Genomic DNA, 56,682 nt, shown 5'->3' with positions numbered 1-56,682 from the left:
ACGGACAGGCCCAGGACTGGGCCGGCACCGAAGATGGCGAGCGTTGTGGGCATGACGACTCCTTAATCGATCCAGCTAAGTTGACTATTCCATCAACTTTCAGCTCCTGCAGAGTGCCACAACTTGGGACCGTTCTCAACTTCGGTACGATGGGCGCATGCCGACGCACGCCAAGCCCCTACGCAGAGACGCGCAGCGAAACCGGGACCTGCTGGTGGCCGCCGCCCGCGACCTGTTCGCCACCCGAGGCCTGGACGTCGCCCTCGACGAGGTCGCGCGTACGGCCGGGGTGAGCAGCGGCACCCTCTACAACCGCTTCCCGAGCCGCAACGACCTCATCGACGCCGTCTTCGCCGATCGGACGGCCACGGTGGCGCGGATCGCGGAGCATGCCCTGGAGATGGCGGATCCATGGGACGGGCTGGTGCACTTCCTGGAGCGGGTCTGTGAGCTGCAGGCCGCCGACCGGGGCTACAACGACCTCGTCTCGCGCCGGGTCCCGCAGGTCGCGCCGCCTTCGGAGGACCACGCGCGGGGGTATGAGCTGATGCAGCGGATCCTGGCGCGGGCCCGGGAGGCCGGGGCGTTGCGCGAGGACTGCACGCTCGAGGACATGGCGTTCGTCACCTGGGGCATCGCCCGTACGGTCGAGGCCACGGGGGCGGTGCGGCCGCAGGCTTGGCGGCGGCATTTGGCCCTGCTGCTGGACGGGTTCCGGGCGGCGGCGGCTCATCCGCTGCCTGAGCCGCCTGTGCGGCCGGAGGAGCTCGTACGCATCATGCGGGAGTGTTCGCCCTAGGGTGCCCGATTCAGGCGTCCACGCTGGGAGCGGCCACCGCCGCCGGACGTGTGGGAGGCAGAGCGCGTGATGGGATCCCGTCAGCCCATGTGACAACGGGCCGACGGGATGGGCCTACTTGGCGTTCGCCTTCAGGTAGTCGCTGTTCATCCGCGCGATCGTCTCCAGCGGAATCCCCTTGGGGCACACCGCTGTGCATTCGCCCGTGTTCGTGCAGCCGCCGAAGCCCTCCACGTCCATCTGGTCCACCATGGCCTTGGCGCGCGACAGGCGTTCCGGCTGGCCCTGCGGGAGCAGGCTCAGGTGGGTGATCTTGGCGGCGGTGAACAACGAGGCCGAACCGTTCGGGCAGGCGGCCACGCAGGCGCCGCAGCCGATGCAGGTGGCCGCGTCGAAGGCGGCGTCCGCGTCTTCCTTGCGTACGGGGACGCTGTGGGCGTCCGGGGCAGAGCCGGCCGGGACCGAGACGAAGCCGCCGGCCTGGATGATGCGGTCGAAGGCGCTGCGGTCCACGACCAGGTCCTTGACGACGGGGAACGGGGCCGCCCGCCACGGCTCGATGGTGATCGTGGCGCCGTCCTCGAAGTGGCGCATGTGGAGCTGGCAGGTCGTCGTGGCGCGCTGCTCGCCATGGGCGACGCCGTTGATGACCATGCCGCACATGCCGCAGATGCCTTCACGGCAGTCGTGGTCGAAGGCGATCGGGTCGTCGCCCTCGAGGATGAGGCGCTCGTTGAGGACGTCGAGCATCTCGAGGAAGGACATGTCCGGGGACACGTCCTCCACCTTGTACGTCACCATCCGGCCATCGTCGGAAGGGCCGCTCTGACGCCAAACGCGCAGGGTCAGGTTCACTTGTAACTCCGCTGGGTCATCTTGACGTACTCGTACTCGAGCGTTTCCTTGTGCAGCACCGGCTCGCCGGAAGGAGAGAACTCCCAGGCCGAGACGTGCGCGAAGTTCTCGTCGTCACGCAGGGCCTCGCCGTCGGCGTCCTGGGACTCGGCGCGGAAGTGGCCGCCGCAGGACTCGGTGCGGACCAGGGCGTCCAGGCACATGAGCTCGGCCAGGTCGAAGAAGTCGGCGACGCGTCCGGCCCGCTCCAGGACCTGGTTGAGCTCCTCGGAGGTGCCGGTCACCTTGACGTTCTGCCAGAACTCCTCGCGCAGCTCGGGGATGCGCTCCAGGGCCTTGCGCAGCGACTCCTCGGTGCGCTCCATGCCGCAGTAGTCCCACATGAGCTTGCCCAGCTCGCGGTGGAAGGAGTCGGGGGTGCGGGTGCCGTTCACGGACAGGAGGCGGTCGATCTTGTTCCTGACCTTGATCTCGGCTTCGGCGATGGCCTCGTCGTCGACGTCGCCGAACGGGCCGGCGGCCAGGTAGTCGCCGATGGTGGTCGGAAGGACGAAATAGCCGTCGGCCAGGCCCTGCATCAGCGCGGAGGCGCCGAGGCGGTTCGCGCCGTGGTCGGAGAAGTTCGCCTCACCGATGACGAACAGGCCGGGGATCGTCGACTGCAGGTCGTAGTCCACCCACAGGCCGCCCATGGTGTAGTGCACGGCCGGGTAGATGCGCATCGGCACGTCGTACGGGTTCTCGCCGGTGATGCGCTCGTACATCTCGAAGAGGTTGCCGTACTTCTTCTCCACGGCGTCGCGGCCGAGGCGGTTGATGGCGTCCCGGAAGTCCAGGTACACGCCGAGCCCGCCGGGGCCGACGCCGCGGCCCTCGTCGCAGACGTTCTTGGCGGCGCGGGAGGCGATGTCGCGGGGGACGAGGTTGCCGAAGGCGGGATAGATCCGCTCCAGGTAGTAGTCGCGCTCGTCGTCCGGAATGTCACCGGGGGCGCGGGTGTCGTTCTTGCGCAGCGGCACCCACACGCGGCCGTCGTTACGCAGCGACTCCGACATCAGCGTCAGCTTCGACTGGTACTCGCCCGACACCGGGATGCAGGTCGGGTGGATCTGCGTGTAGCACGGATTGGCGAAGTACGCCCCACGCTCGTGCGCCCGCCAGATCGCCGTCGTGTTGCAGCCCTTGGCGTTGGTGGACAGGAAGAACACGTTGCCGTAGCCGCCGGTGGCCAGCACCACGGCGTCGGCCAGGTGGCGCTCGATCTCACCGGTCACCATGTCGCGCACGATGATGCCGCGCGCCCGCCCGTCGGCGACGATCACGTCGAGCATCTCATGCCGCGTGTGCATGGTCACGGTCCCAGCGGCGATCTGCCGCTCCAGCGCCTGGTACGCGCCCAGCAGCAGCTGCTGGCCCGTCTGGCCGCGGGCGTAGAACGTGCGGGACACCTGGGCGCCGCCGAACGAGCGGGTGTCGAGCAGGCCGCCGTACTCGCGGGCGAACGGCACGCCCTGGGCCACCGCCTGGTCGATGATGTTCACCGAGACCTGGGCGAGGCGGTAGACGTTCGACTCGCGGGCGCGGAAGTCGCCGCCCTTCACCGTGTCGTAGAACAGCCGGTAGATGCTGTCGCCGTCGCCGCGGTAGTTCTTGGCGGCGTTGATGCCGCCCTGCGCGGCGATGGAGTGGGCGCGGCGCGGCGTGTCCTGGTAGCAGAACGACTTGACGTTGTAGCCCAGCTCGCCCAGCGTCGCCGCGGCCGAGCCGCCCGCGAGGCCGGTGCCGACGACGATCACGGTGAGCTTGCGCTTGTTGGCCGGGTTGACCAGCTTCGCGGAGAACTTCCGCTTCTCCCACCGCTCCTCGATAGGACCGGCAGGAGCCTTGGCGTCCCGGATCTCCGGACCTTCCGTGTACCTGCTCATTGGTCGCTCACCGCTCCTCATTCGCTCCGCGGACCCACTCCTTCGTCGCGTGTCCACTCCGCTCACCGCGTCGGGTTCGCTCTTCACTTGACAACTCCGAACGTGATCGCGAGGGGCGGCGCCAGGAAGCCGACCACCAGCACGGCCGAGACCAGCGCGGCGGAAGCCTTCAGAACGCGGTAGCGGTTGCGGTTGGCCCAGCCGAGCGTCTGCACGGCGCTCCAGATGCCGTGTCGCAGGTGCAGGCCGACCATGACGACGGCCACGAAGTAGATGAGCGTCACCCACCACCGGGACGGCTCGAAGCCGGCGATCATCCGGTCGGCCGGAGCGGAGTCGAAGCCCTTGGGGTTGACGACGCCGAAGGTCAGGTCGAGCAGGTGCCAGACCACGAAGAGCGCGATCGTCAGGCCGCCGAACCGCATGATGTGCGTGGCGTAGCCGTTCGCCTGCGGCTTCTTGGCGACGTACTTGACCGGCCTGGCCTTGCCGGCCCGCCGGGCCAGGGAGATCGCGGCCCACATGTGCAGGACGACTGACGCGACGAGGCCGACCTCCAGGATCGTCAGCAGCGTCCGGTACGGCAGCAGCGGCTCGAGCAACGTGCGCAACGCGTGCGCGTAGTCGTTGAAGGAGTCCTTGCCCAGGAAGATCTTGAGGTTGCCGAGCATATGGGCGAGGAGGAAGAGCACCATCACGGCGCCCGTGACGGCCATCACGGCCTTCTTGCCGTTCGACGAGCCGAGGAACCCGCCGGGCTTCTTACGCGTTGGAGTGCTCTTGGGAGCGGGAACCGGCGCGGTGGCGGCGCCACGCTCAATCGTCGCAGTCACGTTTCCTCAAGCTAGATACGCAGCGATGATCCGTCCAAGTCATCACACGCCTGGTTTCCATAGCCAGAGGCTATGATGCTGGTATGTGCGGCCTTTTCCAGACGATCAGGTGGGCCGATGCGAGGAAAATCACATGCAGCTGCAACAACTCGCCTCCTTCGTCGCCGTCGCGGAGACCAGGCATTTCACTCAGGCCGCCGAGCGCATGCGGGTCGCGCAGCCGTCGCTGAGCAAGCAGATCAAGGCACTGGAGACCGACCTCGGAGCTCCCCTGTTCTCCCGGGCGCGCGGCAACGTCACGCTGACCCCGGCCGGGGAGGCGCTGCTGCCGCTCGCGCGCCGCATCCTCGCCGACGCCGACACCGCCCGGCAGGAGGTGGCCCAGTTGGCGGGGCTCAGAAGGGGCAGGGTGCGGCTCGGTGCCACGCCGTCGCTCTGCGCGGGGCTGCTGGCGGACGCGCTGGCCCGCTTCCATCGTGCGTACCCGGGGATCGAATTGCTGGTCGAGGAGGGCGGCTCGCGGGACCTGGTCAGGGCGCTGGCGCGGGGGCAGCTCGACCTGTCGCTGATCATCATGCCGTTGCAGAGCGACGACCCCGCGCTGGTGACGCAGGAGATCCTGCGGGAGAACCTCGTGGTCGTCACCCATTCGCACGAGCCGTCGCAGCGCCCGTACTGGGAGATCGAGGATCTGCGCGGGCGGCCGATGGTGATGTTCCGGCACGGCTACGACCTGCGGGAGGCGACGCTGGCGGCGTGCCGGCAGGCCGGCTTCGAGCCCAGGTTCGCGGTGCAGGGCGGCGAGATGGACGCGGTGCTGCGGTTCGTGGAGGCGGGGCTGGGGGTGGCCGTGGTGCCCTCCATGGTGCTCGACGGGCGGCCCGGTCTCTCCGGTACGCCGCTCGCACCGCCAGGGCTGAGCCGTACGATCGCACTGGCACACCGCAAGGACGTCGAGCCGACCACGGCTGCTCAAGCCTTCAGGGAGACCTTGCTCACCTTTGTGGTGGAAGCTGGGCATGAGGGCACGCTTCCGCAAGGGGTAGACCTCATCGCAGAATGAGCAGCAACATCTCCAATGTCCCGGTGAGGCGAAGTGGTGACAGCAAATCTCTCTGAAACGCTGACGCTGCTCCTCGTCGAGGACGACGACGGCGACGCGTTCCTCGTCGAGGAGCTGCTCCAGCAGGCTGTCGCGCCGCCGAAGATCTTCCGGGCGCGGAGCCTCCAGGAGGCCAAGACCAAGCTGACCTCCAAGATCCAGTGTGTGCTCGTCGACCTGTCGCTGCCCGACGCGAGCCGGCTGGAGGCGCTGGAGGAGGTGCTCGCACTGGCGCCGCACGCGGCGGTGCTGGTGCTCACCGGGCTGCGGGACGTCCACGTGGGCGTCGCAGCCGTGCAGGCGGGGGCGCAGGACTACCTGATCAAGCAGGACGTCGACGCACGCCTGCTGGCCCGGGCCATCCGGTACGCCATGGAGCGCAAGCGGGCCGACCAGACCCAGCTCAGGCTCGTGCAGGCGGAGCTGATCGCCAAGGAGAACGCCAGGATGCAGCGGGGCCTGCTCCCCGTCGCACTCCTGCACACCGACGCGATCGAGCACACGACGCGTTACCTGCCGGGCAGCGGCGGCACGCTGGCCGGGGACTTCCTGGACGCGGTGCAGACCCCTGACGGGTCGGTGCACGTCGTGGTGGGCGACGTGTGCGGGCACGGTCCCGACGAGGCCGCGCTCGGCGTGGCGATGCGCATCGCCTGGCGCACGCTCGTGCTGGCCGGGCAGACCGGTGACACGTTGCTGCGAACGCTCGACGCCCTGCTGCGGGCCGAGCGCAAGGCGCCGGAGATCTTCACGACCCTGTGCATGGCGACGATCACCCCTGACCTGAAGTACGCCAGGATGCGGGTGGTCGGGCATCCACCGCCGGTGCTGGTCCGCGACGGCGCCGTCGATGTGGTCGCCGACACCCCGTCAGGACCGCCGCTCGGGATCTTCCCGGACGCGGAATGGTCGGTGATCGACGTGCCGCTGGGCGACGAGTGGTCAATGATGCTCTACACCGACGGCCTGATCGAGGCCGCCGTGGGCGAGCGCAACGAGCTTCTGGGCGTGGAAGGCCTGGTCGACCTGGTGCGCCGGCACCGCGCGATCGACCTTGACCGGTTGATCAGACATGTGGGCACACTGAGCGATGATCTGGCCGTGGTCCTGGTGAGCAGGAGACGAGAATGAGCATTCACCCGCTGCCGCCGCCCAAGGAGCCTGTCGGGCTGGGCAGGCTGCCGGTCGCCCAGTGGTTCATGTTCACCGGCGCGGTGGCCGGCGTGGCGTTCGCGGCCGGGGTCGTGGTCACCATGGTGATGCTCTCCCAGGCCCAGGCGCTGGGCCCCCGGGCGGACGTGGCCGCGCAGATCGGGCGACTCAACGTGGCGTTGATCGTGCTCTTCGCGGTGTTGCTGGGCTGCGGCGTCGGGCTGGCGGTCATCGTGCGTTACGCCGTGCTGAAGCCCATCGACCAGCTCACCGACCAGGTCCGCCAGGTCGCCGCCGGTGACTTCGACCACCCGCTGCACGTGGACCGCCCGGCGGAGCTGGCCGAGCTGTCCAGCCACATCGACGCCATGCGCGACCGCATCGTGTCGGCCTGGCGCGTGGCCGCCGACCAGACCGAGGAGCTGCGCAGGTCGAACGGCGAGCTGGAGCAGTTCGCGTACGTGGCCAGCCACGACCTGCAAGAGCCGCTGCGCAAGGTCGCCAGCTTCACCCAGATGCTGGAGCAGCGCTACAGCACGCAGCTCGACGAGCGGGCCAGGCAGTACATCCACTACGCCGTGGACGGCGCGAAACGCATGCAGCTGCTGATCAACGACCTGCTGGACTTCTCCAGGGTCGGCCGGGTCACCGGCGAGCGCACCGTGACCGACTCCGGCGAAGCGCTGAACCAGGCGCTGGACAACCTGTCGGCCACGATCGAGGACACCGAGACCACGGTCACCAGGGACGACATGCCCAAGGTCAAGGGCAACCGGCTGCAGCTGACCCAGCTGTTCCAGAACCTCGTCGAGAACGCGATCAAGTTCCGCTCCGAGGCGCCCCCGCGCGTCCACATCGGGGCCGAGCGCTCCGGCGACATGTGGGAGTTCAGCTGCTCGGACAACGGCATCGGGGTCGAGCTGAAGTACGCCGACCGTATCTTCCTCATCTTCCAGCGGCTCCACCCCCGGGACGTGTATCCAGGGACTGGCATCGGCCTGGCGCTGTGCCGCAAGATCGTCGAGTATCACGGCGGACAGATGTGGCTCGACAATAGTGTGGAGGGCCAGGGGGCGACGTTCCGCTGGACGCTCCCTGCGGCTGGAGACGACGATGACTGAATGGCGCCCGATCGAGGTGCTTTTGGTGGAAGACGACCAGGGCGACATCCTGCTCACCAAGGAGGCCTTCGACTACAACAAGGTACGCAACCGCCTCAACGTGGTGAACGACGGCGAGCAGGCGATGGCGTACCTGCGCCGGGAGGACGGTTACGCCGACGCGCCACGGCCTGACCTCATCCTGCTCGACCTCAACCTGCCGCGGATGAGCGGCATGGAGGTGCTGCGGGAGGTCAAGGCGGACAATACGTTGGCGACCATACCCGTGGTGATCCTGACGACGTCTGAGGCGGAGGAGGACATCCTCCACAGCTACCGGCTGCACGCCAACGCCTATGTGTCGAAACCGGTGGACTTTGAGCAATTTATCCGGGTTGTCCGGCAGATCGATGATTTTTTCGTGACTGTGGTTAAGTTGCCGGCCCAGGGGCAGCGCCCCTGACGGCCTACGTGACAGGAATCACAGCCAGTCATCGAAAAAGTGAGTGACCCCGCTCACAAATCTAGATGCGGTCGTCGTAACGTATCCCCCACCAACGCGCGCTTGAGCGGGATTCCGCACGTACGCGCGCCCAGCGAAACGAAACCACGGACCCGCCGCGCGAACAGGGTCCGCGGGAGGTGGAGAGGTCCGCGATGACCCAGACGACGCCCGAAGCTCCGGTCAGAAGGCAGCGTGCGCAAATCAAGGTGCGCACTCTGCGCACCGACAGATGGTGGCTGACCCCGCTGCTGACATTCCTCGGGCTCAGCTCGTTCCTCGTCTACGGTGTATGGGCGATCATCGACCAGAGCTACTTCGTCGAGCCGTACATAGCCCCGTTCAGCTCGCCGTGCCTGGCGACCTCGTGCCCTGAGGGCGCGCGGTTCCTCGGTCTGGCGCCCTTCGGCGACTGGTACGCGCTGCCGCCCGGGCTGCTGATCCTGGGGCTGCCCGGCGGGTTCCGGTTGACGTGCTACTACTACCGCAAGTCGTACTATCGCTCGTTCTGGCTGTCGCCGCCCGCGTGCGCCGTGCAGGAGCCGCACGGCAAGTACACCGGCGAGCGGCGGTTCCCGCTGATCCTCCAGAACGTCCACAGGTACTTCTTCTACGCGGCCATCTTGATCGGCCTCATCCTGGCCTACGACGCCGTCCTGGCGCTCGTTCACAAGCCGCTGGGCCTGGGCACCTGGATCCTGTTGCTCAACGCGGTCCTGATCAACGCCTACACGTTGTCGTGCCACTCCTGCCGGCACATCACGGCGGGCCGGCTCAACCACTTCTCCCGTCACCCGCTGCGTTACCGGGCCTGGACGTTCGTCTCCAAGCTCAACGCCAAGCACCAACCCCTCGCGTGGGCCTCGATGTTCTCCGTCATGGGCGCCGACCTCTATGTCCGCCTGGTGGCCAAGGGCATCGTCGCCTTCCCGTACGCGTAAGGACAGCTTTCAGTGGACAACTCGCTTAACACAGAGCGTCACGAATACGACGTCGTCGTCATCGGCGCGGGCGGCGCGGGACTACGCGCCGCGATCGAGGCCCGCCAGCAGGGCAAGCGGACGGCGATCGTCTGCAAGTCGCTGTTCGGCAAGGCGCACACGGTCATGGCCGAAGGTGGCGCGGCCGCCGCGATGGGCAACGTCAACTCGGCCGACAACTGGATGGTGCACTTCCGCGACACCATGCGGGGCGGCAAGTTCCTCAACAACTGGCGGATGGCCGAGCTGCACGCCAAAGAGGCGCCCGACCGGGTGTGGGAGCTGGAGGCCTGGGGCGCTCTGTTCGACCGCACCAAGGACGGCAAGATCAGCCAGCGGAACTTCGGCGGGCACGAGTACCCACGGCTCGCACACGTGGGCGACCGTACCGGGCTGGAGCTGATCCGCACGCTGCAGCAGCGCGTCGTCGCGCTCCAACAGGAGGACTACGAGAACCACGGCGACTACGAGGCCTACATCAAGGTCTTCGCCGAGTGCACGGTCACGCGGCTGCTCAAGGACGGCGACCGGATCTCGGGCGCGTACGGCTACTGGCGCGAGTCCGGAAACTTCATCCTCTTCGACACGCCGGCCGTGGTGCTGGCCACCGGCGGCATCGGCAAGTCGTACGTCGTCACCTCCAACTCCTGGGAGTACACCGGCGACGGCCACGCCCTGGCCCTGCTGGCCGGCGCGAACCTGATCAACATGGAGTTCATCCAGTTCCACCCCACCGGGATGGTCTGGCCTCCGTCCGTGCGCGGCATCCTCGTCACCGAGTCCGTCCGCGGTGACGGCGGCGTGCTGCGCAACTCCGAGGGCAAGCGCTTCATGTTCGACTACATCCCCGACGTGTTCAAGGACAAGTACGCGACCACCGAGGAGGAGGGCGACCGCTGGTACACCGACCAGGCCAACAACCGGCGCCCGCCGGAGCTGCTGCCGCGTGACGAGGTGGCCCGCGCGATCAACGCCGAGGTGAAGGCCGGGCGCGGATCACCGCAGGGCGGCGTGTTCCTGGACGTCTCCACCCGGCTCCCGGCCGAGGAGATCAAGAAGCGGCTGCCGTCGATGCACCACCAGTTCAAGGAGCTGGCCGACGTCGACATCACCGCCGAGCCCATGCAGGTGGGCCCGACCTGCCACTACATCATGGGCGGTGTCGAGGTGGACGCCGACACCGGCGCGGCGGCCGTACCCGGCCTGTTCGCGGCCGGCGAGGTGTCCGGCGGCATGCACGGCTCCAACCGGCTCGGCGGCAACTCCCTGTCCGACCTGCTGGTGTTCGGTCGCCGGGCGGGCGCGGGCGCGGCGGCGTACGTGGACGGGCTCAAGGCCCGGCCCAAGGTCGCGCCCGAGCTGGTGGACGAGGCGCACGCTGAGGCGGTGGCGCCGCTGGGCCGCGACGGCGAGAACCCCTACGAGGTCCACCACGAGCTCCAGCGCACGATGAACGATCTGGTCGGCATCATCCGCAAGGCCGAGGAGATCTCCGAGGCCCTCCAGGTCGTGGAGAAGCTCAAGGAACGCGTCCGCCTGGTCGGGGCGGCCGGCTCGCGCATCTACAACCCCGGCTGGCACCTCGCGATCGACCTGCGCAACATGGTGCTGGTCTCGGAGTGCGTGGCCAAGGCCGCGTTGTTGCGCCAGGAGAGCCGCGGCGGCCACACCCGTGACGACTTCCCCGGGATGAATCCCGACTGGCGCCGCAAGCTACTCGTCTGCTCCACCGAGGACGGCTCGACGGTCACCGTCGAGGAGAAGGTCCAGCCGCCCATGCGTGACGACCTGATCAGCCTGTTCGATCGGGGTGAGCTGAGCAAATACCTCACCGACGAAGAGATGACCGAGTTCGACGGGATAGCGAAGTCATGAGCTACAAGGCAAAGTTCAAGGTCTGGCGTGGTGAGGGCGGCGAGGGCAAGCTCGAGGACTTCACCGTGGAGGTCAACGAGGGCGAGGTCGTCCTCGACATCATCCACCGGCTGCAGGCCACGCAGGCGCCCGACCTGGCGGTGCGGTGGAACTGCAAGGCGGGCAAGTGCGGCTCGTGCAGCATGGAGATCAACGGCAAGCCCCGGCTGGGCTGCATGACCCGCATGTCCACCTTCGAGGAGGACGAGACCATCACGGTCACGCCGATGCGGACGTTCCCCGTCATCAAGGACCTGGTCAGCGACGTCTCGTACAACTACCAGAAGGCCAGGGAGGTCCCCTCCTTCACGCCGCCGGCCGACGTACAGCCCGGCGATTACCGGATGAAGCAGGTCGACGTCGAGCGGTCCCAGGAGTTCCGCAAGTGCATCGAGTGCTTCATGTGCAACAACGTCTGCCACGTGATCCGCGACCACGAGGAGAACAAGACCAACTTCTCCGGTCCCCGTTTCCTCATGCGGATCGCCGAGCTGGACATGCACCCGTATGACGTGGCGGACCGGCAGGAGTCGGCCCAGCAGGACCACGGGCTGGGCTACTGCAACATCACCAAGTGCTGCACCGAAGTCTGCCCCGAGCACATCAAGATCACCGACAACGCGCTGATCCCGATGAAGGAGCGCGTGGTGGACCGCAAGTACGACCCGCTGGTGTGGCTGGGCAACAAGATCTTCAAGCGCGCCAAGTAGGCCGGCACACGATCGAGGGGGCTGGACGGGTGTCCAGCCCCCTCAGCGTGTTCTGGGCGGCTACTCCGAGCGGCGGAAACGGTCGCGCTCGGAGTCCGGCATCTCCTTGGTCCGCTCCTGCTGCGGCAGCGGCTGCACGGCCGTCACGTCCTCGTCGGCAGGCAGGTACGGCGGTGGCTCGTACTCCTGCGCGGGCCGCTGCGCCGGCTCGAACAATGACGGGCCCTGCCACGGCTCGGAGTCACCGGACTCCGCCGCGGAGGCCGGGCCGAGCGGGTGCTCGTGGCCGTCCTCGATCGGGCTGCCACCGCCCGCCGGCATGTCGGCCGGGGAGACCAGCGGCTCGAACGGGTCCCGGTACTCCTTGGGCTTGGGCGGCTCGTAGTTGTAGGAGTCGAACTCGTCCGGGTGCAGCACCACGGGAGGCGGCTCGGGCGGCGCCGCGGGCGGCGGCTCCTGCGCGTAGCCCTGCGGCGGGTACGGATGTGCGACGTCCTGGTAGACCTGGCCGCTCGGGTACGTCTGCACCGGCACGAAACTGATGATCGGCGCGTACGCGGTGGCGCCCGGGTAACCCGGCGCGGCGTACCCCGGACCGGCCGGGTAGCCGCCGGGTGGCAGGTCCGGACGCGGCCCGCCCATCGGCGGTCCCGCCTTCCGTACGGCGGCCGCGTGGGCCATCCGGCGCAGCCGGCCCTCGAAGATCAGCACGGCGAAGAGCGCGAGCAGGACCAGGACCAGCGCAGGGATGCTGAGCTTCTGCGTGAGCGTCCGCTGGTCGAACTCCGGAGCCGCGCCACGCAACTCCAGCGGCACCTCCTCGGAGGTGGCCGGCTGCGTCTCCGTCGGCACCACGGGGGCGGTCGTCGTCGGCGTGACGACCGGCATCTCGACGCTCGCCTCGGGCGTGGTCGACGCGGTGGTCGGAAGCTCGACGCTCTGCGTGGGCACCGGCTGCGGGTTCTGCGTGGGGGTGGTCTCCGGGGTGGTGGAGGGCGGAGGAGCGGTGGACTTCGTCGGCGTCGCGGACTTGGTGGGCTTCGTCGGCGACGCGGTGACGGTCTTGGTGACCGTCGTCTCCGGGTCCTCCTCGGGCGTCGGCGTGCCTAACGTCGTGGTCACCGTGACCGTGGTCTGGGGGTCGGACTCACACGCCGGGTCGGCGACGTCGCAGGGCTCGACAGGGGGGTCGTACGCCGTCACGGACGCGCTCGCGCTCTGCACGATGAACGGTGTCGCACCGGCGCCGGTCAGTCCCAGCGCCAGGACGATCGCGGACATGGCCGTCGCTCGCCTGCGTGCCACCGGAGCCCTCCGCCGTCGTCCCGGAACCATGGTCAAGGGAATACTAGTCGGGTCAAAGTAACAGTAAAGACCGGATTACAACACCATTCTACGCTTCCGATGCCTTTGTACCGTGACAATGAGCCACAAGGCCCCTAGCAGCGCCCCGATGCCGCCGATCGCCATCGCATGGCCCATGGGACCCTTCAACGGATTGACTGGTCCGGTCGGCTGGGTCCGCTTCGTGGCGGCGGCGATTTCCCACGGCAGGGGCGCGACTCCCGGCGCGGTCTCGACGCCCGGCGCGGTCTCGGCTCCCGGGGGTGCGGCGATCTGGGGGGACGGGATGATGCCGGGCGCGGGCGAGGCGGCGATCGTGGGCACGCCCTCGAGGTCCTGGAGAGAGACATCGGGAAGGGTCTGCTCGGGCGGGCTGACGACGACTCGAGCGGACGCGGTGGGGAGCGTCTGCACGGACGCGGTGGGGAACGCCAGCTCGGACGTGCCGGGAACGGCCTGAGCCGACGTGCCGGGAACGGCCCGAACCGACGCACGAGGAACGACCCGAGCCGACGTCCGAGGAACGACCCGAGCCGACGCCCGGGGAACGGCCCGAACCGACGTGCCGGGAACGGCCCGAACCGACGTGCGGGGAGACGGTTGCGCGGACGCGCTGTGGACGGTCTGCCGCGGTGTGGCTTGGGGCAAAGTCAGCTTCGGATCGTGTGCCCTCCCCTTCGCGGAGCGGCGCTTCGTCGCCGGTCCGGAGAACTCCCACCTGCTCCCGCCAGCCGCATCCGTCTCGCCCCGGCCGGCCACGTCCCCGGCCGTCGGGCTCACCCGCACGTCGCTTCCGGCCGTCCGGCTCACCTGCACGTCGAATCCGGGGGTCCGGCTCACCTGCACGTCGCTCTCGGCCGTCCCGCCCACCTGCACGTCGGACCCGGGGGTCCGGCTCACCTGCACGTCGAGCGCGGGGGTCCGGTCCGTCTGCGTGCCGGCCCCGTCGGATGCCCGCCCGCCAGCCGGCAGGCTGGGGTCGGCGAGTTCCACCGGGCTGGCGGCCACCGCCACGCTGGCCCCCCTGGCCATCCCGTTCAACCGCACCCTGAACCGCTGCACGTCCCCGGTCCTGACCCACTTCCCCGCATCGCCGGCGTCCCGGCTCACCCGCTCCACCACCAGCGACACGCCGGTCGCGGCCAAAGGCACGGAAGGCACCGCCGCCAGGATCACCACACCGGCAAGGATCCAGCCACGACGCATCACTCCCACTCCCCCGCTGCGACAGATCACCCGTTACTACGTCTAGTAATCATCATGTCACAGAAGGTGACGGACTCAGTCGGGCGGGATCAGGCTCTCGACGGTCTTCATGATCGGCAAATCCGCCCCGAGCCAGTCCACGTCGAAATACTCCCCGGGCCCCAGCCACCGCAGCGCCAGATGCTCCCTGGGCTCCGGCGTCCCCTCGGCGATCGAGGCCAGCCAGACCCGCAGCACGTACCCCTCGGACAGCGGCCAGTCACCGCCCACCCGCTCGCCCACCGCGATCTCGACCCCGAGCTCCTCGCGGCACTCCCGGATCAGCGCCTCGACCTCGCTCTCCCCCGGGTCCACCTTGCCGCCGGGGAACTCCCAGCCACCCGCGACCGCCACCGGCGCCGCACGCTGGGCGGCCAGCACCCGGCCGCCCTCGGCGACGATCACCGCCGCCACGACCACCACGACTTTGCTCATACGTTGTGATTCCTCATCGGGCAGGATTCTGCAGCTTCTTCAGCTGCTCGAGCACGTCAGGGTTCTGCAGGGGACGAGTGAAGCCGACGCGGTTGCCGCGGGCCTCGTAGCTGGTGACCTTGATCGGCCCGCACAGCCGGCACCGGGCCTCGAGCATCTTGCCCTTCGACACCACCAGCCCGACGTGTCCGGGGCTGTCGGCCGACGTGCCCGGCCCGGCGTTGAAGAACACCAGGTCGCCCGGCTGCTCCTGACCCGCTAACACCTTCACCCCGAACGGCCACTGCAGGAACGTCGTCCGCGGGATCGTCAACCCCGCCGACCGGTAGGCCGCGAAGATGACGCCCGAGCAGTCGAACGCGTCGGGTCCGGTGCCACCCCACAGGTACGGCTTGCCGCGCTGCGCCAGCGCGAACTCCATGATCTTGGCCACGACGTCGCTCGGCGCGGCCTCGACCAGCGAGTCGTCGCACTCCTCCTCGGCCTGCGGCGGCACCTTCACGTCCCCGGACCTGGCGTACTTCCTGGCGATCTCCTCGACCTGGTCCACGTACCACCAGGCGCGGTTGTAGACGAACAGCGCCTGCCGCACGTTCTCGGGCGCCCCGTTGCGCTTGAGCATCTTCGCGGCGCCGAGGATCGCATCGGCCGGGTTGTACACGTCACCGATGCCGTCACCATCACCGTCGGAGGCGTACCCGTTGAACGTCGACGACACCGGGACCCTGGCCTTGCCGCCCCAGGTGGAGATCAGGAACTGCATCGGCCCGGCCGCGCCCGCGTAGTTGGTGCCGCTCCTGACTCCGGGCAGCTTGGAGCGGCCGTGGTCGGTCTCGCGTTTGCCCACGGCGGCCAGGATGTTCCACTGGACGCCGATCTTCTCGCCGTGCTCCTTGTACAGCTCCAGGTACTCGGCGGGAATGTCGGCGGTGGCCGAGTCGGAGGCCTCTTGAACCTGCGCGGTGTCCGCACAGTCGATGGAGGTGCGGCCCTCGCTGAGGAACGACGGCATCGAGATCAGCACCATCGGCGACACCACGACCAGCACCAGCAGCAGCACCCCTGCCAGGCCGATCAGCAGGGCGAGGCGCGTTCGCGAGACGTTCACCCTTCGTCCCCGAACTGGCCCTCGGCGGCCGGCATGATGTCGAAGATCAGCCAGTCGGTGCCCGACTGGCTGACCGTGACCGCGTACTCCTCGGTGAGCTGCTTGCCGCCGCTCTTCGCGGCGACCTGTCTGGTCCCGACGACGACGAAGACGATGGAGTTCTTCTCGATCTGCCTGATCTCCTTGAGCCTGGCCGTGGCCGTGGAGACGATCTCGTCGTTGCGGTTCTGCTCGATGGTGCCCGCCGAGGTGATCGTGCGGGTCAGGGCGGTGGCGAGCTCAGGGGTGGTGTACGCCTTGATCCGGTCGGCGTACGCGGCCGGATTCTCGTCGTACCTGAACGTGCCGTACGTGGAGGTGAACCGCTCGGCCACGTCCGCCGCCGCGGCGAGTTGCTCCTTCTTCATCGGCAGGTAGGTGTAGACGTCGAACGGCGCGGTGCTCGCGGTCGCGAGCGGCGTGCTGGACGCCACGGCCACGCTGGTGGCGCGGGTGGCCTGGGGCGCGGGCCGGGCCGGGTCCGCGTTGTCCGCCCACGTGAGGTAGACGCCGACCGCGGCGATGACCACGACGATGGCGGCGAAGGCCAGCCCTCGCCTGTCACCTGGCTGCGCCATGTTCAGTCCTTGTCCGGGTTGTTCGGTTTGAGCCAGAAGGGCACGGACGGGTCGCTGGAGCCGCCGTTACGGCTGCTGCGCAGCCACAGCGGCGGCGCCTCGGACGCGCGCGGGGCCGGCTCGTCGGAGCCGCCGAAGATGCGGGGTCCGCCCGACCTGGGGGCGCCGCCGCTCGGCCTGGCCCCGCCGGAACGGGATCCGCCGCCGCTCGAGCCACCGCCGAACAGGCCGCCGCCGCCCGAGCCCCGGGAGGGCGTGCCGCCCGAACGCGAGCCACCCGAGCCGCTGAACCTCGACCCACGCGTGGAGCCGGTACGCGAGCCGCCGGTCGAGCCGCCTCGTGACGCCCAGCCGCCGCCCGACCGGCCGCCGAACCAGCCGCCGCCCGACGACGAGCCGCCGCCCGACGCGCCACCGTTCGAGGAGACGCCGTTCGCCGAGCTGCCGTTCGACGAGGTGCCGCCCACCCGTGGGCCGCCCGTGCCGCCCAGGCGGGGCCCACCGGCGGCGGGACCGCGGGTACGGGCCGCACCTCCCAGGTTGAGCGGCGGCGCAGTGCCCCTGCGCGGCTCCGTCGCCGCCCGGCCGCCCGCCTTGCCGCCCTGGTGGTCGGTGTCGAGCGGGGCCGCCGTGGCCGGGATCCTGGTGCCGGAGGTGGCGCCTTCGCCTTCCTCGGCGCGCATCCGGGCCTGTCCTGCCGCCGCGGCCGTCGTGGCCGCCGCCCCGCCCGGGTTGGCCGCGGTCGCCGCCCTGATGAGGGGCTCGGCCTTACGCAGCCCCCAGCGGCCGATCCTGGCCGACGCGACCGGCGGCAGCACGCCCGCCGACCGCTCCAGCACGGGCGAGCTCGCGGCTTCGCCGAGCATGCGGGTGGCGACCGTGTGGCCGTTGATCGAGGCGAACAGGTGCTGGAACGGGCGCCGGTAGAAGAACACCGCGATCGTCAGCAGGGCCATGAACAACACCTGCATGCCCCATGGCATGGCCGTGGAGATGATCAGGGCGTACCCGTACACGAGCACACTGAGCACGATCGTCAGCACGGCCTGTCTGAGCAGTGTGCCGATGAGCATCTCCACCCAGCGCATGGCGACGATGCGGCCGCTGCCCGGATGCACGCCGATCAGCAGGAATATCGGTCCCAGGATCAGCAGCAGCAGGAAGCCGACCTTCAGCACCAGCAGCGAGACCGCCACCAGGAAGATGAGCAGCCCGGCCACGATGGCGGCGATGAACGCGCCGACCGCCACGCCGAGCCTGTTGGACCAGTCGCGGCCGGAGAAGACCGTGTAGCGGGGGTCGTTCCTGAGCTTGTCGGCCAGCGCGGAGTACTCCTGCTGGCGGGCCCCCACGTCGGGGGCCGGCTGGCCGGCCACGGCAGGCGGGATCGACTGCATCTCCAGCACCTTGCGGCCCCAGTCACGCACGATGGGCTGCTGCGGGTCGGCGGTGCCGAACAGGCCCACCAGCCACGGCTTGCAGACGAGCGTCGACCACAGCGCGTCGGCGTTCTGGTCGATGCCCGGCGTGCCGGTCTGGCCGTACCCGCCCGCCCTGACCTCCGGAGTGGTGGCGCCGGGCGGAGGCAGGCAGGAGGCGCCGCCCGCGCCGGGCAGGCCGGAGAAGGCCGAGTTGACGACCTCGCCGGTCTTGTCGGTGACGATCTTGCCCATGCCGGTGAAGTCGCCGGGACGGCTGAAGAACCAGACCGCCACGGTGACCGCCAGCACCATCCAGATCACGCCTTCGGCGGTGGTGGTGGCACGCTTGCGGATCAGGCCGTACCAGGCCAGCCAGATCGCGCCGAGGATCACGACCGGCTGGAGGAAGTCCCAGTACATGGCGTCGGCGAGCCTCGTGACGATGTCGTCGACGACGTCCTTGATGGCCTGGAGCGGTCCTTCGGTCGCCGCCGCCTGGTACGTCGTGATCGTCAGCCGGTCGATGGCCTTGGCCGCGGTGAAGATGCCGTTGGCCCACATGTTGCCGAGCACGGCGACGTATTCGGAGCAGCCCAGCTCGTGCGTGTGCCAGAACTGGCCGCTCATGCCGAACTGCGCGTAGTTGGTGGTCGGGGCCCCGGTCGGCGGGATCGGCGCCTGGATCAGGCCGTCGGTGCCGCCGCCCACCACCTCGGGGGTGAGCGGACCCGAGAGGTCACACGGCGCCGCGGCGGCCGGAACCGAAACGCCTCCGATGACCAGCGGCACCACGAGGATGCCGGTGATCAGCGCAAGAACCAACGCGACTCGTCGGGATAGCCGGATCTTCATGACCGTACCTCCTGCGCCCTGCCCACGCCCCCTTGAAGATCATCATGCCCGCTGCCGTCGGGTTTGTCGTGCGTCGGGTTCGTGTCGAGCCAACGGTGAAGTTCCTCGGAGATCAGGTCTACTCCGATCCGGCCCGCCCTGCCATCCAGATCACGGAATACGCATTCGCCGTTTCCGAGCGAGCGCAGCGCGGCCTTGTGCTCTTCCGAAGACTCCACCCCGAGCAGGGACATGACGTGGTCCACCTCCACCCGTTCGGTGGACCGGAACGCGAAGACGGACGACAGGCAGTTGGTCACCTGCTCGTTCAGCAGGTCTCCCGCGTTCTGCGAGACCAGCACGAGCGCGGTGTTGCGGGAGCGGCCCATCCTGCTGACCTCGGGCACCAGCTTGGCCCCCTCGGGCGTGGAGGTGATCGCCCACGCCTCGTCCAGGAAGATCGCCTTCGGGGCACGCCGGTCGAGGCCGTTCATGAGCCGGCGGGCGAACTGGGACACCAGGTAGAGCAGGGCGACCGACAGTCGCTGCTCGTAGGAGTAGTCCTCCCTGCCCGTCGCCACGTCGGGCAGCGTCAGCCCGCCCAGCGTGAACACGGTCGTCCACCCCTCGGTGTCGATCTGGTCGCCGCCGGAGGGGTCGAAGCAGAGCCTGGCCAGGTGCATCTCCGACATCGAGCGCAACACCGCGCCAAGGTTCTTCGAGGCCGGGTCGTCGGCCTGCTCCAGGTGGTCCACGACCTTGCCGAGCGACGGGTCGGGCTGGTTGGAGACCGCGGCCACCGCCTGGATCATCGCCGACTCGCGCTCCTCCGACATCCGCGGCAGCAGCAGGCGCAGCGTCTCCGTGGCCATGGTCTTCTTCGCCGCGATGTCGTCGCCGAACGAGAACGGGTCGAGCAGGCCGGGCGCCGCCGAGCCGAGCGGGATGATCCTGGCCTTGCGGCCCCGCTTTTCCAGCAGCTTCACCAGGGACTCGGCGTCGCCCTTCGGGTCGATCACCGCGACCGTCACGCCGCGCAACGCCATCTGATAGATCATCAGCAGGGCGAGCGTGGTCTTGCCGCCGCCCGGCTCGCCGGTGATCGCGATGGCGGTCGGCCGGTTGCGGGTGGCCGCCACCAGCGGGTCGAAATGCACGATGCTGCGGGCGCGGCCGACGGTCTCGCCGATGTACGGGCCCAGCCAGCCCTCGCTGCCCTCGTCCAGCCGGTCGCCGAGATCCACGGTCGCCGTGGCCATGCCGCCCGCGATCGTGCGCAGCGGCTGGCGCTGGGCGTAGGCGTTGACGCGCACCTTCTCGCCCGGCAGCCCCTCGCAGAACAGCGAGAACTGGTCGCCGGTCGAGTTGACCACGTCGATGCCCATGTCGCGGTAGTGCTCGACGACCGCCTCGACCCGCTGCACACAGATCTCCTCGGTCGGGGCCGCCACGATGAGGCGGTGCCAGCCGTACACGAAGGGCAGCCGCTCCTTCGTGATGCCGTGCTCCAGCATGCGGGCCGCGTCGATCTGCTCGGCCAGCGCCAGCGGCGCCTCCGCGCCGGCCTCGCGGATGTGGTGGTCCATGTCGCGGGCGTGCGCCAGCTTGCGCGCCACGTCCTTCGACGCCTTGACCGGCGGGATCAGCCGCATCCGCGACGAGACCTCCACCGGGAACGGCAGCTGGTCGGCGAAGTGCAGCCACGGCTCGCCGTCAGGGAACGGCATCAGATCGGGGAAGCGGGCGAACGACAGGTAGGCCACGTACGAGTCGCCCTGCGGTTGCACGATCCGCAGCAGCGACCTGCCGTTGTGGATCTCGCCCTCGACCAGCGACTCGATCTCGCCCCTGCCCCAGCGCCGCCGCGGGCTGGCCGACGGCGGCGGGTCGCCGAGCGCGCCCGCGGCCGCGTGCTGGAACAACCACGCCACCTCGACGGAGGTGGCGTGCCGAGCGTACAGAGCGCTCGATGCGAGCGCTCGGCCCAGGCGTTCGGCCTGTTCGGTCCACCGCCCTATCTCGCTGTCGGGTACGTGGCCGTCCTCCATGCCGAGCGCCTTCTCGGTCTTCTGGTAGAAGCCGAAGAGCTGGGCCAGCACACCGCTGCCGAGTTGTTTGCCCCGCGGGCCCAACCGCACGCCGAGATAGACCTCCTTCGTCCAGAAGTCCTTGGCCCAGACGTGCCGGTACATCTCCTCCAGGTAGTCGCGCCAGCCAGGCCCCTCATCGGACGTGGCATTGAGCGCCATGGCCCACTCCGCGGCAGGGTACGTGCGGTGCACGACCCTCAGGTGGACCTCTGCGTCGGGCATCCTGATCGCGGCCAGCGCGATCGTGATGTTGGTGGCCAGCGCCTCACGCTCCTCGGGCGTGACGAACTCGTAGCTGACCGTCGGGAGGCGGAAGTACGCCCATGCACAGGTGTCTGTGAGCAGGATGCGGTCGTCGAAGTAGCGGACCGCGAGGCGCTGGTGCGCTCGGGACGCCCTGGTCATGCCGCCCCCTCGGCGCATGAACGGGCCATGCCTGCTCGCCTTTTCACTTAACGCTCACCGATTCTCGTGCCCGGGGGGTCACTCGCCAACTCCTCTTCGCTCGGTCGTACGGTCTGTGCCGCGAAGCCCGCGACCACAACACCGGCGAGGGCGAGATAGGCCCGCCGCCCGGCCGCGCGCAACTGCCCGGGATCGACGATCTCGGCCCCACCTGGCGCCAGATCGTCTTCCCAGGGGACCCTGACGATGGCCCGGCATCTGCCCCTGGCCACCGACTCCGCCTGCTCGACGTCGGTCATCGAACGCCTGCTCACGCCGTTGACCACCATCACCGCCCGTCTGCGCAGCTCCGCGCAGCCGTGCCCGTCGAGCCACTCGTACGTCATCGCCACCGCCTCCGACGCCTCCTCGCTCGCCGGAACCACCAGGACGAGCTGGTCCGCGTACGGCAGGAGCCGGGCCGCCAGCGCGGCGGCCGGATCGATCACGGCCAGCTTGTAGTGACGGTCCAGCAGGCGCATGGACTCGCCCAGCCGGTGGTCGGAGAAGAAGGACCGGTCCGCCAGACGCTGCTCGGCGCCCGCGTCGGTGTCCGCGCTGATCACCTCCAGCCCGGAGGCCGTCCGTGTGGTGTATCCGCGCATGGTGAGATAGCCGCTGACCCGGTCGAGCCCGGACAGCAGCGAAGTGAGAGTTTCCGGGGTTTCTGGTTGGATCTTGCTGGTCAGGGTGGTGCCGCCGGTGTTGGCGTCGACGGCCACGACCCTGTCGTCGCGGTAGGTGGCGAAGGTGTGGCCGAGCATGAGAGCCGTGGTGCTCTGCCCGGCGCCGCCGGTGCAGCCCAGGACCACGATCCTGCGGCTGCCGCTGAACACGGCCCTGGCCCTGGCCTCGTCGATCTCGGACCCGTCGGACCGTACGTTGGTGCCACCGACGACCACCTGAGCGATCCGCCGCCAGCCGCCGGAGTCCCGCCCGATCACGGACTCGACCCTGCGCACCCGCGCCTCACCAGGCCTGGGCACCGGCACCGGCCCCACCAGCCCACCAACCGTCCCGCCCCGGTCACCGACCGGGTCCGCCGCCGGCGGCCGATCGTGCGTGGGCGCTGCTGGTCGGTCGTGCGTGGGTGCTGCGGGTCGGTCGTGTGTGGGCGCTGCGGGCCGGTCGTGCCGCACCGCTGCAGGCCGGTCGTGTGTGGGCGCTGCGGGCCGGTCGTGCCGCACCGCCGCAGGTCGGTCGTGTGTGGGCGGTGCGGGCCGACCGGTGGAATCCGGCTCCGGCCTCGGCCGCTCACCGGCCTCCACCGACTCGCGACCGCCCGCCGCACCGCGCGCCGACGCCACGCGGTCGCTTGTCGTGTCCTCGCCCGTCATGATGCGGTCCGGCGGGACCGGCGTCAGCCTGGGCCGGTCACCCGCCTCCGCCGGAGCCGTCCGACGGCGACCGGCCGCGCCCCGGCTCTGCTCCACGTCCGACGAACCCCGACCGCCGGCGTCCGGGCTCTGCGTCGTGTCCGACGAACCCTGACCACCCGTGCCCGGGCTCCGCGTCGTCTCCGACGAACCCCGACCACCCGTGCCCGGGCCCTGCGTCGCGGTCGGCCGCTCTCCGACGGCACTGATGTCGTGGGACTCCTGAGCCGTCACGTCCTCCGCGGTCGTCGCGCCGTCCGGTGCATCGGCGATCGCGTCCGGCCCGTGCGTACCGGCACCCTCGGACGGCGTGTCGACCACCGCGGCCGACCCGCTGGGCGCATCTGCGGCCCTGACTTCCTCGCCGGCGACGTGGTCGGAGTCTTGATGGTCGGGGCGGGAGACGCCCGGCCGAGGCAAAGGCTTGGCGTCCGGGTCGAGCGGCGGCCAGACCCGTTGAGTGCCCGACAGCACCAGCGCGGGTCCCAGCCTGGGCGGCTGCCCCTTCCTGTGCTGGTCTCGCGCGACCTCGTCCTCGCGCCGCTCGCCCTCGACCCGGCCCGCCGTCTCCCTACGACCGGTCGCCGTATCGCCCGGCGCGTCCGCGCTGGCCGCGAGCTTCCTCAGCCGCCGCAGAGCCTCGGTGTCGATCGGCTTGCCCGCGGCAGACTTGCGGCTCTGCGCCGCCTTGATCGGCACGACCGCCCCAGGCGCGGCCTCCTCCTCGCCAGGCGCCGCGTGATCGCCAGTGCGCTCGCCACCCTCCGGAGCCCCGCTCTCCCGGCCACCGGTCTCACGGGCCGCTGGCTCCTGGCCTGTGGCCGCAGGAGCCGCGGACTCCTGACCTGCGGCCGCACGAGCCGCGGACTCCTGACCTGTGGCCGCACGAGCCGCGGACTCCTGACCTGTGGCCGCGCGGCCTGCCGTCTCGGGATCCGCGTCCGCATGGGCCGTGCCTGCATGTGCCACGCTCTGGGGACCCATGCCCGGACGGCCCGCCGCCTCCGGACCCGTGCCCACATGCCCCCCGGTCTCGGGAGCTCCAGTCGCCCGGCCGGCGTTCTCACGGCCGGGGGCCTCTTGGCCCGAGGCGCCGTGAAGCGCCGCTTCGCGAGTGGCCGCCTCACGGCGCGCGGCCTCGCGGAGCGCGGCCTGTTGGCTTGCGGCCTCCCGGGCGGACAGTCGCCGGCCACCAGCCCGCTTGCCGCCGGCCCTCCGACCGCCATCCGTCGAGGCGCCGTCCGTCCCACCGCGCGTCGAGGCGCCGCCCGTCCTGGCGTCGTCCGTCCTGGAAATCTCTCTCCGGTCCGCCGTCCTGGAACTCTCTCTCCGGTCCGCGGGCTCGCGCTCGACCGGCGGCGACGTCATACCGGGCGCTTCCTCCCCGGGCACGACGACCAGCGGCAGGTCCTCATGGTGTCCGCGCCCCCCGGAGAGCCCCTCATCGTGCCGTGCCGGGGCGGGGGCCTGAGCCTTGAGAGCGGGTGCGGCGGCGCCGCGTCGGGCGCCCCAGCCGGTGCGCGTGGCAGCCGGTTCGGCGACCGGAGCGTGGCCGGCCGCCGCGGCCGCGGCGGCGACGGCGGGGCGCACCTGGCGCGGCCCGGCGATCCGCTGGTCCTGACGCCTGCGTTGCGGATGACGGCTCTTGCTCGGCCGCTTGGACTTGGCCCGCGCGGGGGCGGTACGCCACACGCGCGCGGAGAAGGTGATCGTCTCGGATTCGGCCATGGGCGTGAGGCGGTACCAGGCCTTCGGCTCGCCCAGGTAGCGCAGGTGGGACTCCAGCAGCTCGGTGAGCCGCTTGCCCTCGATGACGGGGCGGGTCGACAGCCACGTCACGATCCCCGGCGGCACCAGGAACAGCACGTGCCACGGCATCGCCACCGGCACGCCCACCAGGATCAGCAGGAGGGACCACGGAATGAACACCCCGACGAAGACGCCGATCCAGACGATCGGCAGCGGCATCGGCAGGCGTAGGTCGTACAGCTTGTAGAGCCGCTTCTCGATCCGCCAGATGTTCGTATACGTGGGCAGGTCCACCCGGTCCTCCTCCTCTCCACCCGCTCGTGTATGACCGCCGCTGGACGATCCCAACCCTTTATCTGATGCCCAGTGCGCCCGCGATTGCCTTCGCCGTCACCTCGATGATGTTGGGAACGTAGAAGATCACCCCGATGGCCACGGCCAGGATCAGGAATTGCACGAATCGCGTGATCTCGCGGGTGAAGAGGAAGAAGAGCGCCACCACGGAGACGACGACGAGGAACAGCGGGGCGAAGAACGCGCGCAGGAAGTCGGCGAGCCCTCCGGTGTCGATGCCGGTCGACGTGGGCGTCGGCGACATTTCGATCAAGGTGAGCATTACGGTCTTCAAGGTCACTTCTCGTCCTCCCGGGGGGTACCGATCGGCAGCGCGGCCGGGCCTTTAGTCAACGACCCGGCCGGCGCCACGGATGTCGGCGACGAACCACTTGTCGCCCTGCTTCTCGACGGTAAGCCGGTAGGCCTGCTCCAAACGCGCGCCGACCGCGGCCGGGTCGGTGGCGTTGGGAGTGGCCTGGGCCTCGCCGTTCGGCACGACCCACACGACGACCGCCTGGATCTCTCGAGTGGCACCCCCCACAGGCACCACGACTTTCTTGAGCTCTGCGAAGGTGAAGGCGCCGCCGAAGCTCGGCAGGGTCTTGCCGGCGGCCACGTAGCGCTGCAGCCCGGCGGCGTCGCCGGACGCGTAGTCCTTGAAGAAGCCCTCCAATTGCGGTTTGAGCTCGGCGGCGGCCGCGTCGTCGGTCTCCGGCGGCGCCACCTGGGGCAGCTCGGCCGGGGCGGGCGCGGGCAGGATGGCCGGGCGGCCGGAGACGACGAACCTCTTGGCCTCGTCCTCGCCGGAGTAGTAGATCGGCACCGACAACATCAGCCTCCGCGGACCGGACTGGAAGGCCACGCTGACCACCGCGTTGTGGGCGTCGGTCGTCTCGATGTCGTACGGCTGGATGGCGACGGCCGCCAGCTTGCCCACGCCGTCCCAGCCCATGCGCGGGTCCGAGGCGTCGGGCAGGAACGCCGCCAGCTTGCGTGACCTGCTGGCATCGTCCTCGGGGCTGAAATTGAGATAGACCCCGGCGAACTGAGCAGCGAAAGCCATGCCCCGGTCCACCGGGAATCCATTGTTCGCCACCGCGACACCATTGGGCGTTACCGCTTCTTGCTGGGTAAACCGCTCAAATGGGGCACGGATCCCATTCACCACGATAACCACGATAAGCGCCCAGAGAATGATGCGGCCCGTCCACACCAGCCACCGCCCACCGCTACCGGACCAGCCGCCACGGCGCGGCCTGCGTGGTGGCGGCGCGTCGAAGTCAGCCGTGTCCAGGGTTGCGGAAAGCCCAGGCCCGTCAGCGATCCGAGGATCGTGCTGGACGGTAGACCTACGAGCCATCACGCCTCCGCTCGCGCCGATCCCCCCGGCTGGCGCGGTGTCGTCCGTTGCCGATCCCCATCATCCGCGGTGAAGTAGTCACCCTATCCGGTCTCCGCCATTGTTCCAGGAAAGCCACGCCCATGCTGCAGGCATGACCGCCCTCACGGCAAACCGGGGCAGGATGACAGGCCCCGATGCCGATTCCTGTCACTTCCCGGTTGAATCGGCTTTTGACCAGGCAAAACGCCTAATATCGCCTAGCGCGGCCGCCATGGATTCCTGACCAAAATAGGCATGGACTCTCACGCCTTGCGCATTCGGCATGGGGCGCGAGCGGAGGGGTGCGTCAGGCGGGCTCCGGGTCCTGTGTCGGCCGCGTCTGCCGCCGGCTCTGCAGGTCCACGACCGTCGTCCGGCTCTGGAGGTCCACCACCGTGGGGCGTACCGCCCGCTCGAGCGAGCCGCGCAGGTCGGCCAGCATGTCGGCGGTGTCGCTCTCCCGCATGCGGCTGGTCATCTCGTTGCGCTCGTCCACCTTCCTGCGGAGGTAGGCCTCGCGGTTGACGCGCAGGCCGTACATGAGCTCGACCCTGATCAGGGCGAGCTCCTCCTCCAGGCTGATGCCCGCCAGCGTGGGCGCAGGGCGTCGTTTCCGGATGATGCGACGGATCATGAGGGGCCTCCCGAGTCAGCGTGAACGCCGTGACGATTCGACGCGTAGGGGCCCAAAGTGGTTGACGCATCATTTGTCCCGGGATCAGACATCACAGCGCTCCTGGAAGTCAGACGCCGTAGCAGGCGATCGCGGCCATCCACCGACGGCGACTTAGCGTAGCGAATGAACACTCGGAGTGAGTGGATTGAACACCGCGCGGCGGATGTCGGCCGGCCCGTCTAGGGTGGTGACCGTGGCAGCAGACGAGAAGGCGCCCTCATACGAGCAGGCCCGCGAGGAGTTGACCGAGGTGGTGCGCCGCCTGGAGACCGGCGGGCTCACCCTGGAGCAGTCGATCGAGCTCTGGGAGCGCGGGGAGAAGCTGGCGGCGGTCTGCGAAGAGTGGCTCCAGGGCGCCAGGGTCAAGCTCGCCGCCGCGATGGCCCGCCGCTCCGAGCCCACCTCAGGCGCCGACGACGCGCCTTTCTGACCGGCCGCCGGCCCACCCTGGCACGCGCCGCGCACGACCCGCCCTTTGCGCGCGCCGCTCTCGACGGCCCGGCCTCGCGAGCGCGCGACGCTCGACGACGCGCCCCTCCGCGAACGCCACGCTCGACGACGCGACCCCCTGGGGCGCCCTGACGCGAGGGACGTTCAGGCGGCCTGGGGCAGCAGGGCCACCACGGGGATGCGGCGGCTGGTCTTGGCCTCGTACTCGGCGAAGCCCGGCGCCTGCGCCACCATCCTGGCGTAGAGCCGGTCGCGCTCCTCACCCTCGATGAAGGCCGCCTTGGCCTCGAACGTCTCGGTGCCGACCTCCACGGTGGCCTCGGGCGTGGCCAGCAGATTGTGGTACCAGGCGGGATGGTTGTCCGCCCCGGCGTTGGAGGCGATGACGACGTAGCGCTCGCCGTCCATGAGATACATCACCGGCGTGGTGACCGCCCGGCCGCTCTTGGCTCCAGTCGTGGTGAGCAGCACCAGTGGCGAGCCTTCGAACATGCCGCCGACCCGGCCTTCATTGGCCCGGAACTCATCAATGATCTGCTGGTTGAACTCGTTGGGCATTCTCGGCTCCTCAGACTCGGAGAGTTCTCCGGTTTGGAGATTAACCGGAGAAGCCTCCGGTTACAACCTGTATGCTCCACCCGTGCCCGAACGTCGACAGTTGCCCCTGATCGGGCAGCCCCAGCCGGAACGGGCCGACGCCGCGCGCAACCGCCAAAAGATCATCGATGTGGCGTCCCGGATGATCGCCGAGCGCGGCGCCGGCGACCTGTCGCTCGACGAGGTGGCCCGCGTGGCGGGCGTCGGCGTGGGCACCGTCTACCGGCGCTTCGGCGACCGGAACGGGCTGGTCTTCGCGCTCCTCGACGAGCGGGAACGGCGCTTCCAGTCGGCGTTCTTCGCCGGCCCGCCACCGCTCGGGCCCGGGGCCCCGGCCGGCGAGCGGGTCACGGCGTTCCTGCACGCGCTGGTCGATCGCATCGCGGCGCAGCAGGAGCTGTTCCTGCTGCTGGAGCAGGGCGGCAAGAAGGGCGGGTTCAGCGGGCCTTACCGGGTGCACCACATCCACCTGGCCACGCTGCTCGCCGAGGCCCGCCCGGACGCCGACGCGCCGTTCCTGGCCGACGCGCTGCTCGCGCCGATCAACGCCCGCCTGATCGCCCTGCAGACCGAGGAACGCGGCATGACGATCGAGGCGATCAAGTCCGGACTGACGGCACTCGCCGCGGCCGTCACCCGCGTGTAGGGCTCCCGCCCGACAGCGCCGCCGCGGCCGTCTGCCGCATGCGGGGCTCAGGTCATGAGGCAGAGCAGGTTGCCCTCGGAGTCCTTGAACGCGGCCATGCGGATCTCCCTGCCCGGCGTGTCGAACGTGCCGTCGTCGGTGAAGATCAGATGCGGCTCCTCGACGATCGCGACGTCGTGGGCACGCAGCCGGGCCACATCCGCCTCGAGGTCGTCGGAGGCCAGGTAGAGCACCGCCGAGTGCGCGCTCTTCTCGATCAGCAGGCGTACGCCGTCAAGGTCGAAGAAGGCCAGCCCAGGCGGCCGGTAGGTGGCGATGTGCCGCAGGCCGAGCACTTCGCGGTAGAAAGCCGTGGCCCTGTCGAGGTCGTCGGCGTGCTGGGCGACCTGCACGAGTCCTCTCATGTCCCGAACGTAGACCTCGAACCTGCTATGTGCCCTCGTTTTCCACCCGAACGTTCAGTCTGTCGTCGGACAGGCGGATCGTCAGCGGCGAGCCGGGCGCCACGTCCTTGGCCAGGCGCACCACCTCACCCGACGGGTGCTGGACGATGGCGTACCCGCGCTCCAGAGTGGCCGCCGGGGACAGCGCGATCAGGCGGGCCCGCAGGTGGACCAGGTCGTCCGCGGCCCGGTCGAGCGAGCCGGACAACGAGCGCCTGCCCCGGTCGCGCAGCGACTCGACCTGCTCGGCCCTGCGCTCGAGCTCGCGTACGGGATCGGCCAGCGAGGGCCGCGAGCGTACGGACGTCAGCCAGGACATCTCGCGGTCGAGCCAGCCACTCACCACCCTGCGCCCCCGGTCGCGCAGCTGGCGCACCAGCGTCAGCTGCTCACCCACGTCGGGCACGACCTTCTTGGCGGCGTCGGTGGGGGTGGACGCGCGTACGTCCGCCACCATGTCGAGCAGCGGGCTGTCCTGCTCGTGGCCGATCGCGCTCACGACGGGCGTGCGGCAGGCGGCCACCGTGCGGACGAGCGTCTCGTCGGAGAACGGCAGGAGGTCCTCCAGAGAGCCGCCGCCGCGGGCGACGACGATCACGTCGACCTCGGTGTCCGCGTCCAGCTTGCGGAGCGCCTCGGTCACCTCGCCCACCGCGTAGGGTCCCTGGACGGCAACTTCCTCGACCTTGAACCGCACGGCGGGCCAGCGCCGGCGGGAGTTTTCCAGCACGTCGCGCTCGGCCGCGGAGTCGCGGCCGCAGATGAGCCCGATCGTGCCCGGCAGGAACGGCAGCCGCCGTTTCCTGTCGGCGCTGAAGAGCCCTTCGGCGGCCAGCAGCTGCCTGAGCCGCTCCAGCCTGGCCAGCAGCTCGCCCACGCCGACCGGGCGGATCTCCAGCGCGGTGAAGGCGAACGAGCCCTTGTTGACCCAGAAGTCCGGCTTCACCTGCATGACGACTTTGGCGCCGTCGACCGGTCGCGGCACCGCCGCCTCGTAGACGCCGCGCGGAGCGGTGACCCTGGCGGACACGTTGGCGACCGGGTCGCGCAGGGTCAGGAACACCGTGCCGCCGCGGGCGCTCAGATCGGTGATCTGGCCCTCGACCCAGACCATGCCGAGTCTGCCGATCCAGCCGCCCACCATCTGCAGGACCGTGCGGATCGGAAGGGGGGACTCGGGCGAGGTCTTCTCGGTCATGGCGGAAGACTACGGGCTCGCTCCGACTACTCTCCGGCCTGCAGCTTGGCGAGGCGGTTCTCGAACATCCGCACCACCTCGGGACGCCCCTGCGTGGCTCGCTCGTAGGCCAGGAAGTCGCCGATCTGCTCGGCGGTCTTGCCGCGCATCCTGGCGCGCAGCGAGGCGACGGTCATCTCGTCGTACCCGGGCAGCGGCTCGGTCGGCTTGGCGGCCTGCTCAGGCGCTTCCGCGACCACCGGCTCCGCCACGGCCTCCGGAGCGGCGGGCGCCTCGACGGCGGGCTCGGCGACGGCCTTGGGCGCGGCGGGAGCGGCCTTCGGCTCAGCTGCAGGGGCGGGCTCGTCCACGACCTTCGTCTTGGCGGCGGGCTTGGAGGCCGCCTTCGTCTTGGTAGCGGGCTTGGAGGCCGTCTCCGTCTTGGTAGCGGGCTTGGAGGCCGTCTCCGTCTTGGTAGCGGGCTTGGAGGCCGCCTCCGTCTTGGTAGCGGGCTTGGAGGCCGCCTCCGTCTCGGCGACCGGCTCGGGGGCGGCTTCCGTCTTGGCGACCGGCTTGGGCGCCGTCTCGGTCTTGGCGGCCGGCTGGGCAGGGACCTCGGGCTCGGCGGCAGGAGCCTCGGGCTCCGCGGTGGCGACCGGCTCCTCCTTGCCCGCCGGCGCGAAGATGACCGGGTCGGGCTTGGTCTTGGCGACGCCGTTCGGCTCGGCGGCACCGGGCCGCGGCGAGAAGATGACCGGCTCCTTGCGGGCGGGCTTGTCCTCGTCCGCGGGCGCGGCCACCTGGTCGGCGGCGGAGGTACGGGAAATCTGCTCCTCCTCGCGCTCCTCCTTGTTGCCGAGGCCCTTGATCGAGTTCTTCACCCGGTCCACCAGCAGCAGCGCCTGACCTGCGGCGCTGAGCGTGGACTGGACGAGCATGAGCGGAAGGTCCTTGGCCTTCTCCTTCAGCTCGTCCTTGTTGGTGACGGTTTTGGCGATGTTGCGTATCACGTCGCTGAGGGACATGACGTCTCCCTGGGAGGTTGTATGGGACGGCCAGTCTGGCAAACCGCGGACGACCACGCACGCGCGGGCCTGATGGCCGCTCCACGTAGCATAGAAAGTATGGAGCCCCAGACCCCCACTTCCCGCCGAGTCCTCGTAGCCAAGCCACGGGGCTACTGTGCCGGAGTCGATCGAGCCGTGGTAGCGGTCGAGAAGGCTCTGGAGCAGTACGGCGCCCCGATCTACGTACGCAAGCAGATCGTCCACAACACCCACGTCGTCAAGACACTCGAGGCCAGGGGCGCCATCTTCGTCGAGGAGACCGAGGAGGTCCCCGAGGGCGCGATCGTGGTCTTCTCCGCCCATGGCGTCTCACCGGCCGTGCATATCGAGGCGAAGCAGCGCAATCTACGCACCATCGACGCCACCTGCCCGCTGGTCACGAAGGTGCACAACGAGGCCAAGCGGTTCGCGGGCCAGGACTACGAGATCCTGCTGATCGGGCACGAAGGCCACGAGGAGGTCGAGGGCACCTCCGGTGAGGCCCCCGAGCACATCCAGCTCGTCGACGGGCTCGACTCGGTCGGCCAGGTCCAGGTGAAGGACCCGAGCAAGCTGATCTGGTTGTCGCAGACCACGCTGTCGGTCGACGAGACCACCGAGACCGTGGCCAAGCTCAAGGAGCGCTTCCCCAACCTGATCGACCCGCCGAGCGACGACATCTGCTACGCCACCCAGAACCGGCAGATCGCGGTCAAGGAGATCGCCGCCGAGGCGCAGCTGGTGATCGTGGTGGGCTCGGAGAACTCCTCCAACTCCAAGCGCCTGGTCGAGGTGGCCAAGGACTACGGCGCCGACGCCTCCTACCTGGTCGACAACGCGGGCTTCATCCGCGACGAGTGGCTGGAGGGTGTCACCACGGTCGGCGTGACCAGCGGCGCCTCGGTCCCCGAAGAGCTGGTCGAGGAGGTGCTCGCACACCTGGCCGAGCACGGGTTCGGCGACGTGACCGAGGTCGAGCCGGTGCAGGAGAGCATGCGTTTCGCCCTGCCGCACGAGCTGCGCAAGGACCTCAGGATCGTCTCTTAGCGACTGAGCGACTGGTCCTCGCCGCGCGGCTAGTCCTCACCGCGCGGCGTCCCGTACACCTTGGGCTCGAAGTAGCCCTCGGGCTCGGGCACGAACGGCTGGCGCGGGCGCGGCACCTCCGCGCCCGCCTTCAGCTCCTCCCGCAGGTCACGTACGTTGTCCCGGAGCCCACGCCGCCACGCCACGCCCAGCACGATGGCCGAGCCGGCGAACAACCACGGCGCGCCCCGCGTCAGCGACGTGTAGAGACCGAGCGCCAGAGACTGCACGATCGAGACCGAGCCGAACGCCCGCCCGAGCTCGACGAACAACGTGGCGCAGAAGAACACCAGCGGCGGCGTCACCACCAGCGACAGCAGCTCACGCCGGTTGACCAGGAGCACCCCCAGCAGGCTGGCCAGGACGAAGGCCGCGCCCACCACCTCCTGGACGTCGATCAGCGCCCCCAGCACGTAGCCCGCCAGCGTGGCGACCAGGGCGAGCGCGATGGCACCGCGTGCCGTCAGCCTGACAGCCGAACGCCTGCCTTTCTCCCCCACTGGACCGCCCCCATTCTGGCCCCGTTTACTGCGACCCGTGAGCCAACTTACCGTTCGAGCCCGAAAGCAGAGGCGACGTTTCGAGTAGTTCGGGGGATGACAGGGGTCTCGGGAGCCCGTCGAGCATCTCGGGGGCGTCGAGATCGCCGTCCACCACGCCCAGATCGTGTAGCTTGCGCGCCGTGACCAGGACGCGGCTTTCGAGCGATCCGACCGACTTGTTGTACGCCTCCACGGCACGGGTCAACGCCTTGCCCAGCGCGTCGACGTTCCTGCCCAGCGACGACAGCCGCTCGTAGAGCTCCTTGCCCAGCTCGAACACCGCCCGCGCGTTCTCGCTCAGCGCGGCCTGCTGCCAGGCGTAGTGGGCGGTGCGCAACATCGTGATCAGCGTCGTCGGCGTGGCGATGTGCACGCGCCGCGCCATGGCGTACTCCAGCAGCCCGGGATCGCGTTCGAGCGCCGGCGCCAGGAACGCCTCGCCGGGGATGAACAGCACCACGAACTCCGGCGACGGGTTGAACGCCTGCCAGTAGGCCTTGGCGGCCAGCCTGTCGATGTGCTCGCGCACGTGCCTGGCGTGCGCGTCGAGCCGGACCGTGGCCAGCGACTCGTCCGACGCCTCCGCGGCCTCCAGGTAGGCCGCCAGCGAGACCTTGGAGTCGATCACGATGTTCTTGCCGCCCGCGAGCCGCACGACCATGTCGGGCCGCATGGAGCCCTCCGTGACCTGCTCGTCGAAGTCGCAGAAGCGCTGCATGCCGGCGATCTCGGCGACCCTGCGCAGCTGCAGCTCGCCCCACCGGCCGCGGGCCTCCGGCCGCTGCAGGGCCCTGACCAGGGCGGTGGTCTGGGACCGCAACTGCTCGTGGCTCTGGCGGACGAACTCCATCTGCTTGGCCAGCTCCGCCCGCGCCGCGCGCTGCCCCGACTCGGTGTCACGCAGCTGCGCCTCGACCCGCGCGAGCGCGTCCTTCAGCGGCTCGACCAGGTGCTCGACGGCCTGCTTGCGCTGCTCGAGGTCACCCGTGGCCTCCGCGCGGCTGGCGGCCAGCCTGGTCTCGGCCAGCTCGAGGAAACGTACGTTGTTGACGTCGAGCGCGCGCGTGGACAGCGCCTGGAAGCGCTCGGCCAGCTGCTCTTCGACGTAGACGAGCTTTTCCGCGGCGCTCTTGGCCCGCGCGTCGGCCTCGGCCACCCGCACCGCAGCCCGCGTCCTGGCCACCAGGAACCCGATGAGGAGACCGACGGCGAGACCGATGAGAAGCGCGACCACGTCCACTCCATCGATGATTGCAGGACTTCGGCACGCCGTTCCCGCCCGACACGCTCGTTACGCCGAGCACGTAAACTTGAGCTCCGTGAGCCTCTCCATCGGCATCGTCGGATTGCCCAACGTCGGTAAGTCCACGCTGTTCAACGCGCTGACCAAGACCGGCAACGCTCTGGCGGCGAACTACCCGTTCGCCACCATCGAGCCCAACGTGGGCATCGTGGGCGTGCCCGACGACCGCCTGCCCGTGCTGGCCGGGATCTTCAGCTCGGCACGCATCCTGCCCGCCAAGGTCGAGTTCGTCGACATCGCGGGCCTGGTCAAGGGGGCGTCGGAGGGGCAGGGCAGGGGCAACCAGTTCCTCTCCAACATCCGCAACACGGACGCGATCTGCCAGGTCATCCGGGTCTTCACCGATCCCGACGTGACCCACGTGGACGGCGAGATCTCCCCCAAGCGCGACATCGAGACCATCAACGTCGAGCTCGTCATGGCCGACCTGCAGACGGTCGAGAAGGCCATCCCGCGCCTGCAGAAGGAGGCGCGCAACAACAAGGACAAGAAGTCCGCGCTGGAGGCCGCGGAGGCCGCGAAGGCGGTCCTGGAGACCGGCAAGACCATCTTCGAGACCGGCCTGGACAGCGCGGAGCTGCGCGAGCTCCACCTGCTGACGGCCAAGCCGTTCCTCTACGTGTTCAACCTCGACGCCGACGAGCTGGCCGACACCGCGCTCAGGGAGCAGCTGTCGTCGCTCGTCGCCCCGGCCGAGGCGGTCTTCCTCGACGCCAAGATCGAGTCCGAGCTGGTCGAGCTCGACGAGGAGGAGGCGCTGGAGCTGCTGCAGTCGGTCGGCCAGGAGGAGTCGGGGCTGCGCCAGCTGGCCAGGGTCGGCTTCGAGACGCTCGGCCTGCAGACGTACCTGACGGCCGGGCCGAAGGAGACCAGGGCCTGGACGATCCCCAAGGGCGCCACCGCGCCAGAGGCGGCCGGCGTGATCCACACCGACTTCCAGCGCGGCTTCATCAAGGCCGAGGTCGTCTCCTTCGACGACCTTGTCGAGGTCGGCTCGATCGCCAACGCCCGCGCCGCGGGCAAGGCGCGCATCGAGGGCAAGGACTATGTGATGCGCGACGGCGACGTGGTGGAGTTCCGCTTCAACGTCTGACCGCGGCCGGCGGCCGGGCGCCCGATCAGGGCTTGTGGTACGGCTCCGCGGCCTGCTTCGGCTGCAAGCTCTTTGGCTGGAATCCCGGCGCCAGCACGATGATGGCGGCGGACAACACCAGCGGGGCGATGAACGCCATCCGCATGTCCGTGGCGTCCGCGATGCCGCCCACCAGCGCCGCGCCCACGATGAAGCCGACGTAGTTGAAGAGGTTCACCCTGGCGATGGCCACTCCGGTCCCGGCCGGGTCGAGCTTGCCGGCCGCCGAGAACGACTGCGGCGCCACCACCGCGAGCCCCATCCCCGTGAGGCCGAACGCGATGATGCCGAGTGGCTGGTTCGGGGCCAGCACGACGCCCAGGAAGCCGAGCGTGGCGATCACCCCGCCGATCCTGACGATGGCGGCGGGGCCGTATCGCCTGGCCGCGACGTCGCCGCCGAGCCGGACGGCCAGCGTGGTGGCCTGGTACGCCGCGTAGGCCAGCGGGATGACCTGCGGTCCCGCCGCCAGGACGTCCTTCATGAACAGGGTGTTGAAGTTGGAGACGGCTGCGTCGCCGATGTACAGGAAGGCCATGGCCAGGCAGAGCGGGAGGATCGGCCGCCATGGGAATCTGCCCTCGGCCCGGGAGGTCGTGCTCTCGACCTTCTCCTCCTGAATCGTGCACAGGTCCCGCCCGGCGTAGAGCGAGCCCGCCACCGCGAAGACCATGGGGACCGCCATGACGACCGGCAGCGGCAGATCGGCGGCGACCGACGCCCACAGCGCCCCCGCCAGGCTGAACACGCTCCACACGCAGTGGAAGCCGTTCAGCACCTGCATGCCGTACCTGCGCTCGACCGCGACACCCTGCATGTTCATGCCCGCGTCCACCGCGCCGACCGCCACCCCGAACACCAGCAGGACCGGCACCAGCAGCGGCACGCTCGGCGCGAGCCCGGCCAGCACCACGGCCGCCGCGACCACCGGCTGGGCGATACGTAGCAGCAGCTTGCTGCCCAGCCGGGCGGCGAACGCGCCGGCCGCCATGCTGCCGACGCCCGCGAACACGGGCACGATCAGCAGCAGGATCGTCAGCGTGCCCTCGTCGAGCCCGTGTTTGGCCTGCAGGTTGGCGACCTGGATGAGCAGGGACGCGAAGGAGAGGCCTTGCACGGCGTAGACGACATACGTGGCGAGGCGGGCCTGGCGATCACGCGGGGACGGCACGGCGGCCTCCTGATTGGGGGGAGATCAGACGTGAGGCGGGGTCAGGTTAGCGGCACGCCCGGCCGCTGCGCCAGCACGAGATAGGGTTCCGGGGTGAAACGGGGAGAGGCGCGCAGGGACCGCATCCTGGCCGCGGCACTCCTGGAGTTCGCCGAGAACGGCTACCGGGGGGCATCGCTGGCCCGCATCGCCGAGCGGGTCGAGCTCTCCCAGGCCGGGCTGCTGCACCACTTCAACAGCAAGGAGCGGCTGTTCGTCGCGGTGCTGGACTACCGGGACGAGCTGGACGCGCGCAAGTTCGACATGGCCTCGGCCGGCGGGATCGACGCGTTGCGCGCCCTGGTGGGCGTGGTGGAGCACAACGCGCGGGTGCCCGGGCTGGTGCAGCTGTTCTCCGTGATCAGCGGCGAGGCCGTGACGCCGGACCATCCCGGGCACGAGTGGGCCAGGCGGCGTTACCGGCGGCTGCGCGCGGACATGGCGGCGGCGCTGCGGCGGGGCGTCGAGCGGGGTGAGTTCCGCGCGGACCTCGACGCCGAAGCCCACGCCGACCGGCTGATCGCGATGATGGACGGCCTGCAGACGCAGTGGCTGATCGACCCCGACCGGGTGGACATGGCGGCCGTCTTCCGAGACTACGTGGACGACCTCATCGCCCTGCTACGCCCGGCGGTATGACGACCTCACCGCCCTGCTACGCCCGGCGGTATGACGACCTGACCGTGCTGCTACGCCCGGCGGTGTGACGACCTCACAGCCCGCCTGCCTCATCGGCCTGATACGCCTGGCTTGCCCACCGGTGTGATGATCTCGTCGGCTTTCTCGACGACCGTCCCCTCACCGCCCAGTTGCCGGGCCGCGGCCCACACCCCCAGGGCGAGCAGCGCGGCGACCTCCGTGACCGCGAGACCCCGCTCCACCAGCCCGAGCGGCATGACCCGCCACCACTGCATCCCGGTCTCCGCGGCGATCAAGATCATCGTGCCGATGAACACGACCCACAACACGGAGCAGATCCCGAGCCCGAACGCCACGAGCGTGGCCTTCGACCGCTCCCGATGCCGCCACGGCCGGGCGATGATCACGACTGCCAGCGGCAGGCACACGAAGGCGATGATGCTGCCCACACGGTGGATGCTGCCGCTCGTGCTCGGTCCGACCGACCAGTCGTGCTTCTCGAACCAGGCCGTCAGGAACAACCCCACGCTCCACCCCATGAGCGCGACCATGCCGAAGACCCCGGCGAGCCTCTTGCGTGCCAGCGACACTCCAATGGCCACCGAACCGGCCGCCAGCAGGCCCACCGCGAGCCCGAAGATCCATCCGTCGGGGCCGAGGCCGTGCTCGCTGATGGTCCGCCTGATCGGGTTCATCTCGTCGAGGCTCGTCAGCTCCAGGCCCAGGATCACCGTGACGCCCGCGCCTGCCGCGCCTAGTCCCCATCGTGCCGGTTGATGCACGCACACCTCCCTTTGTCGGGTTAACAGGAAGAGTGTGGGCGAAGATTCCAAAAATTCTATGAGAGTGCGCGCCGGATGAGCTCGTCGCTCAGCTCACGCAGCCGCTTCCTGGCCTCGAGATCGTACGATCTCGTCTTCGACGCCATGTGGTACCGCCTCCTCAACCGCCACGCCGAGGTGAACGACGACCTGGCGGAGGAGATCGCCGGGCTGCTGGCGCGAATCTGCTAGGAGTGGCCGTTCTGGGACGAGCGAATCGTCCGGGCGCCAGATATCGTCATATGTGTGAACGAACGCGCGGGATCCTGGTTGCCGAAGCTGCAGGAAGTCGGAGAGCGACTGGCCGAGGAGTTCGTCTCCGCTCGCCGCCTGCCGGCCACGGGTGACGTGCCGCCGCCGCACGAGCTCCGCGCCTCCGACGCCGACCGCGAGCGTATCGCCCAGGTGCTCCAGGACGCGCACGCCGACGGCCGGCTCACCCTGGAGGAGCTGGAGGAGCGGCTCGGCGTGCTCTACTCCGCGCGCACGCTCGGTGAGCTCGCAGAGCTCACCGGCGACCTCCTGCCCGCCGACCAGCAGCCGCTCAACCTGGACGGCCGGCCCGTGTCGGCCATCTTCAAGCAGGAACAGCGCGGCGGGCGCTGGGTGGTGCCCGCCGAGCTCGCGGTGACGGCCATGTTCGGCACCACCAAGCTGGACCTGCGCGACGCGATCCTGCAGAACCGGCGGATCATCATCAACGCCACGCTCGTCTTCGGCGGGCTGGAGATCCACGTGCCCGAGGACCTCGAGGTGATCAGGGTGGCCAAGGGCAAGACGGTCCGCCTGACCAAGCAGCCGACCGAGCCGGGCGCGCCCGTGGTCGAGGTCCGCACCACGAACTTCGCCGGCGACGTCAAGGTCAAGGAGCCACCCCGCCGCAGACGCCGCCGCTGATTGTGTTCATTGGCCTCACTCCGTGAGGCGGGCTCGGTCGCCCAATGCCGCCGCCTTCCCCCGCTCTGGTCGCTCCGCTCCCGCCACTCCTCCCGGCGACGGCACTCCCTCGCGGCTGGTCAGCCCGCCGTGTCGAAGTTGATCGCGCTGTACGCGCGCAGCTTCCAGAGCTGGTGCTCGCTCTCGATCTTGCGGATGGTGCCGGACCGGCCGCGCATCACCAGCGACTCCGTCACCGCGGAGCCGGCGCGGAACCGTACACCCTGCATGAGCTCGCCGTGGGTGATCCCGGTCGCCGCGAAGAACACGTCGTCAGAGCTGACCAGGTCATTGGTGGTGAGCACCTGACCCAGGTCGTGTCCCGCGTCGATGGCCTTGCCGCGCTCGGCCTCGTCCCGCGGCCAGAGCTTGCCCTGGATCACCCCGCCCAAGCACTTGAGCGCGCACGCGGCCACGATGCCCTCGGGCGTGCCGCCGATGCCCAGCATCAGGTCGATGCCGGTGCCCGTGCGGGCCGCCATGATCGCGCCGGCCACGTCGCCGTCGGTGATGAACTTGATGCGCGCACCCGTCTCCCTGATCTCCTTGACCAGCCGTTCGTGCCGGGGCCGATCGAGCACGACCACGGTCACGTCCGACGGGGAGCAGTGCTTGGCCCTGGCGACCGCGTTGATGTTGGCGGACACGGGGGCCTCGATGTCGACCGAGTCGGCCGCCTCGGGGCCGGTGACCAGCTTCTCCATGTAGAACACGGCCGAAGGGTCGTACATCGAGCCGCGCTCGCTCACCGCGATCACCGACACCGCGTCGGGCATGCCCAGCGCGGTCAGCCGGGTGCCGTCGATGGGGTCCACGGCCACGTCGCAGTCGGGGCCGCTGCCGTCGCCCACGTGCTCGCCGTTGTACAACATCGGGGCGTGGTCCTTCTCGCCCTCGCCGATGACCACCACGCCGTTCATGGAAACCGTGCTGATCAGCTGGCGCATGGCGTTCACCGCCGCGCCGTCGGCGCCGTTCTTGTCACCGCGGCCGACCCACCGGGCCGCGGCCATCGCGGCCGCCTCGGTGACGCGGACCAGCTCCAGCGCCAGGTTTCGATCGGGCGCGTGCTCGCTCGTGGCGAGCGCGGGCGGTACGGAATCGGACATCATTGGCCTCCTCGCAGACAACTCTCTCGATCGTAGTTGCCCTTCACTTCCCGGCCAGAGGGGGATAATCTGCCTGGTCCGGCTTAGTCCTGTGCCTGCGGCTCGCCGCAGGGGCATCGGTAAGCTCGACCAGCGAACGGATTTTGCGCCATACCCTGTGCGCGTCAGGGATCTTGCCTTCACCATGGAGCATGGCGCCGCGCCGTGGAGGAGGGCGAATGAGCGATGTGGAAGACGCGGTGGCTCAGCCGCGTACGTCCGAGCGGGGCGCGGCGACGCGTACCTCGCTGCTCGCCGCCGCCCGGGAGATCTTCGTCTCCAAGGGCTTCGCCGAGGCGGGCGTGACCGACGTGGTGGCCAGGGCCGACGCCAGCGTGGGCAGCCTTTACCACCACTTCTCCGGCAAGGCGGACCTCTACCTCACGCTGTTCGAGGAGTGGCAGGCCAGGCAGACGCAGCGGACCAAGCAGGCGGCCAGGGCGGCCCGCGCCGACGCCGAGAGCGACCCCATGCGCGTGTTCCTCGGCGCCGCCCGCGCCTACCTCGACGGCTGCCTGGAGGAGCGCGAGCTGGCCGCGCTGTTCCTGCGCGGCGACGGCCCTCCCGGCTTCGACGTGGTCATGCGCGACCGGCTGCGCATGTGGGCGCAGCGCAACGCGGCGCTGTTCGAGGACCAGCCCGCGCTGGTCGTGGTGATCACCGGCGCGCTGGCCGCGGCCGTCTCCGAGGTCGTCCGCACCGGCGACCGCGGCCTGGCCGAGGAGGTGCTCGCCATCGTCGCCCAGATCCGCCCGGCCGCGTCCGCGACCGCCTCGTCCAGCGGGTAACCTCGCCAACTGTGCGACGGTTCACCGAAGGTTTCTATGGCTACGTGGTAGCGCTCTTCGTCTGCCTCGCGGGGGCGGGGCTGTTCCTGCTGATCGCCCCGCAGCCGCGGGAGGAGCACATCCCGCGGCGCGACTACTCGATCACCGTCGCCAACTTCGGCCATTCGGTGCCGTACGCGGTGTGGGCCCCGCGGCAGGACCCGCAGGACTGGGTGCCCAACAGCAACAGGATCGCCAAGGGCGAGAACGGCGCCCAGGTCCTCTACCTCGGCTACGCGACGGCCAAGCGGGAGCACGCGATGTTCGTGCAGAGCAACGAGCAGCCCGCCGCCGGGTTCGCCAGCCGCATGGCCAACTCCGACAAGGCCGTCGGCACGCAGCAGGTCGGCGGGGTCGCGTGGGAGCAGCGCTACCGCGAGGACAAGAACCAGCGCACGCTGGTCCGTTTCCTGCCCGACGTGACCCTCGTGATCACCGGCACGGCCGACTGGCCGGAGCTGGGGCAGCTGGCGTCCGCCCTGCAGGAGCGCCCCAAGGGGTGACGCCGGACGGGCTCGACCGGTCCGGCGTCATCGTCCGGCAGCCCATGGCCGGCGGCCGCAGCTCGCGGTGGTCAGTCAATTCCTCGTTCTAAGCCAGGCGTTCTTCCTCGATGAGGCTTCGTCCTGACAATCTGCCTTTTATCCCTCGAACGGCCTCGACGGCCTTGTGCGCGGGCAACCGCGCGAACCCCACGACGACGGCCGGCGGCCCCGGCATATCCCGCATGGGCCCCACCGGCTCGGCGGAGACGCCGAGTCCCAGCGCGATCCGCGCCACCTCGCGCTCGTCCCAGTCGCCGGGCAGCTCCACGTACGCGTGCAGGCCCGCCTCGATGCCCTTGACCTGGACTTCGGGCAGCTCCGCCGCCAGCGCCGCGACCAGGGCGTCCCTGCGGCGACGGTACTCTCTGCGCATCCGCCTCAAGTGCTTGTCATAGCCGCCGGTACGCAGGAAATGGGCCAACGCGTACTGCTCGATGACCGGCGAACCCAGGTCCAGCTCGCCCCGCGCCCGCCTGATCGCCTCTGCCAGCTCGGCGGGCGCCGCCACCCAGCCCATCCGCAGCCCCGGGGCGAGCGCCTTGCTGACGCTGCCGGAGAGGATCACCCGGTCCGGGGCCAGTCCCTGCAGGCAGCCGACCGGGTCGCGGTCGAACCGGAACTCGGCGTCGTAGTCGTCCTCCAAGATCACGCGGTTGCCCGCGACCGCCCACTCCATCAGGGCGGCGCGGCGCGACGGTGACAGGACCACGCCGGTCGGGTACTGGTGCGCGGGCGTGACCAGGACCGCGTCCCCGCTCAGCCGCCGCACGTCCAGTCCTTCCTCGTCCACGGGCACCGGCACCAGGTGCGCGCCCGCCCGCCTGAGCAGCGGGACCTGGCGGTGGCTGGTGGGATCCTCGACGGCCAGGCGCAGCCCCCGGTGCTGGGACAACACGTGCAGCACCAGGCTGAGCCCCTGGGCCACGCCACCGACGATGACGAGGTTCTCCGGCCGCACGTCGGCCGCCCTGACCCTTCTGAGGTACCCGGCCAGCTCCTCGCGCAGCTCGGGCACGCCGCCCGGATCTCCGTAGTCGAAGGCGTCGGACGGCACGTTGGTCAGGACGTGCCGGACCGCCGCCAGCCAGCGTTCCCTGGGGAAGTGGCCGAGGTCGGGCGAGGTGGGGCGGTGGCCGTAGTAGGAGTTGGGCGTCGGGCGGCGTACCGGCTTGGCACGCAGTGGCACGGCTGGTGGCGGCCTGCGGGCGATCGTCGCGGAGTTCTTGGGGGTGACCTGGGTGCCGACGCCGACCCTGGAGACCAGGAATCCCTCGGCGACGAGCTGCTCGTACGCCTCCACCACCACACCCCTGGAGACCTGGAGGTCGGTGGCGAGATCACGGGTGGCGGGCAGGCGGGTGCCCGGGGCCAGGCGGCCGCCGCGGATGGAGTCGCGCAGCTCGGACGCGATCTGCCCAGCTATGCCTCCCTTATCGCGATTTATCTGGATATGGAGGTCAGCCATATTGGTCCTGTCTTCCGGCCGGACATTGGACTGTTTCTGCGAACCATTATCTCTTTAACATCCTTCACATGAGAAACGGCATACTGGGCGCCGCCTCGGCCATGTTCCTGGTGGGGACACTGGCCGGGGTGTCAGGACTCGTCGACGCGTACCCCATATACGGCGGACAGGCCGTCCGGTATCTCGTCGCGGCGGTCATCCTGCTCCTCATAACGGGAGTTCTCGGCCTGCGGTTCGTACGGCTGACGCCGCGCGAGATCCTCTGCCTCGGCGGGCTCACCCTGCTGGGCCTGGTGCTGTTCAACGTGTGCGTGGTCGAGTCGGCGCGGGCCTCGGGCCCGGCCCTGGTCGGAACCATCCTGGGCACGGTGCCGCTATGGCTGGCGCTGGTGGGCGGACGTCCCGCGCCCCGACTGCTGATCGGGGCGAGCGTGGTGGTGGCCGGGGCGACGCTGGCCACCGGGCTCGGCACCGGCAACCTGACCGGACTGCTGTGGGCGCTCGGCGCGCTGGTGGGCGAGGTGAGCTTCTCCGTACTGGCCATCCCGCTGCTGCCGAAGCTGGGCGCGATGAGGGTGTCGGCGTACTCGACGGCGCTGGCCGTGCCGATGCTCGTGGTGGTCGGGCTGGCCGACGAGGGCACGAGCATGTTCCGGCCGCCGACGACGGCCGAGGTGCTCGGGTTCGGCTATCTGGCGATCGTGGTCACGGTGGTGGCGTTCTTCCTGTGGTACAACTCGCTGCCCAAGCTGGGGCCGGGCCTGGCGGGGTTGTTCGCGGGGCTCATCCCGGTGGGCGCGATCGCCACGGGGGTGGTGCTGGGACTCGCCATGCCGTCCGCGTACGACCTGCTGGGGGCGGGACTGGTGATCGCGGGCATCCTGGTGGGCCTCACGGCCGGGCGATCGCCGGCCAAGGGCCCGCTGATCGGCCGGGTGGCAGCACGAAGGGAGAGGACGAGCGCGTAATCTCTAGGCAACGCGAAAGGATGGACATGGGCGAGTTCGACTACACCGACCTGCTGCCGCTGGGAGCCGATGAGACCGAGTATCGGCTGATCACGACGGAGGGGGTGCGGAAAGTCGAGGCGGCCGGGCGTACGTTCCTCGAGGTCGAGCCAGAGGCGTTGCGGCTGCTCACCGAGACGGCCATTCACGACATCTCCCACTATCTGCGGGCCTCCCACCTCGCCCAGCTCAGGAAGATCGTCGACGACCCCGAGTCCAGCGGCAACGACCGCTTCGTGGCGCTCGACCTGCTGAAGAACGCCTCCATCTCGGCCGGCGGCGTGCTGCCGATGTGCCAGGACACCGGCACGGCGATCGTCATGGGCAAGCGCGGCCGCCACGTGTTGACCGACGGGCGCGACGCCGAGCACATCACGCACGGCGTGTACGACGCCTACACGCGGCTCAACCTGCGTTACTCGCAGATGGCTCCGCTCACCATGTGGGAGGAGAAGAACACCGGCAACAACCTCCCGGCCCAGATCGAGCTCTACGCCGAGGACCCGCACGGCCATCCGGACGAGTACAAGCTGCTGTTCATGGCCAAGGGCGGCGGCTCGGCCAACAAGTCGTTCCTGTACCAGGAGACCAAGGCCGTCCTCAACGAGAAGCGCATGATGGCCTTCCTGGAGGAGAAGATCCGCTCGCTGGGCACCGCGGCCTGCCCGCCGTACCATCTGGCCGTCGTCGTGGGCGGCACCTCCGCCGAGTACGCGCTCAAGACCGCCAAGTACGCCAGCGCCCGCTACCTCGACACGATCCCCACCGAGGGATCGCCGTCCGGGCACGGCTTCCGTGACCTGGAGTTGGAGGCGAAGGTCTTCGAGCTGACGCAGAAACTGGGCATCGGGGCGCAGTTCGGCGGGAAATACTTCTGCCACGACGTCCGCGTGATCCGCCTGCCCAGGCACGGGGCGTCCTGCCCGGTGGCCATCGCCGTCTCGTGCTCGGCGGACCGCCAGGCGCTGGCGAAGATCACGCCGGAAGGTGTGTTCCTGGAACAGCTGGAGACGGATCCGGCGCGGTTCCTGCCGGAGACGACCGATGAGCACCTGTCGGACGACGTCGTACAGGTGGACCTCAACCGGCCGATGCAGGAGATCCTCGCCGAGCTGACGAAATATCCGGTCAAGACCCGGCTGTCGCTGACCGGCCCCCTCGTGGTCGCCCGCGACATCGCCCACGCGAAGATCGGTGAGCTGCTCGACAACGACGGCGAGATGCCGCAGTACCTGAAGGACCACGCCGTCTACTACGCGGGTCCCGCCAAGACGCCGGAGGGTTACGCGTCCGGCTCGTTCGGGCCCACCACGGCCGGGCGGATGGACTCATACGTCGAGCGCTTCCAGGCGGCGGGCGGCTCAATGGTGATGCTGGCGAAGGGCAACAGGTCCAAGCAGGTCACGGAGGCCTGCCAGAAGTACGGCGGCTTCTACCTGGGCTCCATCGGCGGTCCCGCGGCCAGGCTGGCGCAGGACTGCATCAAGAAGGTGGAGGTGCTCGAATACCCCGAGCTGGGCATGGAAGCAGTCTGGAAGATCGAGGTGGTGGACTTCCCGGCGTTCATCGTCGTCGATGACAAGGGTGACGACTTCTTTGATCAACGGCAACTTGATGGCGGAGCTACCTTTGTAGGCATCCCGACACGTTCGCCCAGGTAGAAGCAGTCTCGCCACAAACCTGAAGCCCGAGATCACAGCCATATGGCTTGGGTTCTGGGGCTTCTGTCGTTCAGGTTGATCACGACTGTCGTCAGCATCGGTGCTGACGTTGTGCTGACCTGTTCTGACTCGATCTAGCGGCTACCCTTGACTGTCTGACACCCGCCGTTCAGGCTCGCGTGTGCAAGTTGGAGCACACTCGGAGCATCGGAGGGCACCATGGCGCTACGGTTCATCGGCATCGACCCGAACACGGACGGGAACAACTGCCCTTCCGTATGAGTGGACGAAGCAGACGGCAGCATCGTCATACAAGGGTGGGAAGTGACCGGGCAGGAAGATCTAGCCCAAGTCGCCGCCCGTAGCCCAATCCCCGACAATGAGAAGGTCGTCCGCGTCCCACGACGCATGGCCAAGCTCCTAATGGAGGCGTGTGGTGGAGCCGCTCATGACCTTTGAGGAAATGCTGGCCAGCGCCCAGCATTCAGCGGTCCACTTGGAGATGCGCGACGCCTACGTGCCCGATGACCCTTCGTTCATCGCGTGGCAGGGTGGACCGTCCTACGACCGCACACAACGGGAACGCGACTGGCACCAGCTCATAGGCGGGGCGCGAGCAAGAGGCGTGGTGGTTCGCCGAGCGCGCATCGTCTCCGAGCCCGTTACCGACTACATCCGGTTCGAGCACTCCGTAACCGACTCGATGAACATCAAGGCCGGGGAGTTGGTCAGGTGGCTTCCCCGGCGTCGGGCGTCCGATCTCCTGCTGCCCGGAAACGACCTATGGGTGTTCGATGACCACCTGATCCGCTTCGGTTTTTTCGCGGGAGATGGCCGCTATCTCGGCGAAGAACTGGTGCGTGATCCCAGCGTGATCAAGCAATGCCTGACCGCCTTTGAGGCAGTCTGGCATCGCGCGATTGATCACGCGGAGTACCGGCTCGTCTGATCACTGAAACATGCGCACCTCGCCATCTTCAAGCGCCCAGCAGGCACGTCAGGGCATAGCCCAGCGCCTACGCGAAATCCGCCTTGACGCCGGGCTGACAGCCCGAACTGTCGCCCGGATGGCGGGGTGGCATGAATCCAAAGCATCGAAGATCGAGCACGGCCGAACCGTCCCCTCCGAGTCGGACATTCGCGCGTGGTGTGCCGCCTGCAGAGCTGAGGACCAAGCTCCAGAACTGATCGCCGCCTCACGAGCAGCCGACCTGATGTACGTGGAGTGGAAGCGGCTCCAGAGGACTGGTCTGCGACAGCTCCAGCTCTCCAAGATCAAGATGTATGAGCAGGTGAGGCACTTTCGTGTCTACTGCTCCAACGTCGTTCCGGGCCTCTTCCAAACTCCCGCCTATGCTGAGGCGCTGCTGTCATCCATCGCCGCTTTCAGAGACGCCCCCAACGACGTGACGGAAGCAGTAGCCGCGCGTGTTGCGCGAGCACGCTTCCTGCACGAGGGAAATCACCGCTTCGCGGTCCTGGTCGAAGAATGGGTGCTGCGGAGCCGTATCGGCGACGCGGAAGTCATGGCCGGTCAGCTGGGACACCTACTGGCGATCATGTCTCTGCCGTCCGTGTCCCTGGGGATTATTCCCCAAGATGATGGACGGCGTATGTGGCCAGTCGAGGCGTTCAACATCTTTGATGACACGCTGGTGCAGGTAGAACTTCTGACTGCGGAGATCAATGTGAGCCAGCCGTCAGAGATCGCCCAGTACATCCGAGGGTTCAACCACCTATCCGAGTTGGCCGTGTACGGCACTGCAGCCCGTCAGCTCATCGCTTCCGCCATCGCTGAGCTTGGTTGATTCTGAGCAAGTTCGAGCACACTCGTTGAGTCCGGGGAATGCTCGCTCCTACGGTCGGGGCATGGCCCTTACGCGCACGAGTGCATCAGCCGATGACCTGCTCGGCCAGCCGATACCGGAGGAGGAGGCGGCAGCGCAGAATGCGACCCTGGACCGAGTTCTTGAGCGTCTGACGGCCGCAAGCGTAAACGCTCAACTGATCAAGCGGCTTGCGATCCAGTGTGCGACCAAGCCCAGCCCTTCCGCCGAGCGGCTTTGGTATCCGCCGCAGCTCGTGATCTACGCCGACGCCGGTTGGAAGGTCGCCACGGTGACCATCGGCCCCCGCTCCGGTAGCTACATGGTCGAGTTGGCGCGCGTCGGAGCAGACAACGATCCGCAGGCCGACAGGGTGGAAGTCGTGCCGGCGGATTTGCCCGTCCGTGTCGCCCTCCTAGTGGCGCAGAGCGCGGGGGGGAGCCGCGTGATGACCACTGTTGCGGAGCTAGAAGCGAAGTACGGGCAGACGTGGGAGATCAGCACATGGCTTCGAGGCTGCGCCGCCACGCGGAGTAAGTACTCGCAACATATGTACAACCAGGGCTTGACCTACGGATTCATGGCGCGGGACCTCGACGAGCTGGCGGCGAAGGCGGTCGCAGAGGAAGCCTTGGAAGCCGAGCTAGCCGAACGCCTGAACGCAGCCCCGGAAAGACGAGCGTTGCCACGGTCGGCCCAGCCGTGGCGCTCGTGACCGTTGAGGAGGAACCGACCATGACCAAGTCCCGAACCGCGTGGCGCGACCCATTGATCCCACTGACACGCGAGGAACGTGCAGCGGAGCTGTCCACCCTCGGCGATTACACCATAGGGCGACTCTGGGACATGAAGCACCCAGGGCAGGCGCGTGGCGACCGTGCCCGCGACGCGATGGAAGCCGACATCTTGCGTGTGGAGTTCCCGGAAGTCCAGCCATAGACAGCCCCGGTTGAGGTGTCCGCTGGTTCTCCCTCATCCGGGGTGTGGGCGCCCCGGATCTTTCCCACCGGGGTCGGGGTCCCTGGCCGTCCTTCCGTTGCCCACGTTTGTACGGCCAGGGCTCCTAACCTCGATGATTCACGGGGTTGGGTGGCTTCGCCCAGCGTGACGGCTGCGTGATTTGTTGATCTTCGTTTTGGTCTCTGGGTAGGGTGTCGAGTCGGCGGTCACGCCGGTGGTGCCGGATCCACGGGCCGGTGGGGTCTTTCCGTCGGGAGTCAGGGGCAGGTCTGGTGCTCAGGTGGGGGCGGGCAGCATCAGAACGGATGCGATGGCGCGTTGGAGCTGGTGAGCCCAGGGCCAGGTGTGAGGGATCTTGATGGTGCGTCGCCGCTGGCCGCGGACCAGGCGGGCGCTGGTGTGCAGCAGCGTGTAGCGCAGGGTGGACGGTTCGGCGATCGCCAGTTCGGCCTCGCAGCACAGCAGGCGAAACCAGGACAGCAGGTCGCAGCCGATCGCGGCGGCGATGCACCACGCCTGGTTGATGGCCAGCGACCAGGAGGGCAGGCTGGCCAGCCCGGTGTTCTTGCCGCACCGGATGAAATCCTCCACCCGGGCATGGACGCGGTGGCGTGCCTCGCCCTGCTGCAGCGGCAGAGCCAGGGCAGGCGTGTTGGTCGCGATCAGCTGATAGCGCCAGCCACGTGCCTTCTCGAAGTCGGTCAGCTTGGCTCCGGAGGCGGGTTTCTCCCGGCGGACCAGGATGCGCATGCCCGCCGGCCAGTTGGCCAGCTTGTCACCACCGGCTGATTGCCGCAGCAGGCCGGTGAGCTCTGCGGTACCCGCCTCCTCCAAGGGGCGGGCCTGGCCCGTGTCATCCAACACGCACGACCACACATCGGCAGGCAGTGCGGTTATCGCGCTGCGAGCGCGCTCATCGAGGTCGAAGCCGACCGAGTAGTGGGCCCGGCGGCTGCGGGTGTTCAGCGTGGTGATGAAGGCCAGCAACTCGATCGTGGCGCCGGCCCCGTCGCAGGTGATGAGGATCCTCCTGCGGTGCTTGGGCGGGATCTGCGCGATCGCGGCCGCCAGGACCTCGAGGTGGTCGGCCACGGTGTTGGCACCCGCGTTACCCGGACGCAGCTTGATGGCCAGGGACTCGCCCGTGTTATCGCACCATGCGGTCAGCGGGAACAATCCGAAGCTGCCCTTGAACGTCCCGGCCGCCGCTTCCTTATCGCTGTGACAGAGCTGGATCGTGGCATCCAGGCGGATCACGATCCATTCTCCGAGATCGCCGTAGCAGGTCCGCGAAGGCGGAATGCCGGCGTGCCGTGCGGCGATCAACTCCCACACTCGCCGCCGGGCTCTGGCCCGCGCGGCGGCGATCTTGTCCCGCTGCCGGGCGGTCACCTCCTCCAACGCCCGCCACGCCGTCGATGCCGAGGCCACCGACCCGAATAACTCGCCCTGATCCCGCAGGGTACGGATGTGCCGGATCGCCGTCCCGCCATCGGCGATCATCACACCGAGATCGGACAGCACCTGGCCCCGATCGTGCCTCACCTGATGCCCTCGCACCCGCAACGCGGCCGTCAGCTCGCCGGTCAGGCCGCTCTTGAACGCCAGCATGCGCAGCCCCGCCGTACCGACGTGAGAGACCACGCCGTGACCGCCGACCGTGACCGTCAGCCCTTGCATCCACTTCGGGATAGTCTGCACGCGAAGAGTGCTCCTCGCTCTGGAAGGTTGTTGATCTCGACAATCCGTAATCTTCCAGATCAGGGGCACTCTTTGCTGTCTAATCGATCACTTGGTCGGAACTCTCCTCAGCCGCCGTGAATCGCCGAGGCCTGGTGGTCCTGTGCAGAGGTTCGCCCGCATCGCTACCAAGCGGAGCCGCCCAGTTCCCAGGGATACGCTTTGGCTGCTCAGTGCCGAGAACTTCCCTACTCGGCGGATTCGGAACTTCGTGATCCCCTTCCCGCTTAGGTGGGTGGGCCGAGCGGCTCGCGGCTGTGCGGCAACGCGGCCGGGCTCTGAAGAGTGTCGTCGTCAGCGGATGCCTTTCTCGGCGCGCGCGTAGAACGCGGCGAGCTCGTGGGGGTTCTTGGTGTAGACGTCGATCTTGCGCACCGTGCCGTCCTCGACTTGGTGGATCTCGACCATGGTCAGCGGGTACTTCTCACCGGTGGTGTGGGCCGTGAGCGTTCCGGTAAGCGTTCCGATGACGCCGGCCGGGCCCTCGAACACCTCGGCATCGGTGATGGCGACGTTGGCGTAGCCCATCATCGCGCCCAGGATCGACTGCACGAACACCTCGCGGCCCTGGTGCACACCCCCGTAGGGAAGCTGGTCCGGCTCGTCGACGATCACCTCGGGGTCGAGTTTGGCCAGGACACCCGGCACATCGCCCTTGCTCAACGCGTCATACAGCCCTCGCACGACATCCGCAGGGCTCTGCGTCACCGTCTCGATCTGGTTGCTCATTGTGTGTGCCCTTTCAGTCTTGTTCAGGTACGCAAGGACTCATGTGGAACTCGGTACTGGATGGCCGGCCGGCCGGGGCGGGTATGTTCTCGCGTCGGTCGGGCCCCTGGTGATCGGGACGTGCACCATGCAACAGGAGACGGCCGTGACGGGGGAGTCTCTGCGGTGAGGGGTACTGGCAGGGTCCCCCACCCATCGCGTGGCCTGCCTACCCTGTCCTCATGGACAATCTGGCTGCAGTCAGCGCATTCCTCCGCTCCCGACGCGACAAGATCGCCCCCGAGCAGGCGGGGTTGCCGGCGTACGGTCAGCGGCGGGTGCCCGGACTGCGCAGGGGTGAGGTTGCCACGCTCGCCGGGGTGAGCGTGGAGTACTACACGCGCCTGGAGCGCGGCAACCTGCGAGGTGTCTCCGACAGCGTGCTGGACGCCCTCGCCCAGGCCCTGCGGCTTGACGACACCGAGCGCATGTACCTGTACGATCTCGCCCGCGCTGCGGGACCGGCGCCCGGGGCGGGGGCCCGGCAGCGGGAGGTTCGGCCGACAGTGCGGCCGAGCGTGACGCGGATCGTCGAAGGCATGCCGGAACTGCCGGCGTACGTGATGAACAACCGCCTCGACACGCTGGCCGCCAACCCGCTGGGCCGGGCCCTGTACTCGGAGATGTACGCCGACCCGAGCTGCGGGGCGAACGTCGCCCGGTTCGCGTTCTTCAATCCCGCGGCCAGGCGGTTCTACGCCGACTGGGAGCGCATGGCCCGCTTCGCCGTGGGCGCGCTGCGCATCGAGGCGGGGAAAAGCCCCTACGACCGGGAGCTGTCGAACCTGATCGGTGAACTGTCCACCCGCAGTGACGCCTTCCGTGTGATGTGGGGATCCCACGACGTGCATGTCTTCCGCCAGAGCACGAAACGCCTCGACCATCCGCTCGTCGGCGTCCTGGAACTCGATCAGGAGACCATGAGCCTGCCGGACGAAAGCGGGCTGAGCGTGGTCGTCTACAGCGCGCCCCCCGGAACCGCCGCCGAGGACGGCCTGAAACTGCTCGCCAACTGGTCCGCCACGACCGGACCGGAGCAGGACGCGGATTCCACCAGCGAACCGTCAAACCGGCGGCCCTGACGGGAGGCACCTGCCCAAAGAAGTGCCGCGAGCAGACGTCTCGCTCCTCTTGGGGCGTTCACGAGCGTGGTTGAGCAGTAACGATGACGCCCTGTCGAAGATCGCTTCCCACGATGGTCGTGATCGTTTCGCGGCCGAGCGGGCGTGACTCGGAATCCCGTGGCGGGCGCAGGAGATCGCCTCAATTCCCCGTCGCATCGACCCTGCAGCCCCCATCTTTGCTTACGCTGCGTGCCTACGAACCGGCCCGTCATCGCGGCGGCGCGGGCCGAACTCGGCGACCGCCTGACTGGAACATCTGGCGTTGTGGGGATCCCCGTAGCTATGACGAAAAATCCAACGGATATGCCCCTGACCTGCGATAAGGCAAGGCGGATTCTGGCGGGTCAGGTCATCTCGCGTGACGTTTTGTCTAGCTTTCGGCGTCTGTGATGCGTGTCGTCCTAGTACGCAACCCTCACCTAGCGAGGTCCGTTGCCTTCCAAGGAGAGGGCGGCGTAGGCGGTGGAACGTCCGATCTTCAGGGTGCGTGCTGCCTCGGTGACGGACGTGCCGTCGGCAACCAGGTCGCGCAAGGCGGCTCGTTCGGCGGGGCCAAGCACGCGAGGGCGGCCCATCCGCTTCTTGCCTGGCAACATCCGACCCTCGGTCTCACGCCGCTTGGCGGCCGCGATGCCCTCGGCCTGACGCTCGGCGCGCAATTCGAGCTCGTACTCGGCTGCCGCAGCCAGAACTGCGAACATGAATCGGCCCTCTTTGGTTTCCAGGTCGAAGCTCTCGGTGAGGGAGACGATCTTTACGCCGCGCGCTCGCAGGTCCTTCACCACGGTCAGCACGTGCGCCGCGGAGCGGCCGAATCGGTCGGACTTCCAAAACAGGAAGGTGTCACCCTCGGCGACTTCGGCGAGGGCGCGTTTGAACTCGGGTCGGTCATCGCGGCCACCGGACATCTTCTCGTGGAAGATCGCGTTATAGCCGCGGGCATCGAGGGCGTCAAGCTGGAGCTGAGGGTTTTGGTCGCGGGCTGAGACGCGGGCGTAGGCGATGGTGCGCGCCACAGTGGGGCTCCCGCCACTCGAGGTCGTCCAGAAAAGTCTACTTTTCCGGACACCTTAGCGACCAGGCGCGACACCGTCCAGAAACCTCTATCCAGAAAACGATGCGGCACAGCGCGCTCGCACACGAGGCAGCTCGGTCGGCAGCATCCCCGGGCAGCGACACGCGTGGGCGCTGTACAGGCGAGGTCCGTTAATCACGACATAGCATGACCTGATGGTCATTTCCCGGCTCTCTACAGATGCGCGGCAGCGTCGCAGTTCCGAGATGCGCGCATTCCTCCGGTCGCGGCGAGCCCGGGTGACGCCCGCTGACGTGGGTATGCCGGCAGGCGAGGGCCGCCGTACGCCCGGACTGCGGCGGGAGGAGGTGGCGGTGCTCGCCGGCGTAGGAGTGTCCTGGTACACCTGGCTCGAGCAGGGACGTGACATCAACGTCTCCGCCGACGTCCTGGACGCCATTGCCAGGGTGCTGCGTCTGGAGCCCGCCGAGCGCGAGCACCTGTACCTCCTCGCCGGCCTCAACCCGCCGCAGGCGGCGCCGTCCGAAGGCCGGGTCCCCGATGCCGTGCGGCGACTGCTGGAGGGCTGGCTGCCGCGGCCCGCGTACGTCATCGACCGGCACTGGAACATCCTCGCGGTCAACCGCGCGGCGGAGATCGTGTTCCAGTGCACCGCGTACGACCACAACTGCCTGGTCAGCTTCTTCACCAACGCCCGCTACCGTGCGGCAGTCGTGGACTGGCACGACACGGCTCGGGCGATGATCGGCCTGTTCCGGACGGACGCCGCCCGCTACCCGGACGATCCCGAATTCGACCGCCTGGCCGCGGACATGTGCGCCGCGAGCCCTGCATTCGCCGAGATCTGGGCGGAACTCCCCGTGGGCGGCACCACCCACGGCACCAAGGCCCTGGAGATTCCCGGCCTGGGGACGCTGACCTTCGAGGCCACCACCCTGCCGCTGCCCGAACTGCCCGGCCACCGCCTGTCGCTGCACACCCCCGCACCAGGGACGGGAACGGAGGCCCTACTGGAGCGCTTGGTGGTGGTGTCAGACCCAGGTTCAGCCGGCACTGCCGCGTAAGCTCGCACCGCTCGAGGATCGGCGGCATGAAGCGATTCACGAACAAAACAGTTTTGATCACCGGCGGCACCAGCGGCATTGGCTTCACGACCGCGCGCAGACTCCTCGACGAGGGCGCGTACGTCGTCATCACCGGCCGCGACCAGGCCCGCCTCGACACCGCAGCAGAACGCCTGAGCTCCGAGCGGGTCCTGCCCGTCCGCGCGGACGTCAGCGTCGACGCCGACCTCGATCTCCTCGTGCGGCGCGTCGAGACCTGGCGCGGCGCCCTCGACGTGGTCTTCGCCAATGCCGGAATTGCGGACTTCAGGTCAGAGTTCACCCCGAAGGACTTCGACCACACCGTCGGAATCAACTTCAAGGGAGTATTCTTCACGATCCAAAAGGCGCTGCCGCTGATGGGCGACGGAAGCGCCGTCGTCATCAACGCCTCCTGGACCCTGCACCGGGGCGTCCCCGCGGCCTCGATCTACGCCGCCAGCAAGGCTGCCGTGCACAATCTCGCCCGCACGCTCGGCACCGAGCTCGCGCCGCGCGGCATCCGCGTCAACTCCGTCAGCCCCGGCTACATCGAGACCGAGATGTACCGGTCCGTCATCGACCCCGACGCGGAGACCCGTGTCATGGCGGAGGTGCCGCTCGGCTCGCTCGGCCACCCGGACGATGTCGCCGCTGCCGTCGCGTTCCTGGCCTCGGACGACGCGTCGTACATCACGGGTCAGGACCTCATCATCGACGGCGGCCTCGTGGCAGCGGCGCCCCTCGGGCTGCGCCTTTGACAGCCATACAACAGCCGTAGCAGGCCCACCGCTACGCCTCCTCGGACAGGGTGGTGAAGTCGATCTCGGGCAGGTCGGGGTCGCGGAAGCCATCACTGCCAGCGGTGCAGGCGCAGGCCCGACCGGCCCTGACGGCAAGAACCCGTAGAGCCGCGCGCAGGTCTGTGAGCCCCCTCACCAGACCTGCGCTCTCCAGCGGCCTCGCGCCCGCTGACCGCATGTGTTGGCACGTGCCCGTACGTCCTGCCTGGAACGGAGGTAGTCATGATGCGTCGCCTGGTGTTGGCCCTCAGTTTTGTGATCATGCTCGGAGGTTGCGCCGAGCCGGAACCTGAAACCGCAGGTGCCCCCCCCGACGGCCACGGGCCAGAGTCAGGCCGGAGCAGAACCGGACCTGGGTGCAGGAGAAGAGGTCACCAGGGACATCGAGGTCCCTTGGGGTCTCGCCTTCCTTCCCGGTGGCGATGCCCTCGTGGCGGAGCGCGAGACCGGCAACGTGCTCCAGGTCCCGGCCAGGGGCGGAGACGCCAAGGAAGTGGCACAGGTGAATGGCGTCCAGGCAGCCGGGGAAGGCGGTCTCCTCGGCCTGGCCGTCTCCCCGAACTACGAACAGGACTCGTACGTGTTCGCCTACTTCACGGCGGAGTCCGACAACCGGATCGTCCGCTTCAAGCTCGGCGGCGGCGACCAGGAAGTCATGTTCAGCGGCATCATCAAGGCTGCTTACCACAACGGCGGCCGCATCGCCTTCGGTCCAGACGGCTTCCTCTACGTAGCGACAGGGGACGCAGGCACCGCCGGGTCCTCGCAGGATCCGGCCAGCCCCAACGGCAAGATCCTCCGTTTGACGGCAGACGGCAAGCCCGCACCGGGCAACCCGACCGCGGGCAGTCCCGTGTTCAGCCTGGGCCACCGCAACGTCCAAGGCCTCGCCTGGGACGCCAGGGGCCGCCTGTTCGCCCCCGAGTTCGGCCAGAACACCTATGACGAGGTCAACCTCATCGAACCCGGGAAGAACTACGGCTGGCCAGTGGTAGAAGGCAATGGCGATACCGAGAACGGGAAGTTCACCAACCCGATGGTCACGTGGTCGACGGCCGAGTCGTCTCCCTCTGGCGCCGCGATAGCAGGCAACACCCTCTATGTGGCGGCCCTGCGAGGCGAACGCCTCTGGACGGTCCCCTTGAACGGAGGAGCGCCCAAGCCAGAGCTCCAAGGCAAGTACGGTCGCATCAGGACGGTGGCCGTGGCACCCGACGGAGCACTCTGGGTCACGACATCAAACCGAGACGGCCGAGGCGACGTCCGAGACGGGGACGACCGGATCATCAGGTATCCGGCACGAAATTCTTAGTTCCGGCCTTGCGTACTGGTCCGCGGCCTGGGCCCCATCGCAAGCGCCGGGATCACGCCGGTTACGGCGGCCTGAGTGCTATTCGCCCTCACAACAGCGGCACCATCTTGACCCGGAAGTCTATTCCCGGTCAGCCGAGCGCCCGCCGCAGGGTTTGCCGCGCAGGATCTCCAGCCTGCTCTGGACGCAGTTTCCGGCAGATCCACACGCCTGGGGACCCGGCTGATTCCGGCAGGCCCGCAGAGTCGTTCACCAGGGGGCGGCGAATTCGAGGCGGTGTTCGTCGTCGGGGGCCAGGAACCGCAGAAGCGCTGCGGCCTCGGGTTCGATGTCGGTGCGGGTGGCGGGTGGGAGGGAGACCGTCCAGGACCGGGCCGAGTCGATCTTCGCCATCCGGCGGGTGGCCCGCGAGTACGGCGGCATCC

General features: G+C 69.0%; 56 protein-coding genes (1 of these 56 only partly in view). 27 read left to right on the top strand and 29 right to left on the bottom strand.

Going from position 1 to position 56,682, the window contains the following annotated elements:
* Window positions 1–53, bottom strand: partial view of an SDR family NAD(P)-dependent oxidoreductase gene (locus tag ETD86_RS06360; protein ID WP_138665161.1) — the 5' portion only. It extends 670 nt beyond the left edge of the window; the window shows 53 of its 723 coding nt (coding positions 1–53); it begins with the start codon at window positions 51–53; its stop codon lies beyond the left edge, outside the window.
* Window positions 54–157: 104 nt separating this feature from the next.
* On the opposite strand from ETD86_RS06360, the gene ETD86_RS06355 reads away from it, so the two are divergent.
* Window positions 158–799, top strand: a complete 642-nt coding sequence (locus tag ETD86_RS06355) for a TetR/AcrR family transcriptional regulator (RefSeq protein WP_138665160.1) — start codon at window positions 158–160, stop codon at window positions 797–799.
* 114 nt (window positions 800–913) lie between these two features.
* Here ETD86_RS06355 and ETD86_RS06350 read toward each other — a convergent pair whose 3' ends face one another.
* The 3 genes from ETD86_RS06350 to ETD86_RS06340 form a co-directional block, all read right to left on the bottom strand.
* Window positions 914–1,654 carry a succinate dehydrogenase/fumarate reductase iron-sulfur subunit gene (locus ETD86_RS06350; protein ID WP_138665159.1) on the bottom strand — a complete coding sequence of 247 codons (741 nt, stop codon included), beginning with the start codon at window positions 1,652–1,654 and terminating at the stop codon, window positions 914–916.
* A complete protein-coding gene (locus ETD86_RS06345; protein WP_138665158.1) occupies window positions 1,651–3,579 on the bottom strand; it encodes a fumarate reductase/succinate dehydrogenase flavoprotein subunit in 1,929 nt (642 codons plus the stop codon). Before ETD86_RS06345 ends, ETD86_RS06350 begins: the two co-directional genes overlap by 4 nt.
* 83 nt (window positions 3,580–3,662) lie before the next feature.
* Window positions 3,663–4,295: a succinate dehydrogenase cytochrome b subunit gene (locus ETD86_RS06340; protein ID WP_246147694.1), complete on the bottom strand. Its 633-nt coding sequence runs from the start codon at window positions 4,293–4,295 to the stop codon at window positions 3,663–3,665.
* Between the two features lie 250 nt (window positions 4,296–4,545).
* On the opposite strand from ETD86_RS06340, the gene ETD86_RS06335 reads away from it, so the two are divergent.
* The 7 genes from ETD86_RS06335 (at window position 4,546) to ETD86_RS06305 (ending at window position 11,872) form a co-directional block, all read left to right on the top strand.
* Window positions 4,546–5,475, top strand: a complete 930-nt coding sequence (locus ETD86_RS06335) for a LysR family transcriptional regulator (protein ID WP_138665156.1) — start codon at window positions 4,546–4,548, stop codon at window positions 5,473–5,475.
* Window positions 5,476–5,511: 36 nt separating this feature from the next.
* Window positions 5,512–6,645, top strand: coding sequence for a PP2C family protein-serine/threonine phosphatase (locus ETD86_RS06330; protein WP_138665155.1), 1,134 nt, complete (start codon window positions 5,512–5,514; stop codon window positions 6,643–6,645).
* Window positions 6,642–7,787 (top strand): sensor histidine kinase, encoded by a 1,146-nt coding sequence (locus tag ETD86_RS06325; RefSeq protein WP_138665154.1) that lies wholly within the window; start codon window positions 6,642–6,644, stop codon window positions 7,785–7,787. The genes ETD86_RS06330 and ETD86_RS06325 overlap by 4 nt, the downstream gene beginning before the upstream one ends.
* Window positions 7,780–8,229, top strand: coding sequence for a response regulator (locus ETD86_RS06320; RefSeq protein WP_138665153.1), 450 nt, complete (start codon window positions 7,780–7,782; stop codon window positions 8,227–8,229). Before ETD86_RS06325 ends, ETD86_RS06320 begins: the two co-directional genes overlap by 8 nt.
* Window positions 8,230–8,423: 194 nt before the next feature.
* Entirely contained in the window at window positions 8,424–9,209 is a 786-nt protein-coding gene (locus ETD86_RS06315; RefSeq protein ID WP_138665152.1) for a hypothetical protein, read from the top strand.
* A 12-nt stretch (window positions 9,210–9,221) separates the two neighbouring features.
* Window positions 9,222–11,123, top strand: coding sequence for a fumarate reductase/succinate dehydrogenase flavoprotein subunit (locus tag ETD86_RS06310; RefSeq protein ID WP_138665151.1), 1,902 nt, complete (start codon window positions 9,222–9,224; stop codon window positions 11,121–11,123).
* Complete coding sequence (locus tag ETD86_RS06305; RefSeq protein ID WP_138665150.1) at window positions 11,120–11,872, top strand: succinate dehydrogenase/fumarate reductase iron-sulfur subunit; 753 nt, start codon at window positions 11,120–11,122, stop codon at window positions 11,870–11,872. The genes ETD86_RS06310 and ETD86_RS06305 overlap by 4 nt, the downstream gene beginning before the upstream one ends.
* Window positions 11,873–11,932: 60 nt before the next feature.
* Here the strand turns inward: ETD86_RS06305 and ETD86_RS06300 are convergent, their stop codons facing one another.
* The 11 genes from ETD86_RS06300 to ETD86_RS06250 form a co-directional block, all read right to left on the bottom strand.
* A complete protein-coding gene (locus tag ETD86_RS06300) occupies window positions 11,933–13,177 on the bottom strand; it encodes a hypothetical protein (RefSeq protein ID WP_138665149.1) in 1,245 nt (414 codons plus the stop codon).
* Window positions 13,178–13,252: 75 nt separating this feature from the next.
* Window positions 13,253–14,422, bottom strand: coding sequence for a hypothetical protein (locus tag ETD86_RS06295; RefSeq protein ID WP_138665148.1), 1,170 nt, complete (start codon window positions 14,420–14,422; stop codon window positions 13,253–13,255).
* Between the two features lie 75 nt (window positions 14,423–14,497).
* A complete protein-coding gene (locus tag ETD86_RS06290) occupies window positions 14,498–14,896 on the bottom strand; it encodes a (deoxy)nucleoside triphosphate pyrophosphohydrolase (RefSeq protein WP_138665147.1) in 399 nt (132 codons plus the stop codon).
* Window positions 14,897–14,909: 13 nt separating this feature from the next.
* Window positions 14,910–16,004, bottom strand: coding sequence for a C40 family peptidase (locus ETD86_RS06285; RefSeq protein ID WP_138665146.1), 1,095 nt, complete (start codon window positions 16,002–16,004; stop codon window positions 14,910–14,912).
* Window positions 16,001–16,621: a hypothetical protein gene (locus tag ETD86_RS06280; protein WP_138665145.1), complete on the bottom strand. Its 621-nt coding sequence runs from the start codon at window positions 16,619–16,621 to the stop codon at window positions 16,001–16,003. Before ETD86_RS06280 ends, ETD86_RS06285 begins: the two co-directional genes overlap by 4 nt.
* Window positions 16,622–16,623: 2 nt before the next feature.
* Window positions 16,624–18,894, bottom strand: a complete 2,271-nt coding sequence (locus ETD86_RS06275) for a type IV secretion system protein (RefSeq protein WP_138665144.1) — start codon at window positions 18,892–18,894, stop codon at window positions 16,624–16,626.
* Window positions 18,891–21,368, bottom strand: coding sequence for an ATP-binding protein (locus ETD86_RS06270; protein WP_138665143.1), 2,478 nt, complete (start codon window positions 21,366–21,368; stop codon window positions 18,891–18,893). Before ETD86_RS06270 ends, ETD86_RS06275 begins: the two co-directional genes overlap by 4 nt.
* 47 nt (window positions 21,369–21,415) lie before the next feature.
* Window positions 21,416–24,826: a TcpE family conjugal transfer membrane protein gene (locus tag ETD86_RS06265; protein ID WP_170222909.1), complete on the bottom strand. Its 3,411-nt coding sequence runs from the start codon at window positions 24,824–24,826 to the stop codon at window positions 21,416–21,418.
* Window positions 24,827–24,884: 58 nt separating this feature from the next.
* Complete coding sequence (locus tag ETD86_RS06260; RefSeq protein WP_138665184.1) at window positions 24,885–25,148, bottom strand: hypothetical protein; 264 nt, start codon at window positions 25,146–25,148, stop codon at window positions 24,885–24,887.
* 63 nt (window positions 25,149–25,211) lie between these two features.
* Entirely contained in the window at window positions 25,212–25,931 is a 720-nt protein-coding gene (locus ETD86_RS06255) for a conjugal transfer protein (protein WP_246147687.1), read from the bottom strand.
* Between the two features lie 625 nt (window positions 25,932–26,556).
* Complete coding sequence (locus ETD86_RS06250) at window positions 26,557–26,883, bottom strand: hypothetical protein (RefSeq protein WP_138665140.1); 327 nt, start codon at window positions 26,881–26,883, stop codon at window positions 26,557–26,559.
* A 205-nt stretch (window positions 26,884–27,088) separates the two neighbouring features.
* Here ETD86_RS06250 and ETD86_RS06245 point away from each other — a divergent pair, with 205 nt between their 5' ends.
* Window positions 27,089–27,355, top strand: a complete 267-nt coding sequence (locus tag ETD86_RS06245; protein WP_138665183.1) for an exodeoxyribonuclease VII small subunit — start codon at window positions 27,089–27,091, stop codon at window positions 27,353–27,355.
* Between the two features lie 164 nt (window positions 27,356–27,519).
* Here ETD86_RS06245 and ETD86_RS06240 read toward each other — a convergent pair whose 3' ends face one another.
* Window positions 27,520–27,933, bottom strand: a complete 414-nt coding sequence (locus ETD86_RS06240) for a nitroreductase family deazaflavin-dependent oxidoreductase (protein ID WP_138665139.1) — start codon at window positions 27,931–27,933, stop codon at window positions 27,520–27,522.
* Window positions 27,934–28,015: 82 nt separating this feature from the next.
* Here ETD86_RS06240 and ETD86_RS06235 point away from each other — a divergent pair, with 82 nt between their 5' ends.
* Window positions 28,016–28,618 carry a TetR/AcrR family transcriptional regulator gene (locus ETD86_RS06235; protein ID WP_246147686.1) on the top strand — a complete coding sequence of 201 codons (603 nt, stop codon included), beginning with the start codon at window positions 28,016–28,018 and terminating at the stop codon, window positions 28,616–28,618.
* A gap of 47 nt (window positions 28,619–28,665) precedes the next feature.
* Here ETD86_RS06235 and ETD86_RS06230 read toward each other — a convergent pair whose 3' ends face one another.
* The 3 genes from ETD86_RS06230 to ETD86_RS06220 are packed head-to-tail and all read right to left on the bottom strand — an operon-like array spanning window position 28,666 to window position 31,263.
* Window positions 28,666–29,022, bottom strand: coding sequence for a VOC family protein (locus ETD86_RS06230; protein ID WP_138665137.1), 357 nt, complete (start codon window positions 29,020–29,022; stop codon window positions 28,666–28,668).
* Window positions 29,023–29,047: 25 nt separating this feature from the next.
* Window positions 29,048–30,259, bottom strand: coding sequence for an exodeoxyribonuclease VII large subunit (gene xseA, locus ETD86_RS06225; RefSeq protein ID WP_138665136.1), 1,212 nt, complete (start codon window positions 30,257–30,259; stop codon window positions 29,048–29,050).
* A gap of 26 nt (window positions 30,260–30,285) precedes the next feature.
* Complete coding sequence (locus tag ETD86_RS06220; protein WP_138665135.1) at window positions 30,286–31,263, bottom strand: DUF8129 domain-containing protein; 978 nt, start codon at window positions 31,261–31,263, stop codon at window positions 30,286–30,288.
* A gap of 99 nt (window positions 31,264–31,362) precedes the next feature.
* Here ETD86_RS06220 and ETD86_RS06215 point away from each other — a divergent pair, with 99 nt between their 5' ends.
* Window positions 31,363–32,331, top strand: a complete 969-nt coding sequence (locus ETD86_RS06215; protein ID WP_138665134.1) for a 4-hydroxy-3-methylbut-2-enyl diphosphate reductase — start codon at window positions 31,363–31,365, stop codon at window positions 32,329–32,331.
* Window positions 32,332–32,360: 29 nt separating this feature from the next.
* Here ETD86_RS06215 and ETD86_RS06210 read toward each other — a convergent pair whose 3' ends face one another.
* Together ETD86_RS06210 and ETD86_RS06205 are read right to left on the bottom strand one after the other, a co-directional pair.
* Window positions 32,361–32,870 (bottom strand): DUF6542 domain-containing protein, encoded by a 510-nt coding sequence (locus tag ETD86_RS06210; RefSeq protein WP_138665133.1) that lies wholly within the window; start codon window positions 32,868–32,870, stop codon window positions 32,361–32,363.
* A 25-nt stretch (window positions 32,871–32,895) separates the two neighbouring features.
* Window positions 32,896–34,152 (bottom strand): DNA recombination protein RmuC, encoded by a 1,257-nt coding sequence (locus ETD86_RS06205; protein WP_138665132.1) that lies wholly within the window; start codon window positions 34,150–34,152, stop codon window positions 32,896–32,898.
* Between the two features lie 79 nt (window positions 34,153–34,231).
* Between ETD86_RS06205 and ychF the strand changes: the two genes are divergently transcribed.
* Entirely contained in the window at window positions 34,232–35,308 is a 1,077-nt protein-coding gene (gene ychF / locus ETD86_RS06200) for a redox-regulated ATPase YchF (protein WP_138665131.1), read from the top strand.
* Window positions 35,309–35,333: 25 nt separating this feature from the next.
* On the opposite strand, the gene ETD86_RS06195 is transcribed toward ychF, so the two are convergent.
* Window positions 35,334–36,518: an MFS transporter gene (locus ETD86_RS06195; RefSeq protein ID WP_138665130.1), complete on the bottom strand. Its 1,185-nt coding sequence runs from the start codon at window positions 36,516–36,518 to the stop codon at window positions 35,334–35,336.
* A 93-nt stretch (window positions 36,519–36,611) separates the two neighbouring features.
* On the opposite strand from ETD86_RS06195, the gene ETD86_RS06190 reads away from it, so the two are divergent.
* The gene (locus ETD86_RS06190; protein WP_138665129.1) at window positions 36,612–37,196 is read left to right on the top strand and encodes a TetR/AcrR family transcriptional regulator; all 585 of its coding nucleotides are present in this window, start codon (window positions 36,612–36,614) and stop codon (window positions 37,194–37,196) included.
* Between the two features lie 89 nt (window positions 37,197–37,285).
* On the opposite strand, the gene ETD86_RS06185 is transcribed toward ETD86_RS06190, so the two are convergent.
* On the bottom strand, window positions 37,286–37,978 hold the full coding sequence (locus tag ETD86_RS06185) for a DUF998 domain-containing protein (RefSeq protein WP_138665128.1): 693 nt from the start codon (window positions 37,976–37,978) through the stop codon (window positions 37,286–37,288).
* A 75-nt stretch (window positions 37,979–38,053) separates the two neighbouring features.
* Between ETD86_RS06185 and ETD86_RS54870 the strand changes: the two genes are divergently transcribed.
* Window positions 38,054–38,209, top strand: a complete 156-nt coding sequence (locus ETD86_RS54870; protein WP_170222908.1) for a hypothetical protein — start codon at window positions 38,054–38,056, stop codon at window positions 38,207–38,209.
* Between the two features lie 54 nt (window positions 38,210–38,263).
* Window positions 38,264–38,914, top strand: coding sequence for a DUF1707 SHOCT-like domain-containing protein (locus tag ETD86_RS06180; RefSeq protein ID WP_138665127.1), 651 nt, complete (start codon window positions 38,264–38,266; stop codon window positions 38,912–38,914).
* A gap of 119 nt (window positions 38,915–39,033) precedes the next feature.
* On the opposite strand, the gene glpX is transcribed toward ETD86_RS06180, so the two are convergent.
* On the bottom strand, window positions 39,034–40,062 hold the full coding sequence (gene glpX / locus ETD86_RS06175) for a class II fructose-bisphosphatase (protein ID WP_211369857.1): 1,029 nt from the start codon (window positions 40,060–40,062) through the stop codon (window positions 39,034–39,036).
* A gap of 218 nt (window positions 40,063–40,280) precedes the next feature.
* On the opposite strand from glpX, the gene ETD86_RS06170 reads away from it, so the two are divergent.
* Window positions 40,281–40,889, top strand: coding sequence for a TetR/AcrR family transcriptional regulator (locus ETD86_RS06170; RefSeq protein WP_138665125.1), 609 nt, complete (start codon window positions 40,281–40,283; stop codon window positions 40,887–40,889).
* An 11-nt stretch (window positions 40,890–40,900) separates the two neighbouring features.
* Complete coding sequence (locus tag ETD86_RS06165) at window positions 40,901–41,431, top strand: DUF4245 domain-containing protein (RefSeq protein WP_138665124.1); 531 nt, start codon at window positions 40,901–40,903, stop codon at window positions 41,429–41,431.
* 88 nt (window positions 41,432–41,519) lie between these two features.
* Here ETD86_RS06165 and pdxR read toward each other — a convergent pair whose 3' ends face one another.
* A complete protein-coding gene (pdxR, locus tag ETD86_RS06160; protein WP_138665123.1) occupies window positions 41,520–42,938 on the bottom strand; it encodes a MocR-like pyridoxine biosynthesis transcription factor PdxR in 1,419 nt (472 codons plus the stop codon).
* Between the two features lie 68 nt (window positions 42,939–43,006).
* On the opposite strand from pdxR, the gene ETD86_RS06155 reads away from it, so the two are divergent.
* The 6 genes from ETD86_RS06155 to ETD86_RS06125 all read left to right on the top strand — a co-directional run bounded on the left by ETD86_RS06155 (window position 43,007) and on the right by ETD86_RS06125 (window position 48,371).
* Entirely contained in the window at window positions 43,007–43,906 is a 900-nt protein-coding gene (locus ETD86_RS06155) for a DMT family transporter (RefSeq protein ID WP_138665122.1), read from the top strand.
* 26 nt (window positions 43,907–43,932) lie between these two features.
* The gene (locus ETD86_RS06150; protein WP_170222907.1) at window positions 43,933–45,606 is read left to right on the top strand and encodes a fumarate hydratase; all 1,674 of its coding nucleotides are present in this window, start codon (window positions 43,933–43,935) and stop codon (window positions 45,604–45,606) included.
* A 436-nt stretch (window positions 45,607–46,042) separates the two neighbouring features.
* Window positions 46,043–46,555 carry a DUF6879 family protein gene (locus tag ETD86_RS06140; RefSeq protein WP_246147684.1) on the top strand — a complete coding sequence of 171 codons (513 nt, stop codon included), beginning with the start codon at window positions 46,043–46,045 and terminating at the stop codon, window positions 46,553–46,555.
* Window positions 46,556–46,565: 10 nt separating this feature from the next.
* Window positions 46,566–47,414, top strand: a complete 849-nt coding sequence (locus ETD86_RS06135) for a helix-turn-helix domain-containing protein (protein ID WP_138665120.1) — start codon at window positions 46,566–46,568, stop codon at window positions 47,412–47,414.
* A 61-nt stretch (window positions 47,415–47,475) separates the two neighbouring features.
* Complete coding sequence (locus ETD86_RS06130; RefSeq protein WP_138665119.1) at window positions 47,476–48,147, top strand: hypothetical protein; 672 nt, start codon at window positions 47,476–47,478, stop codon at window positions 48,145–48,147.
* Complete coding sequence (locus tag ETD86_RS06125; RefSeq protein ID WP_170222906.1) at window positions 48,135–48,371, top strand: hypothetical protein; 237 nt, start codon at window positions 48,135–48,137, stop codon at window positions 48,369–48,371. Before ETD86_RS06130 ends, ETD86_RS06125 begins: the two co-directional genes overlap by 13 nt.
* 297 nt (window positions 48,372–48,668) lie before the next feature.
* On the opposite strand, the gene ETD86_RS06120 is transcribed toward ETD86_RS06125, so the two are convergent.
* Both ETD86_RS06120 and ETD86_RS06115 read right to left on the bottom strand, forming a co-directional pair.
* A complete protein-coding gene (locus tag ETD86_RS06120) occupies window positions 48,669–50,093 on the bottom strand; it encodes an IS1380 family transposase (protein WP_211369855.1) in 1,425 nt (474 codons plus the stop codon).
* Window positions 50,094–50,426: 333 nt separating this feature from the next.
* Window positions 50,427–50,861, bottom strand: coding sequence for a nuclear transport factor 2 family protein (locus tag ETD86_RS06115; protein ID WP_138665117.1), 435 nt, complete (start codon window positions 50,859–50,861; stop codon window positions 50,427–50,429).
* A 221-nt stretch (window positions 50,862–51,082) separates the two neighbouring features.
* Here ETD86_RS06115 and ETD86_RS06110 point away from each other — a divergent pair, with 221 nt between their 5' ends.
* A complete protein-coding gene (locus ETD86_RS06110) occupies window positions 51,083–51,982 on the top strand; it encodes a helix-turn-helix transcriptional regulator (RefSeq protein WP_138665116.1) in 900 nt (299 codons plus the stop codon).
* A 461-nt stretch (window positions 51,983–52,443) separates the two neighbouring features.
* Here ETD86_RS06110 and ETD86_RS06105 read toward each other — a convergent pair whose 3' ends face one another.
* On the bottom strand, window positions 52,444–53,040 hold the full coding sequence (locus tag ETD86_RS06105) for a recombinase family protein (protein ID WP_138665115.1): 597 nt from the start codon (window positions 53,038–53,040) through the stop codon (window positions 52,444–52,446).
* Window positions 53,041–53,305: 265 nt separating this feature from the next.
* On the opposite strand from ETD86_RS06105, the gene ETD86_RS06100 reads away from it, so the two are divergent.
* Both ETD86_RS06100 and ETD86_RS06095 read left to right on the top strand, forming a co-directional pair.
* Complete coding sequence (locus tag ETD86_RS06100) at window positions 53,306–54,124, top strand: helix-turn-helix transcriptional regulator (protein WP_246147683.1); 819 nt, start codon at window positions 53,306–53,308, stop codon at window positions 54,122–54,124.
* A gap of 26 nt (window positions 54,125–54,150) precedes the next feature.
* Window positions 54,151–54,903 carry an SDR family NAD(P)-dependent oxidoreductase gene (locus ETD86_RS06095; RefSeq protein ID WP_138665113.1) on the top strand — a complete coding sequence of 251 codons (753 nt, stop codon included), beginning with the start codon at window positions 54,151–54,153 and terminating at the stop codon, window positions 54,901–54,903.
* 31 nt (window positions 54,904–54,934) lie between these two features.
* On the opposite strand, the gene ETD86_RS54865 is transcribed toward ETD86_RS06095, so the two are convergent.
* On the bottom strand, window positions 54,935–55,081 hold the full coding sequence (locus ETD86_RS54865; RefSeq protein ID WP_170222905.1) for a hypothetical protein: 147 nt from the start codon (window positions 55,079–55,081) through the stop codon (window positions 54,935–54,937).
* 165 nt (window positions 55,082–55,246) lie between these two features.
* On the opposite strand from ETD86_RS54865, the gene ETD86_RS06090 reads away from it, so the two are divergent.
* Window positions 55,247–56,257 (top strand): PQQ-dependent sugar dehydrogenase, encoded by a 1,011-nt coding sequence (locus ETD86_RS06090; protein WP_246147681.1) that lies wholly within the window; start codon window positions 55,247–55,249, stop codon window positions 56,255–56,257.
* Window positions 56,258–56,682 lie beyond the last annotated feature (425 nt).

The organism is Nonomuraea turkmeniaca, from assembly GCF_005889735.1.
Lineage (GTDB): Bacteria > Actinomycetota > Actinomycetes > Streptosporangiales > Streptosporangiaceae > Nonomuraea > Nonomuraea turkmeniaca.
This window is presented reverse-complemented; position numbering and strand designations above follow the sequence as displayed.

Coding starts and splice junctions, on each gene's coding strand:
- ETD86_RS06355 (WP_138665160.1), top strand. CDS start 158: ATGCCGACGCACGCCAAGCCCCTACGCAGAGACGCGCAGCGAAACCGG.
- ETD86_RS06345 (WP_138665158.1), bottom strand. CDS start 3,579: ATGAGCAGGTACACGGAAGGTCCGGAGATCCGGGACGCCAAGGCTCCT.
- ETD86_RS06340 (WP_246147694.1), bottom strand. CDS start 4,295: ATGGCCGTCACGGGCGCCGTGATGGTGCTCTTCCTCCTCGCCCATATG.
- ETD86_RS06335 (WP_138665156.1), top strand. CDS start 4,546: ATGCAGCTGCAACAACTCGCCTCCTTCGTCGCCGTCGCGGAGACCAGG.
- ETD86_RS06325 (WP_138665154.1), top strand. CDS start 6,642: ATGAGCATTCACCCGCTGCCGCCGCCCAAGGAGCCTGTCGGGCTGGGC.
- ETD86_RS06320 (WP_138665153.1), top strand. CDS start 7,780: ATGACTGAATGGCGCCCGATCGAGGTGCTTTTGGTGGAAGACGACCAG.
- ETD86_RS06315 (WP_138665152.1), top strand. CDS start 8,424: ATGACCCAGACGACGCCCGAAGCTCCGGTCAGAAGGCAGCGTGCGCAA.
- ETD86_RS06305 (WP_138665150.1), top strand. CDS start 11,120: ATGAGCTACAAGGCAAAGTTCAAGGTCTGGCGTGGTGAGGGCGGCGAG.
- ETD86_RS06295 (WP_138665148.1), bottom strand. CDS start 14,422: ATGCGTCGTGGCTGGATCCTTGCCGGTGTGGTGATCCTGGCGGCGGTG.
- ETD86_RS06290 (WP_138665147.1), bottom strand. CDS start 14,896: ATGAGCAAAGTCGTGGTGGTCGTGGCGGCGGTGATCGTCGCCGAGGGC.
- ETD86_RS06280 (WP_138665145.1), bottom strand. CDS start 16,621: ATGGCGCAGCCAGGTGACAGGCGAGGGCTGGCCTTCGCCGCCATCGTC.
- ETD86_RS06275 (WP_138665144.1), bottom strand. CDS start 18,894: ATGAAGATCCGGCTATCCCGACGAGTCGCGTTGGTTCTTGCGCTGATC.
- ETD86_RS06270 (WP_138665143.1), bottom strand. CDS start 21,368: ATGACCAGGGCGTCCCGAGCGCACCAGCGCCTCGCGGTCCGCTACTTC.
- ETD86_RS06260 (WP_138665184.1), bottom strand. CDS start 25,148: ATGCTCACCTTGATCGAAATGTCGCCGACGCCCACGTCGACCGGCATC.
- ETD86_RS06255 (WP_246147687.1), bottom strand. CDS start 25,931: ATGGCTTTCGCTGCTCAGTTCGCCGGGGTCTATCTCAATTTCAGCCCC.
- ETD86_RS06250 (WP_138665140.1), bottom strand. CDS start 26,883: ATGATCCGTCGCATCATCCGGAAACGACGCCCTGCGCCCACGCTGGCG.
- ETD86_RS06245 (WP_138665183.1), top strand. CDS start 27,089: ATGTCGGCCGGCCCGTCTAGGGTGGTGACCGTGGCAGCAGACGAGAAG.
- ETD86_RS06240 (WP_138665139.1), bottom strand. CDS start 27,933: ATGCCCAACGAGTTCAACCAGCAGATCATTGATGAGTTCCGGGCCAAT.
- ETD86_RS06230 (WP_138665137.1), bottom strand. CDS start 29,022: ATGAGAGGACTCGTGCAGGTCGCCCAGCACGCCGACGACCTCGACAGG.
- xseA (WP_138665136.1), bottom strand. CDS start 30,259: ATGACCGAGAAGACCTCGCCCGAGTCCCCCCTTCCGATCCGCACGGTC.
- ETD86_RS06220 (WP_138665135.1), bottom strand. CDS start 31,263: ATGTCCCTCAGCGACGTGATACGCAACATCGCCAAAACCGTCACCAAC.
- ETD86_RS06215 (WP_138665134.1), top strand. CDS start 31,363: ATGGAGCCCCAGACCCCCACTTCCCGCCGAGTCCTCGTAGCCAAGCCA.
- ETD86_RS54870 (WP_170222908.1), top strand. CDS start 38,054: ATGAGCTCGTCGCTCAGCTCACGCAGCCGCTTCCTGGCCTCGAGATCG.
- glpX (WP_211369857.1), bottom strand. CDS start 40,062: ATGTCCGATTCCGTACCGCCCGCGCTCGCCACGAGCGAGCACGCGCCC.
- ETD86_RS06170 (WP_138665125.1), top strand. CDS start 40,281: ATGAGCGATGTGGAAGACGCGGTGGCTCAGCCGCGTACGTCCGAGCGG.
- pdxR (WP_138665123.1), bottom strand. CDS start 42,938: ATGGCTGACCTCCATATCCAGATAAATCGCGATAAGGGAGGCATAGCT.
- ETD86_RS06155 (WP_138665122.1), top strand. CDS start 43,007: ATGAGAAACGGCATACTGGGCGCCGCCTCGGCCATGTTCCTGGTGGGG.
- ETD86_RS06150 (WP_170222907.1), top strand. CDS start 43,933: ATGGGCGAGTTCGACTACACCGACCTGCTGCCGCTGGGAGCCGATGAG.
- ETD86_RS06135 (WP_138665120.1), top strand. CDS start 46,566: ATGCGCACCTCGCCATCTTCAAGCGCCCAGCAGGCACGTCAGGGCATA.
- ETD86_RS06130 (WP_138665119.1), top strand. CDS start 47,476: ATGGCCCTTACGCGCACGAGTGCATCAGCCGATGACCTGCTCGGCCAG.
- ETD86_RS06115 (WP_138665117.1), bottom strand. CDS start 50,861: ATGAGCAACCAGATCGAGACGGTGACGCAGAGCCCTGCGGATGTCGTG.
- ETD86_RS06110 (WP_138665116.1), top strand. CDS start 51,083: ATGGACAATCTGGCTGCAGTCAGCGCATTCCTCCGCTCCCGACGCGAC.
- ETD86_RS06100 (WP_246147683.1), top strand. CDS start 53,306: ATGCGCGCATTCCTCCGGTCGCGGCGAGCCCGGGTGACGCCCGCTGAC.
- ETD86_RS06095 (WP_138665113.1), top strand. CDS start 54,151: ATGAAGCGATTCACGAACAAAACAGTTTTGATCACCGGCGGCACCAGC.